Genomic DNA, 57,671 nt, shown 5'->3' with positions numbered 1-57,671 from the left:
TCCGGGACGCCGTACTCCAGCCGGCTCCAGGTGTCGGCGACGCCGGCCACGTACTCGCCGTCGGCGCACTGGCCCTTGTAGGAGCCGGGTGCCCAGTCACTGGCGGTGGACCCGCCGGCGGCGGGTCGGTTGTCGCCGCGGTCGAACCAGACGGTGCGGCCGGCGGTGGGCAGGGAGGTGGCGGCCGGGGCGCAGAGCAGGGAGGACATCGCGTTGTCGTGGACGCTGTAGCCCACCGCGAAGGTGTTGTCCGGGCACTGGAGCTTGTCGTAGCCGGAGGCCCAGTCGCCCCCGGTGACGTAGCGCTGGTCGGTGACGGTCACCCAGTCGCCGGCGCCGACGGCGGGCTGCCCCGCGTCGGTGCACAGGCCGCGGCTGCTGCCGCGGCCGAGGCCGGCCAGGCGCTGGCCGTCCGGGCAGTCGCCCTTGCGGTTGCCGGGGCTCCAGTCGGGCCGGGCCAGCATCCGGGCGGAGACGTTCTGGTCGCCGTGGTCGAGGTCGAGCATGTTCCAGCGGGTGACCGGTGCGACCTGCCCGGTGTACGAGGGTGCGTCGATCAGCTTGTGCCAGTCGGCGGCGCGCCAGTCGCCGGGGTCGTTCAGACCGAGCTGCCGGCCGGCGCTGTCGTACGAGAGCAGTGCCCAACTGTCGTTGGGCACACCGTTGTTCTGCCAGCCGACCAGCGGCCAGACGGCGAAGTCGGTGTCATTGGCGGCCAGGATGTCGGTGAAGCGGTCGAACCAGGCCTGCTCCTTGGCGTCGGTGGAGCCGCGCCCGCCGGCGCCGAACTCGCTGACCCAGACCGGGGCGGTGAAGTGCTGACCGGACCGGGTGACGAACAGCGCCTCCTGGTCCACCACCTGGGCGAGCTGCTCGGGGGTGAAGTCCTCGTAGCGCGGGTCGGAGGTGGAGCCGGGGCCGCTGCCCGCGCCGGTGTTGGCCGGGCCGGTGTAGGCGTAGAAGTGGGCGGCGTAGACCAGCTTGTCGGAGCGGATCAGGGTGTTGGAGAGGGTCGCCACCGGGGTGAGCATCGGTCGGCCGTGGGAGAACCCGGCGGCGGGGATGCCGTACCAGTTGATGCCCTCCATGATGACCAGCAGGTCCGGGTCGGTCCGCAGGATCCGGTTTCCGGCCTCCTCGAAGGCGCTGTACTCGTCGTGGGCGTCGCCCAGGCCCCAGTTGGGGTCGTCCCAGGTGTCCCGGCGGACCTCGTTGCGCAGGTCCGCGCCGACGACCCGCTTGTTCGAGGCGTAGCGGTTCGCCATGAACACCCAGTCGTCCTCCCACTGCTGGGTGCTCTGGCCGCTGTTCCAGCGCTCGTTGCCGTCCAGGCCGCAGCAGAAGCGGTAGCTGGTGGTGTGGTTGTTGAGGATGACCGCGAAGCCGTCGGCGGTCAGCGCGGCGACCACGGCGTCGTAGACCTGGAGCGGGGTCCGGCCCTTGAGCTGCGGGTTGGCGGCGACGGCGACGTCCGGCACGGTACTGGTGTCGTGGATCAGCGCGTTGGCGAACGGCAGCCGGACGGCGTTCAGGCCCAGGCCGTGGAAGCCCGCCAGGATCTGGCCGATCGGCGCCCGGTCCAGGCCGAGCGGGATGTCGTACGACACCTGGCCGGCCTGGTTGTCCGCCGGGTCGGTGGTCGAGCCGCTGCCCTCCCAAGTGCCCTGGGCGCCTGCCCAGTTGCCGGCCTTGAGCTTGAACCGGTCGCCGTTGGCGTCGACGACGTAGCGCCCGCGGGTGCTCAGCGGGCCGGTCCAGGAGGCGGCCAATCGGGCGCCGCTGAGGACCGGTGCGGTGGTGGCGGTGGCCGCTTGCGCGGGTGGGGCGGTGCTCACGAGGGCGGCCAGCAGGGCCGCCACCGCGAGCAGGCCGGTGCGGGCCTTACGGATGGGGATCACGGATGCTCCGGCGAGGGTGACAGGGGCAGGGGTTGTCGACGGTACGTCAAAACAACTGCTCAGGACGAGGGTGCGGGCGGTGCGGGCGGGTTGGGGCCCTTATGACAACGGCATTGACGTGAAACGAACCCACCGGTTTCATGGCTCGCACTTCCCCCGCCCCACCCCTGCCTCACCCCCGCCCCACCCCCACACCCCCCCACGAAGAAGGCGGTGACCCGTTGGCATCGACGGTGAAGGACGACACGGGCAACGGCCCGAGAACGGGCGCCGGCCACGGCGCCATGCAGCGGTCCATCGGCCTGCTGGACGGCGCCGTCATCGCCGCCTCCAGCACGGCCGCCACCAGCAGCATCGGCATCGGCCTGGGCCTGATGGCAGGCGTCGTCGGCCTGCACCTGCCCGCGATCATGCTGCTGGCCTTCCTGCCCGTGCTCGCCATCGCGGGCGGCTACGGGCGGCTGAACGCGGTCGACCCCGACGCCGGCAGCAGCTACCGCTGGGTCGGCCGCACCCTCAGCCCCTGGCTGGGCTTCCTCACCGGCTGGGTGAACACCGTCGGCACGGTGGTCTTCATGGCCTACACCACCACCGTCACCGGCTCCGCGGTCATCCAACTCCTCGACCAGGCCCACCTGCGCAGCGTCGCGGGCCTGCGCCTGGACGCCGACTCCACCGTCCAGTGCACCCTGCTCGGCCTGGTCGTGCTGGTCGGGGCCGCCCTCGTCGCCGTCCGCGGACTCGACCTCGCCGCCCGGCTGCAGAAGGCGCTGCTGGTCTTCGAGTACGCGGTGCTGCTCGGCTTCTGCGGCTACGGGCTGTTCGCCGGCGACCAGCCGTTCTCCCTCCAGTGGTACAACCCGTTCGACCTGCCCTCCTTCGACGCCGTGGCCCAGGGCATGGTGCTCGCGGTGTTCTGCTACTGGGGGTTCGAGTCGGTGTTCAGCGTCGGCGAGGAGGTGCGGGAGCCGCGCGACGCCTCCCGGGGCGGCTTCCTCGCCCTGGTGGTGATGATGCTGCTCTTCCTGCTCGCCGGGACGGCCTTCCAACGGGTGCTGCCGCTGGACGAGTTGGCCGACAACGGCGCCCACGGACTGACCTACTTCGGCACCACCCTGGCCCATCAGCCCCTCGCCGCACTGCCGTTGATCGCCCTGACCTTCTCCGCGGTGGCCTCACTGCAGTCCTCGGTGATCCCGACCGCGCGCGGGATGTACGCGATGGGCCGCGACGGCGTGCTCGGCCCGGTCTGGACCAGGCTGCACCCCCGGCACACCACCCCCGCCGTCGGCACCCTGCTGATCACCGGCATCGCCGTGCTGCTCGCCCTCGCCTCGATCGCCATCCCCACCGTCAACGACCTGATCTCCGCCGCCGTCAACGCGATCGGCATCATCGTCGCCCTCTACTACGCGCTCACCGCCGTCGCCGCCGCCGTCCGCTTCCGCGGGCTGCTGCGCACCGACCCCTGGCAGGGACTGCGCGCCGTGGTCGGCCCGCTGCTCGGCGCGGCCGCCCTGCTCGCCGTCGGCGGGTACCTGGCCTGGAGCTTCTACGACTCCACCGACCACTTCGAACTCGCCGCCGACAACGGCTGGTTCGAGCTGACGGTGGTGGCGATGATGATCGTCACCGGACTGCCGTCGGCGGCCTGGGCCCGCTGGCGGCGGCGCTCACCGTACTTCCTCGACCCGAGCGCCTGACCCACCCTCCCGCATGAGCACCACCGAGAACGGAGCACCACCCATGACCGAGGCCGACCTGGTCTTCACCCACGGCCCCGTCCACACCGGCGACGCCGCCCGCACCCGGGCCACCGGCCTGGCCGTGACCGGCGAACGGATCACCGCGGTCGGACACGACGAGGTCCGCGCACTGATCGGACCGCGCACCGAGGTCGTGGACCTCACCGGCAAACTGCTGCTGCCGGGTTTCCAGGACGCCCACGTCCACGCGGTCTTCGGCGGCGTCGAGGCCGCCGCCTGCGACCTCACCGGCACCGTCGGCGTGACCGAGTACCTGGAGCGGATCCGCGCCTACGCCGAGGCCAACCCGGACCAGGAGTGGATCACCGGCAGCGGCTGGTCGCTGGAGAGCTTCGACGGCGGCCTGCCCACCCGGCAGCTGATCGACTCCGTCGTCCCCGACCGCCCGGTCTACCTCACCAACCGCGACCACCACGGCGCCTGGGCCAACACCCGGGCCCTCGAACTGGCCGGCCTCACCCGCGACACCCCCGACCCGGCCGACGGCCGGATCGAACGCGAACCCGACGGCGCCCCCGCCGGCACCCTCCAGGAGGGCGCCACCGCCCTGGTCGCCCGGCTGGTGCCGCCGCCCACCGCCGCCCAGCGGCTGACCGGACTGCTCCGGGCCCAGCGACTGCTGCACTCGCTCGGCATCACCGGCTGGCAGGACGCCCTGCTCGGCGAGTTCAACGGCCAGCCGGACCCCTCGGACGCCTACCTGGCCGCCGCCCGCTCCGGCGCGCTGACCGCCCGGGTGACCGGCGCGCTCTGGTGGGACCGCGAGCGCGGCGCCGAACAGATCCCCGAACTCGTCGCCCGGCGCGCCGAGTTGAGCCACGGCCGGTTCCGGGCCGGCTCGGTGAAGATCATGCAGGACGGCATCGCGGAGAACTTCACCGCCGCCATGACCAGCCCCTACCTGGACGCCTGCGGCTGCGCCACCGCCAACTCCGGCCTCAGCTTCGTCGATCCGGCCGCCCTGCGCGGATACGTCACCGAACTCGACGCCCTCGACTTCCAGGTGCACTTCCACGCGCTCGGCGACCGGGCCGTCCGGGAGGCCCTGGACGCCGTCGAGGCCGCCCGGACGGCGAACGGCCGACGCGGCACCCGGCATCACCTCGCCCACCTCCAGGTGGTCCACCCGGACGACCTGACCCGCTTCGCCCGCCTCGGCGCGATCGCCAACATCCAGCCGCTGTGGGCCGCCCACGAGCCGCAGATGGACGAACTGACCATCCCCTTCCTCGGCCCCGAACGCGCCGCCCGGCAGTACCCCTTCGCCGCGCTCCAGCGCGCGGGCGCCACCCTGGCGGCGGGCAGCGACTGGCCGGTGAGCAGCCCGGACCCGATCGCCGGACTCCACGTGGCGGTCAACCGGATGGAACCGGGCGCCGCCGACGGCCGGGTCTTCCTGCCCGAGCAGCGCCTCGACCTGCCCTCCGCGCTCGCCGCGTACACCGCCGGCTCCGCCCACGTGAACGGCCACGACACCGCCGGCACCCTCACGGTCGGGCACCTCGCCGACCTCGTCGTGCTGGACCGCGACATCCTCACCGGCGACCCGGAGCGGATCGCCGACGCCCGGGTCCTGCGCACCTACGTGGGCGGTGCGGCCGTGTACGTCGCCGACTAGCCGGGCACCGCGCGCCCATTAGCTGCCCGACGCCGATGCGGCCCGGCTCAGTGTGCCGCTCCCGTCGCGGCTCCCGCCCCCGCCGCGAGCCGGGCCGCGGCGGCGTCGAGGAGCAGGTCGAGGGCGTACGGGTAGCCGCTGCGGCGCATGTCGGTGGTGAGCAGGTGGGCGGTGGCGGCGATGTGGGGGTGGGTGGTGGCGTCGAGACGGGCGTAGGAGGCCTGCCAGACCTGGAGGTCGGCGGTGGCCGCGGCGGCCGGGAGGGCGAGGGCGGCGGCGTCGAGGGCGGCGAAGCCGAGGCTCTGGTCGACGAAGGCGTGGTAGATGCCGACGGCCTCCGGATCGGGGAAGCCGGCCGTGCGCAGCACGCCGAGGATCCGCTCGACGGCGGCGGTCTCGTGGGTGCGGCCGGTGGTGCGGTGGGCGGCGAGCAGGGCGGCCTGGGGGTGGGCGAGGTAGGCGGAGTGGATCCGCAGGCCGATGGCGCGCAGGTCGGCGCGCCAGTCGCCGGTGGGGCGCCAGCCGGCCTGGGCGCGGCCGATGAGTTCGTCGGCGATGGCCAGCAGCAGGTCGTCGGTGCTGTGGAAGTAGCGGTAGACGGCGCTGGGGTCCGCGCCGAGGGCGGCGCCGAGCCGTCGGACGGTGAGGGCGTCGGCGCGGTGCTGTTCGACCAGTCGCAGCGCGGTGTCGACGATCAGCTCCCGGGAGAGCACGACGCCCTGCTTGGTGGGCCGCCGCCGGCGGCGCTGGGGCTCGGGGACCACGCGTTCGCTCATGCCCCGCAGGTTATGTCAGCGGTGTTGACGTCGGACAGGGGCGTGTCTTCAAACTCCCGTCGTCGGCCCGCAGGCGGGAGTTTGAAGACACGCCCCACGGGCGTGCGCCGCCGTTCGTGGCCGGCGGGCTCCGGGCGAACGTTGCTCCTGGGGCTGGTGGGTTGGAATGAATCGTGGACGGTTCTGTGCAGGCTGTGCCGAATTCCCGGGGCATTCGTAGTGCTGTTCGAGGTTCGGTCACCCTACGTGGTCGAGCAGCTTTGTCGACATGGCGCTTGTTTCGTGTCAAGAGCGTGCCCGGAGCCGGATTCCCGCTGGTGGGGCCACCCGAGAGGTGAGCATTCGTCAGGTGAGCCGTGGTGGATACGTCTGACAGGTCATCAAAGTTCCACGATCGGCCACCCGGTTGGGTGAATTCCCTTTAAGCTCACGTTAATCACGGCGGTTTCAGGCCACGCTGTGGGCTCGCTCCTGTAGGCGGGCCATTTGGGCTCTTTGGATGATGAGAGCAGGGATGAAAACAACGAATGAACTGACGAACGGCGCCGCGCGCGGCCCGGGCCGGTCACGGTCGGGTCTGCCCGGTCGCCGGGCCGTCGGCCGTGTCGCGGCGCTCGCCATCGTCGTCGGCAGCAGCTCGCTGGCAGCGGTCCCGTCGGCGGTCTCGCAGCCCGGCGACGGCACCGTCACGGTCCGGGTGATCCGGGCCGTGGACAACTCCGGCACGTGGACGCCCGCGCTGGAGCCGAACATGGCGGGCGTCAAGGTGACGCTCACCGACGACACCGGGGTCTCGATCGACGGCACCACGGCGGCGGACGGCACGGTCACCCTGTCGCCCGCCACGAGCAAGGCCACCGGCGGCAAGTACCGGGTCCAGGTGGTGAATCCGAAGCCGGGCGTGCTCTTCCCGGCCTTCGCCTCCCGCCAGGGCCTGGACGGCGCGCCGAACCAGCTCAGCTCCAACGAGGAGTTCGTCGACCTCAGCGGGGGCAAGAACGTCTCCTACACCACCGGGCTCTGGAACCCGGCGGACTACTGCCAGAAGAACGCGCCGCTGGTGACCGCCTGCCAGACGGCCACCTACCAGGGCGGCACCCAGCGCACCCTGGTGTCCTTCCCGTACGGCTCGCGCGGGCAGGAGGGCCCCGGCAAGGACGTCGTGGCGACCAACCTCGCCACCGACGCCGACACCGGCACGATCTTCGGCATCGCCTGGAACAAGGCCGACAAGCGGGTGTTCTCCGCGGCGACGGCCAAGCGCACCACCGACTACGGCCCCGGCGGGTCCGGCGGGATCTACGTCACCGACCTGGCGACGAAGAAGACGAACGTCTTCACCACCGTGCCGAACGCGGGCAGCACCGCGCACGGGCCGGGGACGGACGACGCCTTCCTCGACGTCGCCGGGAAGGAGAGTCTGGGCGGCATCAAGATCACCGACGACGGCAAGGACCTGTTCGTCGTCAACCTGAACGACCGCAAGCTCTACCGCTACGACGCCACCGCGCCGACGGCCTCGGCGCCGAAGGCCTCGTACCCGATCCCGGACCCGGGCTGCCCGTCGGCCGGCGACTGGCGGCCGTACGGCCTCGGTCTGCAGGACGGCACCGGCTTCCTCGGCGGGGTCTGCTCCGGCGAGTCCACCGGCAAGCTCACGGACGTGCGCGCGCTGGTCCTGCCGTTCGACCTCGGCACCGGGGCGTTCGGCAAGCCGGTGCTCGACCAGCCGCTGGACTACCCGCGGCAGTCCACCGTCGGCACCGGCCCGTGCGACGGCGCCGGCTGGTTCCCGTGGACCAGCACCTTCCCGTCCTCGCAGAACGGCAAGGTCTGCGGCAACACCACCATCGCGTTCCCCGAACCGGAGCTGGGCGAGATCCTGTTCGAGACCGACGGCTCGATGCTGCTGGCCTTCAAGGACCGCTTCGCCGACCGCGGCCCGGGCGCCCCGGCGCCCAACTCGGCCACCGTGATGTCCGGCGGCGACCTGAACAAGGCCTGCCCGTCGAACGGCACGTACGTGATGGACGTCAACCTCGGCTGCGGCAAGACCGTCCGCGGCGCCCGGTTCTTCGCCACCGGCTGGGACGAGGTGGGCCACCACAACTCGGTGTTCGCGGGCATCGCCCTGTCCAAGGTGGAGAGCACCGTCGCGGCCTCCGCGTTCGACCCGGACCACACCGCGGTCGGCTACGGCACCTCCTTCATGGAGCGCGCGGACGGCACCCACGACCCGAAGTTCGGCCTGCGGCTGACCCCGGCGGGCACCGGCTCGCCGTTCGGCAAGGGCGCGGCCATGGGTGACCTCGAGGTGCTCTGCGACCAGGCGCCGCTGCAGATCGGCAACCGGGTCTGGTACGACCCCGAGCGCAAGGGCATCCAGAACCCGGGCCAGACCCCGGTCAAGGGCGCCACCGTCAACCTCTACGACGAGTCGGGCAAGGTGGTCGGCACCACCAAGACCACCCCGCGCGGCGAGTACTACTTCGACGACAGCGACGTCGCCGGGGGCCTCAAGCCGCACACCAAGTACACCATCCGCATCGACAACCCGGCGGACTACGCCAAGGGCGGCCCGCTCTACCACTGGGTGCCCACGGACCACGACGTCGGCGACAACCACTTCATCGACTCCAAGGGCATCGTCCCCGCCGGCGCCAAGTTCCCCGAACGGGCGCTGACCACCGGCGGACCGGGCGAGAACGACCACACCTTCGACTTCGGCTACCGCCAGCAGGAGGGAGCGCTGAAGCTGATCAAGAACGACCAGGACGGCAAGCCGCTGGCCGGTGCCAAGTTCCAGCTGTGGCACGAGACCAACGGCACCGACGGCCTGCAGGCCACCGGGACCAAGCCGGACACGCCCGTCGGTGACCCCTGCACGACCGGCAAGGACGGCATCTGCCAGGGCGCCGGCGTGCCCGGGACGTACTACTGGCAGGAGTTGAGCCCGCCCGACGGCTACTCGGCGCCCGACAACACGGTCTTCGGACCGCTGGTGCTCACCGCCGACAACCTGGAGGACGGGGTCAGCGTCACGGCCGTCAACAAGCTGATCCCCACCCCGACGCCCACCGCGTCGGCGACGCCCACCCCGACGCCGACCCCGACCACCCCGCCGAGCACGCCGGCCCCACCGGCGCCCGCTCCCGGCGGCGAACTGCCGCACACCGGGGCGAACAGCGGGATGCCGCTGATCGCGACCGGCGCCGCGGCGCTGATCGCCCTCGGCACGGCACTGTTCGTGCTGGTGCGCCGACGCCGGGCCCAGCACCGGTAGCCGTCGCCCCCGCCGCCCCGTCCTGACGGGGTGGCACCCGGACCGGGCGGGTCCGCGGACCGCGAGGACCGCGAACCCGCCCGGTTCCCGTGCCCGACCCGCCCGGGCCGCACCCGGCCCGTACCGCCCCCGACCGCCCCCGATGACGCGCACGACCCGAACGACGGATCGGAGAACACCACCGCATGGCCCGGAAGACGAAGGCCGCCGCCGCCCGCCCGCCCCGGCGCCGCCGGCCCCACTGGCTGACGGCACTGATCGCGACCGCGGTGTGCGCCGCCGTGGCCGGGGGGTTCGTCGCGTACCAGGCCGTCTCCGCCGGGGCCACGGAACGCCCGGTCACCACCGAGGAGGCGGCCCGGCTGGCGGTGTCCCGGCTGAACCTCTACCAGGCCAGCCCGGTCGGTGTGGTGCTCACCGCCGACGAGGGCGGGGGCGTGCGGATCCGGGTCGAGGGCGTCGTGGACTACCGCACCCACCGGGGCGTGGGCCGCTACCGCTCCACCGGCGCCGGCGGCGGCGAGATGGACCACGGCCTGGTGATCTGGGACACCGGCGGCCTGGGCCTGGCCCCCGAACCGGCGGGCGACCGGAGCCCGGCCTGGGAGCAGGCCGAACGCGTGCCGCGCAGCGGCTGGTCCCCGCGCTCGTACACCGCCGACCCGCTGGACGCCGGCCTCCAACTGCTCACCCAGGTCGGCGCCGACCGCCCGGACAATCCGCTGCTGCTCGCCCAGTCCGGCGCCCGCTGGCTCGGCCAGGACCGCATCGACGGCCGCGGCTACGACCGCTTCGCCGGCCCGCGCGCCCAGGGCGCCGCACCGGACGGCAACCGCTCCCCGCTCACCTACTGGGTGGACGCCGACGGCACCCTGCGCCGGGTCACCATGCGGATGGCGGGCCTCGGCACGCCGACCACCGTGGACTTCACCGGCCGCAACCCCGACGCCAAGCTCCCCGAGGCCCCCTGGCTCACCGGCTGACGGTCACCCGGGATCAGCGGCTGACGGTCACCGGGGATCAGCGGCCTCGGGCGATCGCCAGGCCGGCCGCCCGCCCCGAGAAGATGCAGCCGCCCAGGAAGGTGCCCTCCAGGGCGTTGTAGCCGTGCACGCCCCCGCCGCCGAAGCCGGCCACCTCGCCGGCGGCGTAGAGGCCGGGGACGGGCGCGCCGTCGGCGCCGAGCACCCGGGAGTCCAGGTCGGTCTGGAGGCCGCCGAGGGTCTTCCGGGACAGGATGTTGAGCCGCACGCCGATCAGCGGGCCGTGCGCCGGGTCGAGGATCCGGTGCGGCTTGGCGACCCGGGCGATCCGGTCGGTGAGCGAGCGGCGGGCGTTGTGGATCGCCATCACCTGCACGTCCTTGCTGAACTCGTTGCCCAACTCCCGGTCGCGGGCGACGATCTGCCGCTCGATGTCGGCCGGGTCGAGCTTCGGGCCGCGGGCGATCCCGTTCATGGCGGCGACCAGCTCGGGGAGGGTCCGGGCGACGACGAAGTCCACGCCGTGCCGCTTGAACCGCTCCACCGGACCGGGGGCGCCCTTCGCCAGCCTGCTCCGCACCGCGAACTTCAGGTCACGGCCGGTCAGATCGGGGTTCTGCTCCGAGCCGGAGAGCGCGAACTCCTTCTCGATGATCGACTGGGTCAGCACGAACCACGAGTAGTCGTGGCCGGTGGCCAGGATCTGCTTCATCGCGCCGATCGAGTCGGCGCCCGGCACCCCGGACATGCCGGTCAGCCGGCGCCCCTCGGCGTCGAACCACATGGAGGAGGGGCCGGGGAGGATCCGGATCGCGTGGTCCGGCCAGACCGGGTCCCAGTTGTGGACGCCCTCGGTGTAGGCCCACATCCGGTCGCGGTTGACCACCCGGCCGCCGGCCCGCTCGGTGATGGCCAGCATCCGGCCGTCGACATGGGCGGGCACCCCGGAGATCAGGTGCTCGGGAGCCGGCCCGACCCGCTCGGTGGGCCAGTTGGCGCGCATCAGGGCGTGGTTGTGCCCGATGCCGCCGGAGGTCACCACGACCGCCGCCGCCCGCTCCTCGAACGGCCCGGTCACCGCGCGCGAGGAGCTGATCCCGCGCCCGGAGTCGTCCGGCGCCAGCACCGCACCCCGGACGCCGACCACGGTGCCGTCCTCCTCGGTCAGCAGCTCGTCCACCCGGTGCCGGAAGGCGAACCGCACCAGCCCGCTGCGCTCCGCGCGCAGCACCGGGCGCAGGAAAGCCTCCACCACGCCGGGCCCGGTGCCCCAGGTGATGTGGAAGCGCGGCACCGAGTTGCCGTGGCCGGTGGCCGAGCCGGCGCCCCGCTCGGCCCACCCCACCAGCGGCACCACCCGGTGGCCCAGCTCGCGCAGGTAGCCGCGCTTGCCGCCGGCCGCCCAGGCCAGGTAGGCCTCGGCCCACTGCCGGCCCCAGTGGTCCTCGTCGTCCAGCCGGTCGAAGCCCGCCGAGCCGAACCAGTCCTGCCGGGCCAGCTCCAGGGAGTCCTTGATCCCGGCCCGGCGCTGCTCGGGGCTGTCGACGAAGAACAGTCCGCCGAGCGACCAGAACGCCTGGCCGCCCAGGTTCCGCCGGTTCTCCTGCTCGACCACCAGCACCCGCCGGCCGGCCCTGGCCAGCTCATGGGCGGCCACCAGTCCGGCCAGGCCGGCGCCGACCACGATCACCTCAGGCTGGAACGGCATGCGGCTCTCCTCCGGGGCAGTCGCCGTCGCCTGGGTGCGACGGCCGTGGTCCCATGGTCATGGGCGGGCCGTGGGCGCCGGCACTAGGCTTGTCAGGTGGTGATGAAGAAGACTGTGCCATCGGCACAAAGCCCATCGGTAGGGGGCGCGTCGGCACCCGGTGGGGTCGAGCCCCGGTCCGACCGGTCCGGCGCGGTGGCGCTGATCCTGGCGGACCAGCCGGGCATGGTCGACGCCTTCATGACCGCGATCGCCCGGGAGATCCCCGCCTACGCCAACCTCGACGCCCGTCAGCTCGAGGAGGTCCGCTCGATCATCGTCTGGACGCTCCGCCGGGTGCTCGAACTCTGGGCCGTGGACGGCGCGTTGGGCGCCGAGGACATCCGGATGTTCCGCGGTGTCGGCGCGGTCCGGGCGCGCGACGCCCGTCCGCTGGCGGCCGTGCTGCGCGCCTACCGGGTGGCCGCGCTGGCCTTCTTCGAGCGGATCGGCGAGCGCTTCGCCGACGCCGTCACCGTGCGCGACCTCAGCGCGCTCGCCCGGGTCTGGCTGACCGTGCTCGACCAGTCCTCCGAGGCGATCTTCGACGGCTACGAGTCCACCGGGCGCAGCCTCAGCGAGGACCGCGAGCACTCCCTCCGCGGACTGCTCACCGACCTGCTGCTCGGCCGGCAGAGCCACCCCGGCACCCTGCGGGCGCGGCTGCGCGAACTCGACGCGGAGCTGCCGGCCGCCTTCGACCTGATGGTGCTCTCCCCGGCGGCCGGCGCACCGGACGCGGCGGAGCGGGCGGCCGCGCTGGTCACCGCCGCGCTGGCGGCCCGGGCCGCGGGCGAGGCGGCCGACCTCGAACTCACCACGCTGCACACCACCATGGACGGGCTCGGGGTCGCCCTGGCCAAGGCCGTCGACCCGGCCGCGCTGGACCGCCTGGCGGCCGGGCACGGACTCACCGGCGCGCTGCTCACCGGGGTCACCGCCGCCACCGCGCCGCGCGCCTACCGGATCGCCGCCCACGGCGTCCGGCACGCCTCGCCGCTGGTGTGGACCGAGCGCCGGATGCTCGACCGCGGCGACCTGGAGGTGGTGGCCCTGGTGACCGGGCACCCCGACGCCGACCCGGCCCGGGTCGCCGAGGCCGTCCTCGGCCACCTCGCGCAGGACGGGACCACCCGGCGGACGCTCGACACCGTGATCTACTCCGACGGCGCCGCCGGCGCGGCCACCCGGCTGCACCTCCACCCGCAGACCGTCCGCTACCGGCTGCGCCGCCTGGCCGCCGTCACCGGCCGGGACCCGCGGACCCCGTGGAACCGCTTCGTCTTCCAGACCGCCCTGCTGGCCGCTCCCGCCGGGAAGGCCGACGTCTTCTAGCCGACCGTCGCTCCGCCCGGGGGAGGCGGGTTCGGCCTCAGTGCGCCAGTTGTGCCCGGAGTTCCCGCTTGAGCAGCTTGCCGCTCTGGTTGCGCGGCAGTTCGGCGACGAAGACGACGCTCTTCGGCGCCTTGAACGGCGCGAGCCGGCTCCGGACGTGGGCGATCAGCTCCGCCGCCGTGGGCGCGGCGGAGCCGGGCCGCAGCACGACGAACGCGGTGACCGCCTCGATCCACTTCGGGTCGGGCGCGCCGATCACCGCGACCTCCGCCACGGCGGGGTGGCCGTAGAGGGCCTCCTCGACCTCCCGGGAGGCCACCAGCACCCCGCCGGTGTTGATGACGTCCTTGATCCGGTCGACCACGGTGAGGTACCCCTCCGGATCGGCGACCACGAGGTCCCCGGAGTGGAACCAGCCGCCCTTGAACGCCTCGGCGGTCTGCTCCGGCGCCTCCCAGTAGCCGAGGCACAACTGCGGGGAGCGGTAGACGATTTCGCCCGGGGTGCCGGGCGGCACCTCGGTACCGTCCCGGTCGACGATCCGGGTCTCGACGAACAGCACCGGGCGGCCGCAGGAGGCCGGCCGGTCCGGGTGCTCCTCCGGCCGCAGCACGGTGGCCAGCGGGCCGATCTCGGACTGGCCGAAGCAGTTGTAGAAGCCCACCCCCGGGTAGCGGGCGCGCAGCCGGTCGAGCACCGCCACCGGCATGATCGAGGCGCCGTACTGGGCCTTGCGCAGCGAGGAGAGGTCGTACCGGTCCAGGTCGGGGTGGTTGGCCAGCGGCACCCACACCGTCGGCGCGAGGAACAGCGAGCCGATCCGGTCGCTCTCGATCCGCCGGAGCAGCTCGGGGATGTCGGGCGCCTCCAGCAGCAGGACGGAGGCGCCGACCGCGAGGTAGGGGAGCAGGAAGACGTGCAGGCCGGCCGAGTGGTACAGCGGCATGCAGATCAGCGGCCGGTCGTCCGCGCGCAGGTCGAGGGCGTGGATGCTCGACAGGTACGCGTGCACCAGGGCGCGGTGGGGCATCATCGCGCCCTTCGGCCGGGAGGTGGTCCCGGAGGTGTAGAGCAGCTGGGCGAGGTCCGTGTCGGCCGCGCCGGTGCCGAGTTCGGGCACCGGGCCCTCCAGCGCGGCTTCGAGCAGCCCGGCCGGGTCGTCCCGCAGCGGCACCACGTGCTCGACGCCCAGCCCGTCCCGGACCCGTTCGACCTCCGCGGTCAGTGCCGGGTCGCCGAGCACCGCGCGGCTGCCGGACTGGCCGAGCAGGTGGCGCAACTCCTCGCCGGTGAGGGCGTGGTTGACCGGGACGTGCACCAGTCCGGCCCGGGCGCAGGCGAGGAAGGCGATCGCGTACGCGTCGGAGTTGCGCCCGTACGCGGCGACCCGGTCGCCGGGGCGCAGGCCCAGCCCGAGCAGGTGCCCGGCCGCCCGGCTGACCGCCTCGTCGAGCTGCCGGTACGTCCAGCCGCGGTCACCGAAGGTGAGCGCGGTGCGGTCGGGCGTGCGGCCGGCGCTGCGGCGCAGCAGCCCGTCGACGGTGTCGGCTCGGGGGTCCTCGATCATGCTCGCGGTCTCGCTTCCGTGGTCGGGCGGCGGGTGCAGCAGCAGCCTGCCCACTGCGGACGGCACGCACCAGGGCTCCGGGGTGTGGAGTCGGCGGGGCCGGGTAGGCGCGATGGGTGATCCCCGATCCCGGGCGGCTGCCACGGGCATCCGCCGAATGGCGTCATGACGCCTACCGTTCGTGTACGACGGCCCTGGTCCGGAGGAGAATCGACGATACGGGCGGGGAGTTCCGACCAGGAGGCCGGCCATGAAGAGCCTTGAACGCCGCTACGCGGTGACCCTGCCCGGGCCGATCGGCGGCCACGCGCCGCCGACCGTCGTGGTGGTGTACGCCACCGACGCTCTGGGGCCCGGCGGCGGGCCGGTCTGGGTGAGCCTCGACGGCGACCTCCGGGTGGAGATCACCGGCGAGGTGGCCACCGTCCTGACGGCTCCGGACCCGGCACCGGGCGGTGCCCCGCTCCACCCCTGTCTGCACGCCGTGCCGCTGCCCGACCGGGCCGTGTCGGCGTCCGACCGGGCGGGGCCGACGTCCGACCGGGCCGTGCCGACGGCGTGAGCGCGGCCGGTGCGGTTGCCCTCACTCCGACGGGGTGGCCGCCTCCGACGGGGTGGCCGCGCGGTGCGGCAGGTGCACCACCACCAGGGCCAGCCCCGCCAGGGTGACGTTGCGGATCGCCGCGTCCAGGCCGTTCCACGCCTTCGACTGCCACATGGCGAACCACTCGCCGCCGATCCCGATGAAACCGGCCCCGAAGAGCAGCAGCATCAGCAGCAGGCCGAGGCTGCTGAGCCGGCGCGCCAGCTCCGGCCGCAGCCACCAGGCGAGCGCCCCCGCCGTCAGCACCACGGCGCTCAGCGCCTCCCAGGCGATGATCGCGACGTACGCCGCGTTCTGCAGGCCCGGGGAGGTGACGGAGCGCCACATCAGGTCCCGGTCCCGGAAGGTGGTGTCCATCGCCAGCACGTGCTGGACGAACTGCTGGTTGGTGCCGAAGTCCGTGACGTTCCCGAAGACCACGAGCAGCAGGTAGAGCGCGTTCACCCCGGTGAGCACGGCCGCCGCCGCGGGTAGGGTGCCGAACGCGAGCAGACGGTCGCGGGTGGAGGGGCGCGGGCTTGCGGGGCGGGTGGTCAGCATGCGGAACAGGCTAGCGCCTGAGGAGAGTTGGCCGGCGGTGCCGACTCGCTCAGGCCGGTAGTGCGCGGGCCGGCCGGGTCTGCTCGTAGGCGTGGCCGACCCGCAGCAGGGTGGGCTCGCCGAGGGGCCGGCCGAGCAGCTGCAGGCCGATCGGCAGGCCCGCCGCGTCGAGGCCGGCCGGGACGGTGAGGGCGGGCGCTCCGGTGATGTTGGCGGGGGCGCAGAGGCGGACATAGGCGTCGGAGACGTCCTCGACCGTGCCGTCGGGCCAGCTGAGCGTCGTCTCGTCGGCCCTGACCGCGGTCATCGGGACGCTCGGGGCGGCGATCACGTCGACCTCCTCCAGCATCCGGGCCCACTCGGCGCGCATGAGCGTGCGGGCGCGCTGGGCGCGCAGGTAGTCGCCGGCGCTCATCAACTCGCTCGCCTCCAGGAGGATCCGGACGTCGTCCTGGTACAGCTCGGGGACGGCGCGCAGGCTGCCCTCGTGGTAGGCACCGGCCTCCGGCACCATCAGGCCCCAGTGGGTGGCGTGGATGTAGCGGGTCATCGGGATGTCGACCTCGACCAGCCGTGCGCCCAGGGCTTCCAACTGCCCGATGGCGTGCCGGACGGCGGCCTCCACCTGCGGATGGACGCGGTCGAAGTAGTAGGTGCGCGGCACGCCGACGCGTAGCCCCGTCAGGTCCGTTCCGGCGCCGGGCCGGTAGTGCGCGGCGGGGACGGCCAGCGAGGCGGGGTCCCGCGGATCGTGCCCGGCCAGTGCGGTCAGGACCAGGGCCGCGTCCTCGACGGTGCGGGTGAGCGGGCCGACGTGGTCCAGCGACCAGGACAGGGAGGTGACGCCGTGTCGGGGGACGAGGCCGTAGGTCGGCTTGAGGCCGACGACTCCGTTGAGCGCGGCGGGCACCCGGATCGACCCGCCGGTGTCGGTGCCCAGGGCGAAGGTCGCGGCGCCCGAGGCGACGGCGACCGCGGAGCCGCCGCTGGAGCCGCCGGCGATCCGGTCACGGTCCCAGGCGTTGCGGGTCTGCGGGGTGGTCAGGCCGAACGCGAACTCGTGGGTGTGGGTCTTGCCGAGCAGGATCGCGCCGGCCGCGCTCAGCCGCGCGGCGACCGTGCTGTCCGCCGTCGCGCGGTGGTCGGCGCGGACCCGGGAGCTGGCCGTGGTGGGCATCCCGTCGACGTCGATCAGGTCCTTGAGCGCCATCGGGATGCCGTGCAGCGGCCCCCGGTAACGGCCGTGCGCCGCTTCGTGTTCGGCCTCGGCCGCCGCCCGGCGGGCCTGCTCGGCGGTGACCGTGACGTAGGCGCCGAGGTGCGGCTCCGTCGCCTCGAGGCGTTCCAGGACGGAGTCGACCAGTTCGACGGGGGACAGTCGCCGGGCGCGGATCGCGTCCGCGGCGGCGGCGAGCGACAGTTCGTACGGCTGCCCGTACGGCTGCTCGTACGGCTGCTCGTACGGCTGGTCAGACGGCTGGTCAGACGGCGGCATGGTGCGTCTCCGGTGCGGGGTGGTAGGTGGCGGCGGGCGGGACGTCCGCGAAGTCCAGCTCGCGCAGGACCGAGACGACGCTGTGGATGTGGTTGGCGACCGCGGCGACTGTCGCGTGGCGCTCGGCTGGGAGCACGAGTCCGGCGCGGGCGGCCCAGCGGGCTGCCTCGGGTGGGGTGAGGTCGGCGGCAGGCATGGTTGGTGCTCCTTCTCGGGCGATGGTGGCGAGACCGGGGGTGGCGCGGTCGGAGGGTGGCGCGGTCCGAGGGCGACCGAGCCGGGGCAGCGTCGCTGGGTGATCAGGCGGCGGTCGGGATCTCGGCGGCGGGCTCGGCGAGCAGCCGGTAGCGGCCGTCCTCCCGGCGGACGGTGCCGGCCGTGGGCCGCGGGAAGTGGGTGCCCAGGAGCAGGGCGTCGGTGTCGGCCAGGGCGTCGAGCAGCCGGGCGCGGGTGCGGACCGCCTGGGCCGGGTCGGTGTCGACGCAGCTGCTCACCTGGGGGTGGGAGAGCTGCACGGGGTGGTGGATGCTGTCGCCGGTGATCAGCGCCCGGCGGTCGCCGCCGCGCAGTTCCACCGCGACCTGGCCCGGGGTGTGGCCCGGGGCGGGGACGAGCAGGACGCCCGGCGCGACCTCGTGCCCCTGCTCGGGCACGGCCACGGCGTCGTACTGCCCGGCGTCGCGGACGGGGTGCACGGAGTCGCGGAACATCTGGGTGCGGGCCTCGTCCAGGTCGGTGGCGGCCCAGTGGTCCCATTCGGTGCGGCTGGTGAGGTAGCGGGCGTTGGGGAAGGTGGGCGCCCAGTCCCGGCCGGTGAGGCGGGTGTTCCAGCCGACGTGGTCGGTGTGCAGGTGCGTGGTGATCACCAGGTCCACGGACTCGGGCGGGAAGCCGGCCGCCGTCAGGCGCTCCAGGAAGTCGGTGTCCAGGCCGTGCCAGGCCGGATTGGCGCGCGGTTTGGCGTTCCCGATGCCGGTGTCCACGACGATCCGCAGCCCGCCGGCCTCCACCGCGAAGCTGTGACTCGCCAGACGGGGGACGTCGGCGTCGGCGAAGTCGGGGCGCAGCCACGGCGCCTGGTCCAGTACGTCCCTGGTGGCGTCCGGCAGCAGCCAGGGGCCGGTCTGCCGGGGCAGTTCGAGCTCGTCGACGCGGTGTACGGCGATGTCGCCGAGGAGCCATCCCGTGCTGGTTGCCGGGGTTGCGGGGGTTGCGGGGGTGGCCGGGCGGGACGGTGGGGCGGTGACGCTGGTCATGGAAGCACCTCTGAGCCTTAAGGCGAATGCTTTGCGTTAAGCACTCTAAGGACCCGAGGTTCCCAAACGCAAATGTTTAGCTTTTAGGTGCGAGGGGAGGCGCGGCGCGGCCGAGCGCCGCCGCGACCAGGTGGTCGGTGTAGGCCCTGGACAGCTCCGAGGAGCGGAACAGGATCCGGTACATCAGCGGGGCGACGACGACGTCCAGCAGGGTCTCCACGTCCGGCACGGCCTCCCCCCGCCCGGCCGCGCGCACCCCGACGGCCTTCAACTGCTCGGCGGCGTAGTCGGAGCAGCGGGCCGCGTTGCCCTGCTCCGGGTCGCCCAGCAGGGCGTCCCGGATGTAGGTGCGGCCCGCCGTCGACGACATCTCCTCGGCGAACTGCACGGCCCACGCCTCCAGGTCAGCCCGCAGGCTGCCGTGGTCGGCCGGCGGGGCGTCGGGGCGCAACCGCTCGACGGCCACGTCCGACAGCAGTTCCCGCAGGTCACCCCAGCGCCGGTAGACGGTCGACGGCGTCACCCCCGCGCGGGCCGCGATCAGCGGCACGGTGAGCGCCTCCCGCCCCAGCTCCGCCCCCAGCTCACGGACGGCCTGGTGCACGGACTGCTGGACGCGGGCGCTGCGCCCGCCGGGGCGTGTGGTCACTCGGGAACTCATGCACCCAGCTTAATGCGAAGAAGTTGCGTCTGGCGGAGCGGGCAGCTGGGACACCCCGGGGGGAGGGGTGCTCAGGCTGGCGGGATCGGGCCGAGGTAGGTGCCGCCGGAGACGTCGACGGTCTGGCCGGTCACCCAGCGGCCCTGGGGGCCCGCCAGGAAACCGACGACGTCCGCGACGTCCTCGGGCTCGCCGATCCGGCCCAGCGCGGTGATCGACTCCAGTCCGGCCATCGCCACCGGGGCGCTCGTCCACTCGGAGGTCATGTCGGTGAGGATCACCCCCGGGTTGACGGTGTTGACGGTGATCCCGCGCCGGCCGAGCTCGTTGGCGAGCGGCGCGGCGAGGGCCGCCAGCGCCGTCTTGCTGACGGTGTAGCCGATCTGGAGCGGGGAGCCGATCCGGGTGGCCGCCGAGGCCACGTTCACGATCCGCCCGCCGTCCCGCAGCAGCGGCAGGGACCGTTGGATCACGAAGAGCGGCGCGCGCACGTTGATCGCCATCACCCGGTCGAACTCCTCCTCGGTGATCTGCCCGATCGAACCGGCCAGGTGGACGCCCGCGTTGTTGACCAAGATGTCCAGGCCGTCCTCGCCGTGCACCGCCAGCCCGGCGGCGAGGCCCTCGAACAGTCGGTCCAACCCGTCGCTCCCGCCGAACCGGGCCCGCACCGCGAACGCCCGGCCGCCGGCCTTGGCGATCAGCCCCACGGTCTCGGCGGCGGCCTCCTCGTCGCCGCCGTAGTGCACCGCGACCAGTGCGCCGTCGGCCGCGAGCCGCAGTGCGACCGCCCGTCCGATTCCGCGCGATCCGCCCGTCACCAGTGCCGTCCTGCCGTCCAGTTCGCCCATGCCCGCCACTTCCCTCGTGCGTCCGGTCGATGCCGCGACCGGTGCCGGGTCGTCGCGGCCCGGTGCCGGACGACCCCTCATGCATGCCCGGTGACGCGGGGCTGATGCCGCCGCCCGACTGCGGTGCCGAGCTGCGGTGCCGAGCTGCGGGGAGGTTCTGCCGGTGTTCAACTGCGGTGCGGCAGCAGTTCGTTGCCTCGGGTGCGGGCCGGTGTGGGCCGGTGCGGGCGGCGGGCGGCGGGCGGCGGCCGGCGGCCGCGGGCTGGGTGGATACCCGTACGGGTATCTGGCACGGCCCGCGCTGGACAGGGGGAACAAACTGTCGGAAGGTTCCACGGCCGCACTGCCGTCCCGACCAGACAGGAGCATGCGCGCCATGGACCAGATCACCCTTCCCGCCTTCCGGATGCCCTTCCCGGCCACCGGTGGCAATCCGCACCAGGACGAGGCGGGCTTACGCATGTGGGCCTGGGCCGAGGAGTTCGGCCTCTGTTCCTCGCCCGAGGTGCGCCGCCGGATGCTGCGCACCCAGTCCGAGCTGTGGTGCGCGCTGACCGACCCGACCGCCGAGGTGGGGCCGCTCGCGCTGCGCTGCCAGTGGACGTTCTGGGCGTTCGTCGTCGACGACGCCTTCGACGACGACGGCTGCGGCCAGGACCTCGCCCGCAGCCGAGCGGCCATCGACGAGCTGACCGGCGTCCTGATCGGCGGCCGCCGCCCCACCAGCCCGGCGGCGCTCGCCCTGGCCGACCTGTGGCGGCGCACCCGGGCCGGCCGCTCGCCGTCCTGGCACCAGACCTTCCGCGAGGACGTCACCGCCTGGCTGTGGACGTACTGGCGCGAGGCCGTGGAACGCGCCGCCGGCCACACCCCGCTCCCCGAGGACTACCTCACCCACCGCCGGCACTCGATCGGCATGGGGATGTTCCTGGACCTCTTCGAGACCCCGCCGGCCATCGACCTGCCCGACCACGTGCGCCGCCTGCCCGCACTGGTCGCCCTGCGCGGCGCGGTCGTCGACCACATCGCCCTCTACAACGACATCTGCTCGGCCCGGAAGGAGGGCGCGGCCGGCTACTACCACAACGCCGTCTTCGTGCTGCGCCACCACCAGGGCGGGACGGTCCAGGAGGCCGTCACCCGGGTCGACGACCTGCGGGCCGCCTGCGTCGAACGGGCCGTCAGCGCCGAGCGGCAACTGCCCGCGCAACTGGCCGCCGCCGGCGCCACCCAGCCGATCCGCGCCGCCGTCCAGCTCTACGCCGAGCACCACCGCTCCCTGCTGCGCGGCGACTTCGAGTACCACGCCCGCGCCGAGCGCTACCGGCCGGACCCGGAGGCGGTGCCCGTGCCGACCGGTGCGACCGGTGCGACCGGTGCGGCGGGGGCTACCGGGGTGGACGTCTTCACTCCCCGGTAGCCGGCGCGAGGCTGCGCCGAGCGGAGCGGAGGATAGATCGTGCGCCCACCGGACGCCTCCCGCGCCGTCCGGTCCCGGCCGGATCCACCCACCGCCGTCCGACCGCTGTCCGACCGCCGTCCGGCCTCCGCACGCTCGCCGTAGGTGGGCCGGTCGGCGGACGGTGGTTGAGGCGTCGTCCCAGCTCAGCGCGGGGCGAGTGGGACGGGCGCCGCCACTGGGAGCGGTGGTTCGGATGGTTCGCGGGGTGGCCACCCGCGCCCCGTCCGCATCAGCGGACCCACTCCGCACGGGCGGCCCGGAGGGATCCGACCGACAAGTGGTCGGTCCACGATGGATTCGATTGACCCGTCCGGCGGGCACGGTGAGTCTGGTCGGGCACGACGCATCCGGAAGCGGACCGCGGAGTGCATTCCCGATTCGGCATTCGATGCGATCCGAATGACTCGAATGACTCGATCGACTCGCATGAATTCGACTGAGGAGAATCCGTGTTCTCGAAGACGAAGAAGATCGTGAGCTCCCTGACCGCCGCGCTCGCCGCGGCGGCCGCCTTCACCGTGGCCGTGCCGTCCAACGCCTACGCCATCGACCACATCGAGTGCAGGGGCGGGGAGAACTACCTGAAGATCTGGTCGCACAGCGACGGCAGGAACAGCGTGGACTGCTACGCGAACGCCGGGCGGATGTCCTTCGGCAACTGGTGGGTCGACCGCATCTCCACCGGTAACAACGACCTGATCTACTACGACGCCAACGGGGACTCGGTCAAGATCCCGCGCTGGACCGACATCTCGTACCCGAACCGTCCCCCGCAGGTCAAGGACATCGAAATCCTCTGACCTTACGGGGGGCCAGCCGCTCACCCCCCCGCCGCAGGGCCGAGGCCGGCCGCGTCCAACCAGGGCGCGCCCGGCCGCTGCCGTGCCGTGGCGCCGTACGCCGTCGGGCCCTCAGGCGGAGGATCCGGCGCGGGTGCCGGTGCGGCGGAGGTGGGCGTCGATCAGGGCGTGGGTGGCTTCGGGCTGTTCGATCTGCGGGAGGTGGCCGGCCTCCGGGATGATCTCGAGCCGGCCGTTGCCGAAGGCCTCGGCGTACGCGGCGCCGTAGGCGGGTGTGACGATGCGGTCGGCGGCGCCCCAGAGCAGGAGGGCGGGTGCCTGGACGCGGCCGAGCCGGCTCAGCAGCTCGGGGTCGTGCATGTAGGGGTCGCCGGCCAGGAGGCGCATGGTCGCGGCGTTGGCCTGCCGGCGCGCGAGTTCGTCGGCGGGGAGGCCGGCGGGGTCGAGGTAGTACCGGTCCGGGTCGTGCCAGGAGTGCTCCACGAGGCCGCGGGCGTCGAGGCCGAAGTGGTCGGTGATCGGCTCCCCCTCGATCCGTACGCCGACGGCGTCGATCAGGACGAGGCCGGTGATGATGCCGGCGTCGTCCCGGACGGCCATCTCCGCGGCCGTCCAGCCCCCGAGCGAGGAGCCGATGACGAGGACGTCGCGCAGTCCGCGGTCGTGGAGGTGGTGGAGGTAGACGCGGGCGAGGTCGGCTATGCCGGTGAGCCAGGCGGGGCGGTGGGTGCCGTCCCAGCCGGGGTGCACCGGGGTGATGGTGTGGGTGTGGCCGGAGAGGTGTCGGGCGAGTCCGGCGACGGTGGCGGGGCCGCCGCCTCCGTGCAGGATGAGGACCGGCCTGCCCGCTCCGGCCTCGGTGAGGGTGAGGGGCAGGTCCGCGTACGGGGCTGTGGTGTTCGAGGTCATGCCCCCAGAGTAACTAAGGATGTTTATATAAGCTAGTTTGGATTGGCGTAGACTCGACCCATGCATGATGAGCTGCAAGAACTCGGCCGAGCGGTCAAGCAGGCCCAGTACCGTCAGCACCGGGCGCTCGACAGCGCGCTCTCGGCCGCCGGTACGACACTGGCGCAGTGGGACGCCCTGCGGGCGATCAGCCGCTCCCCCGGGGCTTCGGGGCGCGAGTTGGCCGCGGCGACGTTCCAGACCGAGCAGGCCTTCGGCACGCTCGTCGGCCGCCTCACCGCCCAGGGCCTGGTCGAGCGCCGGCCGGGACACGGCCGGCGCATCGAGCACCACCTCACGCCTGCGGGCGAGCAGCTGCTGACGGTCGGCCACCGGGTCGCCGACGAGGTGCTCGCCTCGTGCTTCGCCGCCCTGCCCGACGCGGACCGCGCGACCCTGCTCGGCCTCCTGCGGCGTCTCGCCGAGGAGCAGGACGCCTGAGGGCCGGCTCAGGCGGTGGCCCGCTGGGCGGGGCGGCGGTAGTGCTGCCCCGGGGCTCGATCGGGTATCAGCGGCGGGTTTCGACCTTCATGTCGCCGTGGGTCACCGCGCGCATCCTGTCGCCGGCGAGCAAGTCGTGCGGGAAGCCGAGTTCGATCGCGCCGGCCTCGTCCAGGCGGGCCAGTTGGGAGGCGGTGAAGTCGACCTCCAGGGCACCCAGATTGTCCTCCAGCTGCGCGAGAGTGCGGGCGCCGATGAGCGATGCCGTCACATCCGGGTTCTGCAGGGTCCAGGCCAGCCCGACCTGGGCGGCTGTGCGGCCCAGCTCCGCGGCGACCTCCTTCACGACATCAGCGATGTCCAAGTTGCGTTCGGTGAGCGCGCCGTTGGCGATATTGAAGTTCTTACGGGTCTCGTCGTCGACCGCGGTGTTCGTCGCGGTCAGGTCGTCGCGGCTGTACTTGCCGGTGAGCACCCCGCCGGCGAGTGGCGAGTACGGCACCACGCCCAACCCCATCTCGCGTGCCATCGGGATCAGGTCACGTTCCCCGGTGCGCTCGATCAGGTTGTATTCGATCTGCAGGGCGACCAGCGGCGACCAGCCGCGCAGGTCGGCGATCGCCTGCATGCGCGACACCTGCCAGGCCGGGGCGTTGGAGATCGCCACGTACAGGACCTTGCCCTGCCGGACCAGATCGTCCAGGCCACGCAGGATCTCCTCGACCGGTGTCGTGAAGTCCCACACGTGCAGGTAGAGCAGATCGATGTAGTCCGTGTTCAGCTGTCGCAGACTGGCTTCCACCGACGCGAACAGGCTCTTGCGGTGAGGGCCCCCGGAATTCGGGTCGCCGGGCCGGCGCAGCGTGGTGTATTTCGTTGCCAGCACCAGGCTTTCGCGGTTGTCGCGGGTGAATTCACCCAGCAGGCGCTCGGAGCTGCCATTGGTGTAGGTGCTGGCGGTGTCGACGAAGTTGCCGCCGCGCTCGACGTAGAGGTCGAACAGCTTGCGCGCCTCGTCCTGCTCGGCACCCCAGCCCCACTCGGTGCCGAAGGTCGCCGCGCCCAGCGCCAGCGGTGAGACCCGTAGCCCGGAGCGGCCCAGCAGCCGATAGGTGTCGAGGGTGAGCGACATCGTGTCCTCCTGTGCTTGTCATCCGTTGTCGAGAACAAGTCTGTGACCGCCGCGAGCCGGGGATAAGGGAAAGAAGTTCCTGGGAACACCAGTCCTACCCTGGCTGTTGGATCGAACATGACGACCCGCACCGTGGACACGACGAAGGAGCTGGCCGCGTTCCTGCGGACCCGGCGCGAGCGCCTGGACCCGAAGGACTTCGGCCTGGCGTCGCGTCAGCAGCCCCGGCGGACCCCGGGACTGCGTCGTGAAGAGGTCGCCGAACTGGCCGGGGTCAGCATCGACTACATCGTGCGGCTGGAACAGGCCCGGGGACTGCGGCCCTCGGTGAACGTGGTGGAGGCATTGGCCCGGGCGCTGCGCCTGGCCCCCGACGAACGCGCCTACCTCTTCGACCTGGCCCAGCAGCGCCCGCGCAACGCCGACAAGCCCGCCACCACCGCAGCGCCCCCGCTGGCCCGGCTGGTCGCCGACCTGTCGCCGCTGCCGGCCCTGCTGATGAACCACCGTTACGACATCCTGGCCTGGAACGGCGAAATGGCGAGGCTGTTGCTGGATTTCGACACCCTGCCGCCGTCGCAACGCAATGCCATGTGGCTGTGCCTGGTGCACCCGGAAATACGCGAGTTCTATGTCGACCGCGAGCGCGTCGTGCGGGAGGGAATCGCCCATCTTCGCGCAGCGTGGGCCGCACACCCGGAGGACCAGGCGTTGACCGACCTCATCACCGAATGCACCACCGGTAACGAGGAATTCGCGCGTTTGTGGGCCGAGCGGGACGTGAAGGTCAACGGCCGCGGGCACAAGGTGATGCGGCATCCGGACGCAGGTGTGATCGCCGTGGACTTCGAAGTACTCATGCCACTCCAAGATCCGGACCAGCGGTTGATGATCTGCCGCGCCGCGGACGATGAGAGCCGGTCGGCACTGAACCGGTTGTGCTCACGGTGACGTCGAGCCCTCGGCTGTCCGTGGCGACGCCGAGGCCAGGTTGCGCGTCGCCTCGGCGGTGCGGCCGGGAGCGCGGTCCCTCCGTGGTCGGAGTGTTGCCGGGCTGTTGCAGGGGGAGTGGCGTGGGTCACGGTGGGGCGGGGTGGTTCGTGGTCGGATGGCCGGATGGGTGACTTCGAGAGGGCCGGGGCGTCGCGGGTGCGGCGGGGGGTGGCCGGGGTGGCGGCCGGGATGCTGCTGGTGGGGTGCGGGAGCCAGGTGGTGGGGGCGGCCGGGGGGCCTTCGGCGTCCGGGAGTGCCGGGCCGTGCGGGGTGGTGTCGGCCTCGCCGACGGCGGTGGCGGAGGACGGGGTGCGGATCACGGCGGTGAACCAGGCGTGCGCCGCGTACGAGGTGACCAACGGGGGTGGCGAGGAGTCGGACATCACGGTGGTGTTCAGCCGGACCGGGGCGTCCGGGGGCGCGATGGAGAACGTGACCAGGACGGTGGAGGGGCTGGCGCCGGGGGCGACCGAGCAGGGGCGGGTCGAACTGGACCGGACCGCCCCGGGGTTGAAGGTCCTCAAGGTGCGCCGCGTGCCGAGCGCCGAGGCGTCGCGGGCGGGCGGTCCGTGCCCGGCCTCCGGGGTGCGGGTGAGCGTGGACGACGGGGACGCGGCGATGGGGCTGCGGGTGGTCGGGCTGCACCTGCGCAACTGCGGGACGGCCACGGTGACCGTCAACGGCTACCCGGAGCTGCAACTGCTCGACCTGGCGCACCAACCGGTGGACGGGGTGCGGATCCTGCGCGGCGGTGCCCAGATCGCGAGCGGGACCGGCGCGGACGAGCCGCCGCGGGCGATCGCGCTGGAGCCGGGGGAGGGCGCCCGCAGCTCGCTGGTGTGGCGCAACACCAGCGAGGCGGGAGCGGGCGACCCGGTGAACGCCCCGTACGTCCGGGTGCGCGTCGCGCCGGGGGCCGCGCCCGTGATGGTCGTTCCGGAACTGGACCTGGGCACCACCGGGCGGCTGGGGGTCGGCGCCTGGGTCGGGGACGACGGGCAGCCGCCGGTGACCAGGCCTCCGGTGGGTTGATCGGCCCACCGGAGGGGTGATCGGCCCACCGGAGGGTGATCAGCCCACCGGCGCGAGGTCGATGATCACCTTGCCGGGGAAGTCCGTCACCTCCGCCGCGATGTCCGTGATCTGCCGGGGGAAGGCCGCCAGGCCGATCCGGTGGGAGGTCAGCTTCTCCAGCGGGAAGGCGTGCGGGTGTCGCGCGCGCAGCCGGAAGCCCTCCTCGTAGTCCTCGCGGTGGCAGCCGTAGGCGCCCGCGATGCGCAGCCGCTTGCCGTGGTGCTCGACCGGCTCGATCAGTTCCCGGCGGCGGATGGTGTCGACGTCGGCCCGGCCGGGCGGGAAGGTGTCGCCCTTGCGGGTGCCGCCGTACACGAGCAGGACGGCGCCGTCGGCGGCCAGGTCGGCGGCGGTGTCCAGGAGTTCGGTGGTGGCGATGGTGGGGGCGACGATCACGAGGTCGAACCGCCCCCGGTGCCGCTCGGCCCGGGCGTCGGTGAGCGGGTGGATCTCGTCCTCGGCGAGCAGGCCCTGCTGCTGGGCGAAGGCGCGGCGGGCCTCGCCGCGGTTGAAGACGGCGAGTGAGGCGGCGCCCAGGTGCCGGGCGTACAGGGCGAAGGTCAGCCCGGCGCAGCCGGCGCCGAGGACCGCGACGCGTCGCCCCCGGAGGTCGGCGAGGTCGGTCAGTTGGAGGAGCTTGCGCAGCGCGTGCACGATGCAGGCGAAGGGCTCGGGCATCCAGACGTCCGCCCGGATGTCCGCCTCGGGGACGCGCACCACGGCCTGGTCCAGCTGGGCCTCGGTGCCGTGGACGAAGACGTACTCGGCGAAGCCGGTGGTGCGGGTGGGGGTGATGTTGGGGTTGAGGGTGACGAGTTCGCCCTCCCGGAAGCCGGTGCGGGCGCCGGCGAAGGCGACGGTGCCGACGAGTTCGTGGCCGAAGAGCGGGCCGCGGTCCTCCGGGACGTCGCGCGAGCCGAGGATCTCCTTGGCGTCGGCGCGGCAGATCCCCAGGTGGCTGGGCTTGATGAGGACGGTGTCGGCGCGCAGCGCGTCGTGCGGGAAGGGACGGGCGCCGAGGCTCACCACGCCGTCCCGGAGGGTGGTCGTGACGTACTCGGCCGGGAGGTTCGGCACTTCGGCTCCTCAGGGGTGCGAGGCGGATGCGTGGAGGGTGCGGGCGCGGTGGAGGTCCTGGGCGAGGCGGGCGGGGTCGCCGTCGCGGTAGTCGTTCTCCAGGACCAGCGCCTCGGGGGTGAACCCGTGCGCGGCGAGGGCGGCGAGCGCCTCCCGGACGGGGCCCTCCCCGTCGCCGAGGAGGCCCTGGGTGACGCTGCCGCCGGTGCCGTCCTTGAGGTGCACCTGGGGCGCGAGCCAGGGGTGGACGGCCTCGATCAGGGCCACCGCGTCGACCCCGGCGACCCGGGGGTTGTAGGTGTCCAGCAGCAGCCGGAAGCCGTCCGCCGCGACCCGCTCGACCAGGTCGCGGGCGCGTGGCGGGTCGAGGTCGTTCTCGTTGGCCAGCAGCAGTCCGCGGGCCCCGGCCTCCGCCGTCGCCCAGGCCAGTACGGTGGCCGTCCGCGCCAGCTCCGGGCGGTCGGTGATGGCGCTGCGGCGGAAACTCGGCACGAAGGCCAGCGGTGCGCCGAGGGCCTGGGCGGCGTCCAGCACCCGGATCAGCACGCGGCGGGCCCGCAGCGCGTCCTGACTGCCGGTCGGGGCGTGCAGCCCGATGTCGTTGAGGGCGTTGCCGGCCACGGCGAGCGGACGCACCCCGTGGCGGGCGCAGGCGTCCAGGATCCGTTCGAGGGTGCCCGGCGCGTCGAGCCACGGCCCCCGGCCGGGGCCGCCGAGGTCGAGCTGGAGGCCGTCGGCCCCCGCCCGGTGGGCCAGTTCGACGGCGTCGACGGGGCCTCCGGGCAGCCGCCAGCCGGCCGGTCCGAACAGCGGGGCGGCGGTCACGAGCCGGCGCCGGCGGGGACGGGGCGGCTCTGGGAGACCGGCAGCCGCTCGCTCACCGGGGACCAGCCGCCCTCGGCGTCGACCACCAGGTGGGCGCCGTGCAGTCCGGCCCCGGCCGTCGCGGCCAGCTCCCGGGCGAGCGGGGCGAAGCTCGCCGGGCGCATGTAGGCGCTGTAGTCGAAGCCGTCGGGGCGCCGGCGTCGGATGCCGGGGGTGTCGACCATGCCGGCGGGCAGGGCCTGGACGATCCGCAGGGCCTCGGTGCCGGGCGCCCCGGGGCGCTCCTCCTGGGCGACGGAGTCGAGCAGGGCCGCGGCGGCGGCCTTGGTGGCGGCGTAGCCGGAGCGCCCCGGGCCGGCGTTGTAGACCACCTCGGAGGAGACCCCGAGGAAGACCCCGGGGCGGTCGGTGCGGCGCAGCGCGGGGACGGTCCAGGAGAGGGTCAGCCACAGGCCGTTGAGGTTGACGTCGAGCTGGCGGCGCCACTCGGCCTCGGTGCACTCCCGGAAGAGGGTCCGCCGGTCGCCGTAGTGGACCGCCGAGTAGCAGACGGCGTGCAGCGGTTCGGCGGCGGCGAGCGAGAGGTGCTCGGCGACCCGGTCGGGGTCGGTGAGGTCGGTGGCCGCCCAGCGCAGCCGCTCGGCCCCGGGCCCGGCGGGCCGGGAGCGGCTGAGCACCGTGACGTCGAGCCCCTCGGCGGCCCAGGCGTCGGCGACGCCCCGGCCGATGCCGGTGGACCCGCCGACCACCAGGGCGCGGCGGCGGTTGCGGTCAGGTGCGGTCACGAGGTCTCCAGGGGTGTGGGCGGCGCCGGGGCGAAGCGCACCGCGAGTTTGACGAGCCGGCGCCCGGCGACGGCGCGCCCGCCGCCGGCGGCCAGGCCGGTCATGATCCGGGCGGCCTCGGCGGGGTCGACGACATGGGTCACCAGGTCGCGGTAGCTCTCCGGTCGGTGGCACAACTCGGCCGCCGCCTCGGCGAGGTGGTGGTTGCCGACGCCGCGCTGGCCGGTCAGCCGGACCGGCCGGCCGTCGGCGGTGCGCGCGGTGGTGAAGGCGTACGGGACGGGCTGCCCGGCGCAGTTGGCGGCCCGGACGGCGGCCAGGTCGACGCCGGGCAGGTCGGGACTGGCGGCGCCGGGCGGGAGGCCGCCGAACAGGCTGACGGTCAGCTCGCCGGTCAGCTCGCCGGTCGGTTCGGCGGTCGGTTCGGCGGTCGGTGCACCGGTCGGGTCGCCGGTCGGGTCGCCGGTCCTCAGCCGCAGGGCGGCGGCGAGCGCGTCCAAGCTGGCGTCGCGCGGCGTGGCGAGCAGGGCCGCGATCGGCCCGGGGAGCGCCGGGGGCGCCGCGCCGAGCGTCAACTCGACGCCGGGGACCGCCTGTTGGGTGCTCCAGGCGAGCCCGGCCGGGGTGTGGTGGACGAGCACGACGCGGAGGTCTGCGCCGAGCCGCTGCCGGGCGGCCCGGACGGCGAGCTGCCCGATCGTCCCGTCGCCGTGGACCACCAGGGTGCGCGGGCGGGCGGTGGCCAGCAGGTCGAGGGCGTAGCGGACGGCGGCCAGCGGCTCGATCAGGGCGCCGAGCACCGGGTCGGGTGACCGCTCCAGCGGCACCACCAGACCGCCCCGAACGGCTGTCGCGGGGATCAGGGTGCGCTCCTGCAGCAGGCCGTCGACGGTGTGCCCGAGCAGGAAGGACGAGTCGGACCGGTGGGTCGGGTTGACCACCACGGGGGTGCCCGGGCGGCGCAGGGCGGCCGGGACGCCCGGACCGGCGGCGACCACCCGGGCGATGCCCTCGTGGCCGATCACCGGCGCCGGGTCGTCGCGCAGCCCGCGCAGCATCTGGATGTCGGTGCCGCACAGGCCGGCGACCTGGGTGGCGACCAGCAGTTCGCCGGGCGCGGGCCGCTGGGTGGGGCGCAGGCGCAGCCGTACGCCGCCCGGTTCGCGGACCAGTGCCCGGTGGCTGGGCGTCCGGTCGGTGGGGGGCCGGTCGGCGGGCGTCCGGTCGGTGCGGGTCTGCTCGGTGCGCGTCCGGTCGGCGGGGGTGGGCTCGGCCGCCGTCATGCCGGGACTCCGGCGCTGGCCGCGATCCCCGCCCCGGCGAGGCTGTCGGCCTCGCCGGGGCCGGTGACGGTGATCCGCCGCTCCAGCCAGTCGGGGGTGCGCTCGCTGGTCAGGTAGAGGCCCTCGCGGGTGAGGTGGCCCATCAGGGCGCGGCGGTAGTGGTGGCCGAGGCCGTGGACGACGCCGCCGGTGAGCACCACCTCGTCCAGCTCGGGGTCCAGGCAGAGCGCGGTGCGCAGCACGCCGGCGAGCGGGGCGGTCACGGCGTCGAGCAGTTCGGCGGCGAGCCCGTCCCCGGCTCGACCGGCGCGCTCGTCCGGGTCCGCGTGCTGCTCCGGGGCGACGTGCTGGTCCGGGCCGGCCTCCTCGTCCAGGGCCTGGCGCAGCGCCGTCTCGAAGCCCGTGCCGCCGGCCGTCAGCCGGCCGAGCCGGGAGGTCGCCCAGCGGGTCGGCTCCCGGCGGGCGAGGGCGTCGGCCATCCGGGCGATGCCGGGGCCGGAGGCGTAGGCGGCGAGGTGGCCGGGCCGGCCGCAGTCGCAGTCCAGCTCGATCGGGCGCCCGGCCAGTTCGGCGTGGACCGGCAGGTGGCCGATCTCGCCCTGGAGTCCGCAGCCGTCCACCGGGATCCGGCGTTGCCGCTGGTCGATCACCCGGCAGGCGATGCCCGAACTGACGGTGGCCAGCAGTACCTTGCGGTGGGCGCCGCGGTCGGCGGATGCGGCGGCGTGCAGCAGGGCGGCGGTGACGTCGTTGACGATGTGCCAGCGGACGTCGGCCCGGCGGGCGGTGAGGGCCGCCCGGAGGTCGTACGGCTCGCTGTGCTCGCCCCAGAGCGGGGCGGAGGCGTAGACCAGGCCGGAGCGGTGGTCGAGCGCGGCTCCGAAGGAGAGGCCGACGACGGGCTCGGGGGTGTGCGGCACGGCCTCGCACAGCTGCCGGACCATCATCTCCTGGAGTTCGGCGACGCCGGCCGCGGGGAAGCGCCGGAAGCTGGGGGAGGGGTGCGAGGTGCGGGCCCGCAGCTCCCCGTGGCGCAGCCAGGTGGCCCGGCGGATGTGGGTGCCGCCGACGTCGAAGACGGTGATGCCCTCGGGGGCGGCGGCGTCCGTGCTCATACCGCCGCGCCGACGAGTTCGGCCCGCGCGCCCGCCGTCCAGGAGCCGATGAACTCCAGCGCCCGGCCGAGTTCGTCCGGGGTGAGGTCGTTGGCGAAGACGACGGCACCGATGCCCCGGGTGAGTGGGACGCGCTGGAGGCCGTCGCGGTGCTTGACCGCGTCGGCGAGCGCCTCCTCCAGCAGCCCCTGGGTGAAGACCGGGTGGGCGATGGGCAGTTGGAAGCCCTGGAGGAGTCTCAGCGCTCGGTCGGTGTCGTGTGCGGAGAGGTGTCCGCGCAGGTGGGCGAGGGCGAGGCAGATGGCCATGTCGACGGCGACGGCCTCGCCGTGCAGCAGTGGCGGGTCGGCGCGCAGCTCCAGGGAGGGGCTGAAGGTGTGGCCGTAGTCGACGGAACGTTCCAGCACCTGCTCCCACAGGTTGGGTTCCAGTTCGTCGAGCATGCCGGAGATGGCCCGGGACATCACCTCGCTGACGGCCGAGCCGCAGCCGGCCAGGGTGTCGGGGGTGATGGCGCCGACGGTGGCCTCCAGCAGGTCGAACAGGACGGCGTCCTTGACCAGGGCCATCTTGATCACCTCGGCGATGCCGTTGGCGACGTGCCGGGGGTCGATGGTGCGCAGGAAGTGCGGGTCGATCAGGGCGAGTTCGGGCGCGAAGTAGGCGCCCAGGCGGTTCTTGTGGTGGCCGTGGTTGACGCCGGTCTTCACACCGATGCCGGCGTCGATCTGGCCGACCAGGGTGGTGGGGACGCGCAGGTAGGGCACGCCACGGCGGTACATGCTCGCCGCGAAGCCCACGATGTCCAGGACCACGCCGCCGCCGACGGCGACGACCTTCTCGGTGCGGCGCAGGATGCCCATCCGGGACATCGCCTCGGTGACCAGTACGGCCTGCTCCAGGGACTTCGCGTCCTCGTCGCCCTGGACGACCTGCCGGGTCGCGTCGATCTGCCAGTGGTCGAAGTACCGGGCGAAGCGCTCGCGGTAGAGGGTGTCGACGACGGAGTCGATGGCGAGCAGGCAGCGGACCGGGCGGCCCTGGCCGCCGCCGACGGCGCGGGCGAGGGCGGGGTTCTCGGGGTCGAGCAGCCCGCGCACCATGCTGACGGTGTAGGCGACGGGTTGGTCCGCGCGGACGTTCCAGTGCAGGCCGGGCGGCTTGGGGAGATCGGCGACCGGGTTCAGGCCGGTCGGGCGGGGAAGTGCGGTACCAGACATGACGAAACCTCCGTGAGCGTGCTCGAGCGGGGGAGTGTGCGGCATCGCCGTGGCCGGCGGGTGGCCCGGACGCCCGTCCGGGCGCGCCGCGGCGGCGCGGGGCAGGCGGGGGCCGGTGGGGTCGCTGCGGTCCGTGCGGGGCCGCGGCGGGGGGACGTGTCGGCCGGTCCGCCTGGTGGGATCGAACGCTAGTGCGCCATCCGTATGCATCGCAACGTGACAGCAGTCACATTGGATGCATTCAAATGCATATTTCTTGGCGGTTACCTGGCATGGACCCGCGTTGCGGGCGTGTGAACGGGCGTGAAGCGGCCCCGGTCGCGGATGGTGGACCGCGGCCGGGGCCGGTTCGGGGCGGCAGTGCTCAGTCCATCGGGACCGCGGGCGCGTAGCGCAGCCGGGCGACGAGCGAGGCGGTGGAGTCGTTCAGGGCGGCGGAGTCGAGGGCCTCGGCCAGCGCCTTGCGCAGGGTCTGCTCGGCGACCCCGGCCAGCCGCCGGCCGGCCTCGGTGACCTGCACGTCCACCCCGCGCTTGTCGTCCACGGCGCTGCGCCGCACCACCCACTCGGCGTCCTCCAGGCGGGCGGTCATCCGGCTGACCGCGGGCTGGTTGGCGCCGAGCGCCTTGACCAGGTCCGACATCCGCAGCGTGCCGTCCCGCTGCTCGGTGAGCGAGAGCAGGAGCAGCAGCTCGTTCATGGAGACCCCGTGGCCGCGGGTCAGTCGCCTGCCCGCGGTCGCGTTGACCTGCTCCATCAGCCGGGTGAGCTGCCGCCAGATGGCGATCTCGTCCCGTCCGCTCCCCGGTCCCCAAGTCTCCATATGACGCGGCCCCTCACTGAGTCCTTCGAGTCCTTCGAAACGTTGCGCGTGTCCGTTCGCCCTGTTGCCCAGCGTAACTCTTTGCGGCAGTTGACCACCCGGGCAGGTTCGTCCATTATCTCTATGCAATCGCATACATCATCCTCGCCGCCTTCCTCCTCCCCATTGCTTCCCTACGAAAGGCTTGGGCCGCCATGCCACTGCCCCTCCTGGCCCTGATGCTCGGAGTGTTCTGCGTCGGCACCGCCGAGGTCGTCATCGCGGGCATCCTGCCCGAGATGTCCGCCGACCTGGACGTGACCATCCCGACGGCCGGTCTGCTGGTCACCGGCTACGCGCTGGGGGTGACCATCGGGGGTCCGATCATCACGCTGCTGACCACCAAGTGGTCCCGCAAGGGCCTGCTGCTCGGTCTCATGGGCGTCTTCATCCTCGGCAACGTCATCGCCGTACTCGCCCCCAACTACCCGACGCTGATGGGTGCGCGGATCTTCACCTCGCTCAGCCACGGCACCTTCGCGGCCGTCGCCTGGCACGTCGCCGCGCTGATGTCCCCGCCGGACAAGCAGGCCACCGCCATGGCCAAGATCGCGCTCGGCTTCAACTTCGCCAATGTGCTCGGCTCTCCGATCGGCACCTTCATCGGACAGCACTTCGGCTGGCGCGCCACCTTCGGCTACGTCACCGCCTTCGCGGTGATCTGCCTGCTGCTCATCGTCAGGTTCGTGCCCCGCGCGCTGTCCACCGAGGGCGACGCGGGCGCGGAGGGCGCGCTCTCGCTGCGCGAACAGCTGAAGGTGTTCCGCCGGGGGAGTCTCCAACTCTCCATGCTGATCACCGTGCTGGCCCAGGGCGCGGTCTTCACCACCTCCACCTACCTGGCGCCGCTGCTGCGCGACATCGGCCACTTCGCGCCCGCCATGGTCGGCATCCTGCTGATCGTCTTCGGCATCGGCTCCGTCCTCGGTAACATCCTGGGCGGCCGGGCCGCCGACGCCAACGTGATGCGCGGCGTGCTGCGCGCCCAGAGCGCCCTGCTGGTCGCCCTGCTGGTGTTCTGGTTCGCCGCGCCCCACCAGATCCCCGCCGCGATCGCCCTGTTCCTGTTCGGGGCCGCGGGCTTCTCCATCATCCCGGCGCTCCAGGCGCGGATCCTCGCGGTGGCCGCCGCCGCGCCGGCCCTCGCCCTGTCCGCCAACGTGTCCGCGTTCAACCTGGGCAACGGGCTGGGAGCCTGGCTCGGCGGCGCCACCATCGACCTCGGCTACGACGCCCGGGCCGTCACCCTCACCGCCGCCCTCGCCACCGCGCTGGCGCTGGGGCTGTCGGTGGTGATGTGGGCGCGCGGCCGTCGGGAGGAGGCGCCGGTGGCCGGGGTCCCGTCGGTCGCGGAGCCGGACGCCGTCGGGGCGGTCGAGGCCGTCGATGCCGGGCTGGCCCGGAAGCCGTAACTCCCGTACGGTCGCGGGCCCGCCGCACCCGTTGCCGACCTGCCGGTGAGGGGTGCGGCGGCTCGCCAGGCCCGTCAGGCCCGTCAGGCCCGTCAGGCTCGCTGTGCCCGTCAGGCCCGCTGCGCCGCGCACCGTACGTACCGGGAGGACGAGTTTCGGCCAAGCCGGACGGAGCGGAAATAGGCCCGGTGGCGCGGCCGTTGCCGTTGGTGTGGATACGACCTTCATTCGGTCCGGGCAGTCCGACGCGCCGCGCCGGACTGCCCGGCAGACGCCCGGCCCGTCCGCCCTGACCGGCAGCTCCCACCTGACCGGCTCCTCCGCCCTGACCGGCAGTACCGTCCTGGACGAGCTGGCCGAGGTGCTCTTCGCCCCGCTGCCGCGCAGCGACCAGCGGGCCAAGGGCGCCCTCTACCTGCGCGGGCTGATCGCCGCCGAGGGCCGCAAGTCGATCCGGAACATCGCCGCGCAGGTCGGCGGCCCCGAACTCGCCCAGAGCCTGCACCACTTCATCGCCTCCTCCACCTGGGACTGGGAGCCGGTCAGCCGCGCGCTGCAGCGCCACGCCGACAACGAACTGCGGTTCACCGCCTGGGTGGTGAAGGCGATACCCGTCCCCAGGAAGGGCCGGCGGGCGATCGGGATGTGGGGGGTGGGCGGCGAGATCACCGTGCCCGTGAAGTGGAGCCTGCTGCCGCCGGGGGAGCGGGCGGCGGGCTGTGTGGCGACGGCGGCCCGGGTGTGCGACCCGAGCACGATCGGGCCCCGCCCGGTGGTGCTGGACATCCCGGGTGCCGACCTGCGGCCGGTCTTCGAGCGCTACGCCCGGGCCGGGGCACCGCTGTTGTCCGCCGTGTCCGCCGAACTGCCGGTGCTGGACCAGGGGGTGGGGCGCGGCGCCCGTCCGCTGCCCGCCGCCCGGGTGCTGCAACTGCACCGGATGCTGCGGCGGCCGGTGGAGTGGACGGACCCGGCGACCGGTGCCGTGCGCCGGAGCCTGGTCGGCGGCGTCCAGGTGGAGTGGGCCGGGCTCCCGCTGCTGCTGCTCGGCCAGTGGGACCCCGGGCGGGAGCAGCCGGTCGGGTGCTGGTTGACCAACCTGACGGCGACGCCGCTCGGAGTGCTGTTGCGGCTGACCACCTTCCCGCAGCGGGTGGAGCTGGACCACGCCGGGTCGGCCTCGCACGCCGGCGCCCTGGACGACTACGAGGGGCGCGGCTCCGACGGCTGGCACCGGCACATGACCCTGGCGGCGGCCGCGCACGTGGCCCAGGTGGTCGCTGCGGCGCGGGCCCGGGTCCGGCCGTGGACGCACTGCATGGTGTCGATGGAGCGGATGGGACAGACGGGACGGATGGGTCCGACGAGCCGGATGGGACGCGCGCTCTGAACACTGAGAAACGGACATTTCGGCACATGGCGCGGTTCAAACCTTCGACTTGGTTCTGTGTCACGTCCGTTGGAGGTTCTGACACAGGCGTCCTGACCGCGTCGCCCGGCCCGCCGCCCGGGAGCCATCATCGGACCATGCGAATTCTGGTTGCCGGCGGTGGAGTCAGCGGTCTGGCCTCGGCGGTCGCGCTGGGGGCGAGAGGCCATCACGTCCTCGTCCTGGAGCGGCGGCCGGTGCTCACCGAGGGCGGCGCGGGCGTCCGGCTGGCGCCGCCCGCGTTCCGGCTGCTGGACCGGCTCGGCGTCGGCGACGCCGTCCGGGACCGGTCGCTGGTCCTCGACGGGTTCCGCATCATGGACGGCGCCAGCGGCGAACTGGTCAGCTCGATCGCGTTGCCCGCCCGGCACGGCGACGGCCGGGCCACCCACGCGACCGCCCACCGGCTGGACGTGTACGAGCCGCTGCTGGAAGCCTGCTGGGAGCTGGAGGCCGTCCGGCTGTGCGCCGACAGCCGGGTGGTCGGCTACACCGAGCACGGCGAATCGGTGGTGGCCACCCTCGCCGACGGGCGCAGCGTCACCGGTGACGCCCTGATCCTCTCCGGCGCCGCCCGCTCCGTCGTCCGCCACGACCCGCGCTGGTCCGGCCGCGCCCCGCGGCCGCGGCTCGCCGTCTACCACACCGTCATCCCGATGGAGCTGGTGGCCGACCGTTGGCAGGACGGCGCGGCCACCTGCTGGGTGGGCGCCGAGTGGCACGTGGCGCACTACCCGCTGCCCGACTCCCGGTACCTGAGCCTCTCCGCGACCCGGCACCACCACGTCGGCGCGGACCTCGACGGCACCCGGGTGGACCTGGAACACGTCCTGGGAGCCTTCCCGGAGATCGGCTACGCCGCCCGCAACGTGCTGACCATGGGCCGCGACTGGCGGGCCTGGACGGTCCCCGACCGGGCCGCCGCCTCGGGCCGGGTCCGCGGCCGGGTCGCCCTGGTCGGCGAGAGCGCCGAACCGGCCGGCCCGCTGGAGGCCTCCGGCCTGCACCAGGCGCTGGAGGACGCCGTCGAACTGGGCGCGAGCTGGGACGCCTCGGAGGGCGACGCGCTGCGCTGGCTCGCCGACTTCGACGCCCGCCGGGACGCGGGCCCGGGCGCGGGCCGGGGCTCCGACCGAGACGCCGACCGAGACGCGGGCCGGGGGCCGGACGTCCCGGCGGGCTGCGGCTCCGCGCGGCGGTAGACCGGTCACGGCCCGCCCCCGCGCCGGTCACGGCCCGCCCCCGCCCTGGCCACGGCCCGTCCCCGCGCCGGGGACGGGCCTCCGCCGGTCAGGGGTGCCAGACCGGGGCGGTGGCGACGGCCTTCAGCCGGTCCACGTCGAGTGCCGGGTCGCCGGGCTCGAAGGTGTAGGCGTTCGGGCCGTTCCACTCGTTGATCCGCACCTGGCTGCCGTCCGGGTAGTACACGGCGGCCAGCCAGTGCAGCACCGGGTTGGTCGCCGTCTTCCCGTTGCCGAAGCGGTTGGTGACGACCAGCGAGCCGTCCGGCCGCTTCTCCCGGACCTCCAGCGGGGTCGGCAGGTTGCCGTCCATGGTCGCCAGCTCGTCCCGGCCGCGCTGGGACGGCGGGTCGACCGCGACGGTCAGCATGCTGGTGCGGCCCTCGAAGGTGACGGTCAGCGCGGCGTGCCCCGGGTCCTGGCCCTCGACCTTCGCCCCGGCGGGCAGCAGCGGGACGAGTTTCGCGAGCAGGTCGGCGTTCGACGGGCCGGTGGCCGTCGGCGCGGGGGAGTGGGCCGGCTTCGGGGCTCCCTCGGCCGGGGCGAGGGTGGCGAAGATCTGGTCCCAGACCGGGGAGGTCACCAGGTCGGTCAGCTGGGTGTCGTCGGAGACCGGCGGGCTCGGCCGGTTGGCGATGGCCGGCTGCCCGTTGTACTCGGTGAACCCGACCCGGCGCCCGTCCGGCGCCGCCCAGGTGACCCGCCACTCGCGGCCGCCCTGGGTGTTGGTGCTCCGCAGCTTGTCGATCACCAGCACGGAGCCGTCCGGCCGGACCGTCCGCTCGCAGGAGTCCTGGGGCGTCTGGAACCCGTCCATGCAGACCGCGGCCGCCTCGGGCGCCAGGTTGGTCCGCTCCGCGGAGAACCCGACGATGCTCGCCCCCGCCCCGTCGTCGAACAGCAGCGTCGCGCCGGTCCGGTGCCTGTCCACCTTCTTCGGCGGCGCGCTGTTGAGCTCCGTCACCGTGCCCTTCGGCAGCAGGCCGGTGAACAGCGCGACCGTCTCCCGCGGGTCCATCGTCGGCAGGCTCGGCCCCGGCGGACCGGTCGGCCCCACCAGGTCGAACCCGCCCGGCCCGGCGGCCGCGAGACCGCCCCCGGCCAGCACCAGCACCACCAGCGCGCTCGCGACGGCGGTGCGCCGGCGGCGGCGCCACCGCCGACCGTGCTGCTCGGCCCGGGCGGCCAGGGTGTGCCGCACCGGCTCGGGCGCCAGCTCGGCGGCCCCGCGCAGGGCACGGGCGAAGCCGTCCGCGAACTCGTCGGCGAACTCGTCGTCACTGGGCATGGCGCAGCACCGCCTTCTGCGGAGAGGGGTCGGGTCGGTCCGTTCCGGTCGAGTCGCCGAGGGCAGCGGCGAGGTCCTCGCCCAGCACCGTGCGCAGCCGGGCGAGCGCCCGGCGGCACCGGGTGCGCACGGCCGTGCCGCTCAACCGCAGCGCGGCGGCCGTCTCCTCGACGCTGCGGTCCTCCCAGAACCGCAGCACCAGCACCGCGCGGTCCGGCGCGGGGAGTTCGGCGAGCGCGCGCAGCAACGTCAGCCGCAGGGCCGGGTCCGGGTCGTGCACCCCGACCTCGGGAAACTCGTCGGTGACGCGCTCGGAGGCGCTGCGCTTGCGCCGGTAGGACAGAAAGGTGTTGACCAGCACGGTCTGGACGTAGCCACTGGGGTTCTCCAGCCGCGATATCTTCCGCCACTTGACGTACACCCGGCCGAGCGCCTCCTGCACCAGGTCCTCCGCGAGGTGGGCATCGCCACCGGTGAGCAGGAACGCCGTCCGCGACAGATGCCGCGCCCGCGAGGCGACGAACGCCGGAAACTCCGGCCAGGGCGGCTCGGCCTGGGCGCCCGCACTCGATTCTTGATCCATGTCCAGGTAACGCGGTGGGCCCGCCCTCATGTGACAGCCCGCCTGGTGGCATGCGTCACGGCCGCCGTCGGGGGTGCGTTGGCGCTGGTCCGGCTGCTGCCCTCGCCGCCGTGCCGAGGGCGAGCCAGCCGGCGGCGAGCAGCCAGCCGCCGAGGACGTCCAGCGGCCAGTGCACCCCGAGGTAGATCCGGCTGAGGCCGACCGCGACCGCGAACAGGACGGCCCCCGCGGCGGCGCCCCGGGCGGCCGTCGGTCGGGCGCGGGCGACGGCCAGGGCGAGCAGCCCGGCGCAGGCCGCCGCGGTGAAGGAGTGCCCGGACGGGAAGGAGAAGCCGGACGCGTCGGTCGCCCAGGTCGGCCGCGGCGGCCGGGGCCGGGCGAAGACGTGCATCAGCCCCAGGCGCACCAGTTGGCCGGCGATCAGCCACAGCACCGGCGCGAGGAACAGCGGTACGGCCAGGCGGCTCGCCCGCGGTACCGGCAGGGCCCGGACGGCGACGGCCCCGGCGGCCAGGGCGAGCAGGTACGGCACCACGGCGGCGCCGAGCGAGGTGACCACCACGGCCGCCGTCCGGGCCGCCGGCGGCCGGTGGGCGGCGCTCCAGTCGTTGGCGTCCCGTTCGAAGCCGTACGGCACCCAGCCGTGGTCGGCGAGCAGTGCCGCCAGGGCGGCGAACAGCAGCAGCGCGACGGCGGCCACCGCCGGCCACCGGCGTCGGGGCGCCGTCGGGCGGGCGTTCTGCGGGCTGGGGTGGTTCATCGGGTCGGGCGCCCTTCCTCGGAGCGGGGGTGTGGCACCCATGCTCGGGGTTCGCGGCGCCCGGCGGCACTCAGCCGCGCCAGGTCCCTAGGGAGCAGCCGCGCCTGGTCCCTGGGGAGCGGAGCGGTGTGCCCGGGCGAAGTCGACGACCTGGCCGGCCATCGTCTCGACCTGCTCGCGGACCCGGGGGTCGGCGTACTCGCCGTCCTCGGTGAAGCCGCTCGCCGTGGTGTTCAGTACCACCCCCAGCGGCGTGGGCCAGCCCCGCAGCGCGTGCACGATCGTGCGCAGGCCGCCGAGGGTGGACGCGCCGGCCTGCCAGCCCTGCGCCACGACCAGGCAGCCGACGGCGCGTCCGCTGAGGTAGGGGCGGGCGTCGTCGCGCAGTTCCTCGACGTAGTCCAGGGCGTTCTTGAGCAGGCCCGAGGTGCTGCCGTGGTAGGCCGGGCTGGCGATCAGCACGCCGTCCGCGTCGGCCAGCGCGGCCAACAGCCGTTCGGCGGGCGGCGGCAGGGTCCGGTCCGCGGGGTCGTACATCGGCAGGACGAGGTCGGCGCCGCTGATCGCCGTCACGGCCGCGCCGTGCCGGGTCGCGGCGTTCAGGGCGGCGTTCAGGGCCCGTTCGGAGGAGGACCCCCGACGGGTGGAACCGCCGACTCCGAGGATGCGGACCTGACGCTGGGTTTGTGTTCCGCCATTCACCCGCTCACCGTAGAACGGGGGTTTCCACCGCCCGTTCTGTGGCGGGTAATGGAGGATTCCGCAGCGGTGGACAACCGATTACGGCGCCGTGGGCGCGGTTCGGGAGGCGACCGCTAGCGTGGGCCGGCATGGGTGAATTCGCGCGTTTATCCGGGACCTTGGGGCCGACGGCCCGGGCGACCGCTTCGCGGAATCCCCATGGACGCGAAACCTCGCCGCCCCGCGGTCGGCCCCGAGAAGGGAACCACCATGTCTCAGCACACCGCCGAAACAGTCCCCACGCGTGAGGAGTTGATCGGCCGGGCACAGGATCTCGTCCCCCTGCTGCGCCGTAATGCCGATCTGACCGAACGGGAGTCGAAAGTCCCGGCGGAGAACATGTCCGCGCTGCGCGAGGCGGGTCTGCTGCGGCTCAGCACGCCCCGCGCGTGGGGCGGCTGGGAGCTGCCGATGCGTCACCAGGTCGAGGTGCTGACCGAATTGGGCCGGGGCTGCCCGTCCACCGGCTGGATCGCGGCCAATCACGCGGCCTCCGTCGACCTCGTGATGCTGATGCCGAAGCCCGGACTGGAGGAGATCTACGGCGCCGACCCGGACGCCGTCATGCTCTCGGCCGCGAGCCTCGACCCCGCCCTGCGCGCCGACGTCGTGGCCGGCGGGCTCAAGGTCAACGGCCGCTTCCCGTACGCCTCGGGCTGCGAGCTCTCCGACTGGGCCTTCCTGGCCTGGGTGCCGGTGTACGACGAGGACGGCAAACAGACCGGCGTGGCGAACCTGCTGGCGCCGCCCGCGGACCTGCGGATCGAGCGGACCTGGAAGGTGGCCGGGCTGCTCGGCACCGGCACCCACGCGATGATCGCCGAGGACCTCTTCGTCCCGGACCGCTTCGTGCAGTTCGCTCCGCTGGAGCCGTCCGGCGAGCCGGTCTCCCCCGTCCCGGCCACCGTGCTGATCAAGGGCAACCTGCACTCGCTGTCCTCGTTGGTGGGCGCGGCCCACGGCGCGCTGGACCTGGTCCGCGCGAAGCTGGAGGAGCACAAGCCGCTCGCCTTCTCCACCTACTCCCGGGCCATCGACTCGCTCTCGGTGCAGCAGGAGTTCGCCGAGGCGACGCACCTGATCGACACCGCCGTGATGCACATGCTGGCCGTCGCCGACGGGTTCGACGCCGTGCCGGAGGGGCAGGACGCGACCCCGGCCGAGCGGGCCCGGCTGCGCATGCACATGGTGACCTCGCTGGAGCGCGCCCGGGAGGCCATGCAGCGCCTGCTGGACCTGGCGGGCACCAGCGGCTTCGCGCAGGCCAACCCCGTCCAGCGGTACTGGCGCGACCTGGAGATCGGCAGCCGGCACACCGCGCTGAACCGTCCGATGATCTTCGAGGACTACGCACGGTCGCTGCTCGGCACCGGTGCCCCGGTCTCCCTGCTGTTCTGAGCCCGGTACCCACGGCAGAGGCCCTGCTCCGACGCATCGCGCCGGGGCAGGGCCTCTGCCGTGGGGCCGTCAGGCGCCCGAGGGCGCCGGGGACAGCGCCTCGGCCAGCTCGACGGGCAGCAGCACCGGGCCGCCGTCTGCCCCGTCTGCCCCGTCGGCTCCGTCAGCCCCGTCGATACCATCGGCTCCGAAGCCGGCCGGCAGGGCGAAACCGGCCGGGCCGCGCACCGTCTCCCGACGGACCTCGGTCCCGGTCAGGCGACGCAGCCAGGGGCTGACCACCACGACCTGGTGGCCCGCCGCGCGGGCCGCACCGACCTGGCCGGCGACATCGGCGGGCAGCGTGCCCGCACCGGCGCCCGGAGCCCCGCCGAGGGCCCCGCCGAGGGCCTCGTCGACCAGGAGCGGGAAGACCGTCACCTCGGCACCGCCCGTCGCCCCGGCACCGCCCGTCGCCCCGGCGCCGCCCGTCGCCCCGGCGCCGCCCGTGGCCGCGCACCGAGCGGGCGGCAGCGGCGCCATGGCCCGCACCGGCGCCGAGCGGGCCACGAAGGCCCGCAGCGTCGCGTCGTCAAGGTCGGCCAGGGTCGGGTCGAAGCGGCGCAGGGCGTCCGGCGTGCTGAGCTCCGCGACGTACGCGATCCGGCGCACGGGCGCCCCGTCGCCCCCGTCGCTCTCACCGGCCCCGTCGCTCCCGCCGGCCGGTCGCGTGGTGCGGAAGTCCCGCGCCCGCGCGCGCGGCGCCGGGGTGTCGACGCCGGTCAGGGCGTGCACCAGCGGCAGCGCGTCCTGGCGGCGCAGCAGCGTGCAGACGTCCCGCAGGCCGGCCGCGAGCCGGTCGATCGCCTCGTCGCCGATCGCGTACGAGGGCTGGATGCGCAGCGTGTGCGGGGCGCTGCCGGTGGGCATCAGCCGCAGGCCGTGGCGGCGCAGCAGGAAGCCCGCCACGGCGAAGCCGAAGAATCCGCCGCGGGCGTAGTTGCGGATCACCGGGGACTCGGCGTCCGATTGGTCGGCGAACTCGAAGCCGACCAGCAGGCCCCGCCCCCGCACGTCCCGCACCACGTCGCCGAACTCGGCCCGGACCTCCTCCAGCGCCGCGCGCAGCCGCTCCCCGCGCTCGGCGGCCTGGCGGTAGGCGGCCCCGCCGTCGCGCTCCAGCAGCTCCAGCACCTTCTCGGTGACGGAGCACGAGAAGCTGTCCTTGGCGTAGGTCGAGCTGTGCAGCAGCTCGAACTCCTTGACGTAGCGGGAGCGTCGGACCAGCAGCAGCGAGGTCTTGGCCAGGCCGCCGCCGATGCTCTTGGCCAGGGTGTAGTAGTCGCCGGTCAGCCCGATCCCCGCGCTCGCGAAGAACGCTCCGGTCCGCCCGGCGCCGCTCTGGATCTCGTCGACGATCAGTGGGCACTCCAGGGCCCGGCAGACCTCGGCGATCCGGCCGCCCTGCTCGGCCGTCAGCTCGCGGATGCCGCCCTCGCCCTGGACGGGCTCCACGACGAACCCGGCCACGAAGGGCACCGGCCGCCGGTGCACCTGGACGGTGCCGTCCAGGACCAGCACGTCCAGCGCGTACGGCTGTTCCGCCGCCACGTACTTCAGCGCCTCCTCCGGCTGCCCGGCCGGTACGAAGCGGGCCCGGGCGCCGAGCGCCGCGAACGGCAGCCGGAAGGCCGGGTTGTGGGTGAGCTGGAGACTGCCGACCAGCTTGCCGTGGAACCCGCCCTCCAGCGCGAAGAACTCCGGCGAGCGGCCCAGCGCCTTCGCGTTGTGCCGCTCCGCCTCCGCCAGCACCGCGGCCACGTCCCCGCCGGGACCGGCGAGTTCGGCCGCCTCCGGGCCCAGCTCCAGGCCGGCGCCCACCGCGTCGAGGACCTCGCGCGCGTGCTCCGCCAGCTCGGCGGCCAGCGCGCCCAGCCGGCGGACCCGCGCCAGCTCGGCGTGCTTCATGGCCGCCTCGACGGCCTCGGCCCCGCTGTTCGCGAAGACCACTTCGTACGGCTCGCCGGCGTCCAACTCCCGGTCGGTGACGGCGTTCAGCGCCGTCGCCACCCGCTGCGCCTCGGTGCGCCGGGAGAGCTGCGCGTGGCTGGGTGTGCCCGCCGTCAGCAGGCCGGTGGCGTGCGCGACGAGCTCCGGGTGGTTGTGCCCGAAGAACAGCGAGCCGAAGCCGCCGACGAAGTCGACGACGGGGCTCTGCCCGCCCTCGGGGCCCGGCAGGTACATCGTGTCGCCCTCGGCGCGGACGTACTCGACGTCCAGGCCCCAGACGGACAGGGCCTGGCTCAGGTAACGCTCCGCCAGTTCCTCCGCCGGTTCCGACGCCGGTTCCTCCGACAGTTCTTCCACCAGTTCTTCCGCCAGTTCTTCCATCAGTGCGCTCCTCGCATGGGCAGCCCTGCTCTCACAGGGAGGACGCGGGCGCGAAGTCCCGCAGGGGGTTGATCCGGTCCGCGCCGATCCGCGCGCGCAGCTCCGGTGCGGTGACGCCCAGGCCCGGTTCCGGGGCCAGGCACAGCACACCGACCTTGCCGATGTGCTCGTTGCGCTGGACGAGCCGGGTCGCCTCGCCGACCTCGGCGAGCGGGTAGAGCGCGGACAGGGCGGGCGCGATGGCGCCGGTGGCCACCAGCCGGCCGAGGTCCAGCTGCTCCTTGAGGTTGGCGCCGTGGCTGCCGACCACCCGCTTGAGCCGCATCCACAGGTACCGGTTGTCGAACTCGTGGTGGTAGCCGGTGCTGGAGCCGCAGGTGACCACCGTCCCGCCGCGCCCGGCGACGAACACCGAGATGCCGAAGGTCGCGCGGCCGACGTGTTCGAAGACGATGTCCGGGTCCCGGCCGGTCTCACGCCGGATGATGCCGCCCAGCCGCTTGCCCGCGGCCAGGACGGCGTCGGGCGAGGGGTTCGGGTCGTCGCTCAGTCCGATCTCCGAGCGGTTGACCACCACCTCGCAGCCCAGCCGGCGCACCGCCTCCGCCTTGCGCTCCGAGCCGACGACGGCCACCGGGATGCCGCCGCCGTTGCGGACGAGCTGCACCGCGTACGTGCCGAGGCCGCCGGCCGCGCCCCACACCAGCACCACGTCGCCCTGCTTCATCCGGGCGCCGTGGCTGCCGACCAGCATCCGGTAGGCGGTGCTGCCGCACATCGGGGTGACGGCGGCCTCCTCCCAGGTCAGGTGCGGCGGCTTGGGGACGAGCATGCTGGCGCGCGCGACGGCGAACTCACCGAGCCCGCCGTAGTTCGTCTCGTAGCCCCAGGCACGCATCTCCGTGCCGAGCATCGCGTCCTCGTGCGTGACCGGCTCCTGCTCGTCCACGTGCACCGGGTGCACCACGACGTGGTCGCCGACCCGCCACCGGCGCACGCCGGAGCCGATCCGCACCACCACCCCGGACGCGTCCGAGCCGACCACCTGGAACGGCCTGTCGTGCCGGGCGGCCCAGCCGCCCTGCGCGCCGTAGCGGCGCAGGAACTCGAAGGTCGGGACGGGCTCGAAGGTGGCCGACCACACGGTGTTGTAGTTGATCGAACTGGCCATCACCGCGACGACCACCTCGTCCGGGGCCAGTTCCGGCATGGCCACCGGTCCGACGCGCAGCGACTTGCGTACGTCCTTGTCGGCCACGCCGCGGAACATCGCGGTCTCGTCCGCGCGCAGGTGTGCGGCCGCGAACTCTCCCGGCAACTCCAGGCGTTCGAGGGCCTCCGGCGGCCGGTTCTCGACGATCGCTTCCAAAAAGGGGTTCACGGCAGCTCCCAACTCCGTCTGGTCCGGTGCGCAACCTAGTGCGGGTCGGGTAATCGACGGTTCACCGGGAATTCCCGGGGGTCGGTATTCCAGCGAGTTGCCGGGCGGTGGACCGCCGTGCCTATCGTCGTTCGACGTGGCCGTCAATGCGCAGTTCGAATCCCCGGAAACCGTCGCCGTCGAATCCCCGGATCCCGCCGTCGAATGCCCGGATCCCGTCGCCGAATGCCCGGAACCCGTCGCCGTCATCGGAATCGCCTGCCGTCTGCCCGGCGCGGCCGATCCCGACGCGTTCTGGCGGTTGCTGCGCGACGGGCGCAGCGCGATCACCGACACCCCCGCCGACCGCTGGCGGGACGCCGCCGTCCGTACCCCGCGAGGCGGCTTCCTGGAGCGGGTCGCCGACTTCGACGCGGAGTTCTTCGGCGTCACCCCGCGCGAGGCCGCCGCGATGGACCCGCAGCAGCGGCTCGCGCTGGAACTGGGCTGGGAGTCCCTGGAGGACGCCGGGATCGTGCCGGCCCGGGTGCGCGGCACCCGGCTGGGCGTCTTCCTCGGCGCGACCGCCGACGACTACGCCCGGCTGACCGCCCGGGCCGGTGCCGACGCCGTCTCGCCGCACACCCTGGCCGGGCTCAACCGGGCCCTCGTCGCCAACCGGCTGTCCTACCTGCTCGGTGCGCGCGGGGCCAGCATGGTCGTGGACACCGGCCAGTCCTCCTCCCTGGTCGCCGTCCACCGCGCCTGCGAGAGCCTGTGGTCCGGGGAGTCGGACCTCGCGCTGGCGGGCGGCGTGCAGCTGAACCTGGCCGGCGCCGCGACCGTCGGCGTCGAGCACTTCGGCGCGCTGTCCCCGGACGGCGAGTGCTGGACCTTCGACGCGCGGGCCAACGGCTACGTGCGGGGCGAAGGCGGCGCGGTGCTGGTGCTCAAGCCGCTGGGCCGGGCGCTCGCCGACGGCGACGAGATCCGGTGCGTGATCCGCGGCGGCGCCGTCAACAACGACGGCGGCGGCCCGGAGTTGACCACGCCCGACCCGCGGGCGCAGCGGGAGGTGATCGAGGCGGCGTACCGGCGGGCCGGGGTCGCGCCCGGTGACGTCGGCTACGTCGAACTGCACGGCACCGGGACGAGGGTCGGCGATCCGGTCGAGGCGCGGGCCCTCGGGGAGGCGCTCGGCCGGCACCGCGCGGCGGACCGGCCACTGCTCGTCGGTTCGGTGAAGACCAACGTCGGGCACCTGGAGGGCGCCGCCGGGGTCGCCGGGCTGCTGAAGGTCGTGCTCGCGCTGCGGGCCGGCGAGCTGCCCGCGAGCCTCAACTACCGCACCCCCCACCCGCTCATCCCGCTGGAGGAGCTCCGGCTGCGGGTCCACGACCGGCTGGCCCCGTGGCCGGGCGGCGACGCGCCGCTGGTCGCCGGGGTCAGCTCCTTCGGGATGGGCGGCACCAACTGCCACCTGGTGCTCTCCTCGGCACCGCCCGCCACCGGGAGCGCGGCCGGCACGGCTGCTCCGGCCGACGACCTGGGCCGGCCGGAACTGCCGCTCCCGTTCGCGGTGTCGGGCCGGGACGAGCCGGCCCTGCGCGCGCAGGCGGGCCGGCTCGCGCAGTGGATCCGCGAGCGGCCGGAGCTGGCGCCGGCGGGCCTCGCCGACTCGCTCGCCACCACCCGTACGGCCTTCGCGACCCGCGCCGTCGTGGTCGCCGAGGGCCGGGAGGCGCTGCTCACCCGGCTGGACGCCCTGGGCGCGGGAGCGGCCGGTGCGGGGACGGTCCTCGGCCGGGCGGGATCGGACGGCGCGGTGGCCGTGCTGTTCACCGGGCAGGGCGCCCAGCGGCTCGGCATGGGGCGGCGGCTGCACGCCGCGCACCCGGCCTTCGCGGCGGCCTTCGACGAGGTGTGCGCCCACTTCGACGCGGTGCTGGACCGACCGCTGCGCGAGGTGATCTGGGCCGAACCGGGCTCTCCCGAAGCGGAGTTGATCAACCGTACCGAGTTCGCCCAGCCCGGCCTGTTCGCCGTGGAGGTGGCGCTCCACCGGTTCGTCACCGGGCTCGGGGTGCGCCCCTCCTTCCTGCTGGGCCACTCGATCGGCGAGCTCGCGGCGGCGCACGTCGCCGGGGTGCTGTCGCTGCCCGACGCGTGCACCCTGGTCGCCGCGCGCGGCCGCCTGATGCAGGCGCTGCCGCGGACGGGCGCCATGGTCGCCGTCGAGGCGGCCGAGGAGGAACTGGCGGCCGAACTGGCGGAGTCGGCGGGCCGGGTGGGCCTCGCGGCGGTGAACGGACCGCGTGCCGTGGTGCTGTCCGGCGACGCCGAGGCGGTCGACGCCCTCGCCGACCGGTGGCGGGCCCGGGGCCGCCGCACCCGGCGGCTGCGGGTCAGCCACGCCTTCCACTCCCACCTGATGGACGGGATGCTCGACGAGTTCCGCGCGGTCGCCCGCTCGCTGACCTACCGGCCGCCTCGGCTCGCCGTCGTGTCGAACCTCACCGGGGACCTCGCCGGCGCCGCCGAGCTGTGCGACCCCGAGTACTGGGTGCGGCACGTGCGCGACTGCGTCCGCTTCCTCGACGGCGTCCGCCGCCTGGACGCGGCGGGCGTCACCACCTACCTGGAGCTCGGGCCGGACGCGGTGCTGGCCCCCGCCGCCCGCGCGGCGCTGCCGGACGACCGCACCTTCCTCAGCGCCCTGCGCGCCGACCGGCCGGAGCCCGCGACCGTGGTCGAGGCCCTCGCCGGACTGCACGCGACGGGCGCCGAGGTGGACCTTCCCGCCGTGATCGGCGGCGGGCACCGGGTCGCCCTGCCGACCTACGCGTTCCGGCGGCGCCGGCACTGGCTGGCCGGGCTGGACGAAGCGGGGGAGTCGGCCGGGAGCGCCGGGCCCGGGACCGCCGGACCCGGGACCACCGGCCCCGGCGCGGCTGAACCCGTCGCGGCTGAACCCGTCGTGGCTGAACCCGTCGTGGCTGAACCCGGCGTGGGTGAACCCGGGCCGAGCGCCGCCACGCCCGCCGGCACGCCGCTGCGGGACCCGCTCGACCTGGTGCGGCAGCACACCGCCGCCGTCCTCGGCTCCGACACCCCCGGCGAGATCGCGCCGGACACCGCCTTCCGGGACCTCGGCCTCACCTCGGCCACCGCCCTGGAACTGCGGGCCCGGCTGGCCGCCGCGACCGGCCTGCCGCTGCCGGACACCCTGGTCTTCGAGCACCCCACGCCCGGCCTGCTCGCCCGCCACCTGGCCCACGGCCCGAACACCCCCGAGCGGGCCGACGGGGTCGCGGAGGCCTCCCGCTCCACCGGCGCGGGAGGGGCCGAGGACGCCGACCCGATCGTCATCGTCGGCATGGCCTGCCGCTTCCCCGGCGGCGTCGGCTCCCCCGAGGAGCTGTGGCGCGTCGTCTCCGAAGGCGTCGACGCCATCGGCGGGTTCCCGGCCGACCGGGGCTGGGACGTCGAGGCGCTGTACGACCCCGACCCCGCGCGCCGGGGCTCCACGTACGTCCGCGAAGGCGGCTTCCTGGCCGACGTGGCCGGGTTCGACGCCGCGTTCTTCGGGATCAGCCCCCGCGAGGCCGCCGCCCTGGACCCGCAGCAGCGCCTGCTGCTGGAGACCGCCTGGGAGAGCCTGGAGCACGCCGGCATCGACCCCGCCTCGCTGCGGGACACCGACACCGGCGTCTTCGTCGGGGCCACCGCCCAGGAGTACGGGCCGAGGCTGGGCGAGCCGAGCGACGGCTCGGACGGCTACCTCTACACCGGCAGCACCCCGAGCGTCGCCTCCGGCCGGATCGCCTACGTCCTCGGCCTGCGCGGCCCGGCCGTCACCGTGGACACCGCCTGCTCCGCCTCCCTCGTCGCCGTGCACGACGCCGCCCGCGCCCTGCGCGGCGGGGAGTGCGAGCTGGCGCTCGCGGGCGGCGTGACCGTGATGCCCACGCCCGGGGTGTTCGCCGAACTGAGCCGTCTCGGCGGGCTCTCCCCGAACGGCCGCTCGAAGGCGTTCGCGGCGGCCGCCGACGGCACCGGCTGGGCCGAGGGCGCCGGGCTGCTGGTGCTCGAACGGCTCTCCGACGCCCGCCGCCACGGCCACCCGGTGCTGGCCGTGGTCCGCGGCTCGGCGGTCAACTCGGACGGCGCGTCCAACGGCCTGACCGCGCCCAACGGCGCCGCCCAGCAGAGGGTCATCCAACGGGCCCTGGCGGCCGCCGGGCTGACCGGCGCCGACGTCGACGCCGTCGAGGCGCACGGCACCGGGACCCGGCTGGGCGACCCGATCGAAGCCCGCGCGCTGCTGGCGACCTACGGCCGCGAGCGCGCCGAGGGCCGGCCGCTGTGGCTCGGCTCCGTCAAGTCCAACATCGGGCACACCCAGAGCGCGGCCGGGGTGGCGGGCGTCATCAAGATGGTGCAGGCCCTGCGGCACGAGGTGTTGCCGCGCACCCTGCACGTGGACGAGCCCACCCCGAGCGTCGACTGGAGCTCGGGCGCGGTGCGGCTGCTCACCGAGGCGGTCGACTGGCCCGGCGCGCCCGGGCGGCCGCGCCGGGCGGGGGTGTCGTCGTTCGGCATCAGCGGCACCAACGCCCACCTGATCCTGGAGGAGGCACCCCCGGCGTCCGACCACTCCGACGCCGTCCCGGCTCCCGACCCGTCCGCTCCGGCCGCTCAGCTCGACCCGGCTGCTCAGCTCGAGCCGGCCGCTCAGGTCGACCCGGCCGTTCAGCTCGACCCGGTCGGGCCGCTGGCCTGGCCGCTGTCGGCGCGGACGCCGGGCGCCCTGCGGGAGCAGGCCGCCCGGCTGCGGGCCCGTCTCGGCGAGCCGCAGCCGCCGGCCCCGGCCGACGTGGCCTTCTCGCTGGTCCACGGCCGCGCCGACCTCGCCCACCGCGCCGTCGTCGTCGCCCGGGGGGCGGCCGGCTTCGCGAGCGCCCTGGACGCGTTGGCGAGCGGCGCTCCGGACGCCTCCGTGGTGCTCGGCACCGCGGGCGAGCCGGGCCGGACCGTCCTCGTCTTCCCCGGCCACGGGTCGCAGTGGCCCGGCATGGCCACCGAACTGTACGCCCAGGCCCCGGCGTTCGCCGAGCGCCTGCGGGAGTGCGCGGCCGCGATCGACCCGCTCGTCGACTGGTCGCTGCTCGACACCCTGCTCGGCGGCCCCGGTGCCGCCGCCGACCCCGAACGGACCGACGTCGCCCAGCCGGTGCTGTTCGCGATGATGGTCTCGCTGGCCGCGCTGTGGGAGGCGCACGGAGTGCGGCCCGACGCCGTCGTCGGCCACTCCCAGGGCGAGCTGGCCGCCGCCTGCGTCGCCGGGGTGCTCACCCTGGAGGACGCCGCGACGGTGGTGGTGCGCCGCAGCCGCCTCTGGGCGGAGGAACTGCCGGGCCGGGGCATGATGGCCGCCGTCGAGCTCTCCGCCGACGGCGTGCGGGAGCGCATCGCCGAGCGGGGGGCGCGCCTCGACCTGGCCGTGGTGAACGGCCCGCTCGCCGTCACCGTCGCCGGGGAGCCCGACGAGGTCGAACGCTTCGTCACCGACTGCAAGGCCGAGGGCATCCGGGCCCGCGTCGTGGTCCGGGCCGGAGCCTCGCACTGCGCGCTGGTCGAGCCGCTGCGCGGACCGCTGCGGGAGCTGATCGGCGGAGTCGCCCACCATCCGCCGCGCGTCCCCTTCTACTCGACGGTGACCGCCGGCCCGCTCGGCGCCGACGACCTCGACGCGGACTACTGGTTCCGCAACGCCCGTGAGCCGGTGGACTTCCAGGGCGCCGTGCTCGCCCTGCTGCGCGACGGCCACCGCACCTTCGTGGAGTGCTGCCCGCACCCGCTGCTCACGTCGGCGCTGCAGGACACCGCGGAGGAGGCCGGGCACCAGCCGACGGCCCTGGGCACCCTGCGGCGCGACGAGGGCGGCCGAGGGCGGTTCCTGCGCTCGCTCGCCGAGGCGCACGTCCGCGGCGTCGCCGTGGACTGGACCCCGGCCCTCGCCGGGACCGGGGCCCGCCGAACCGCCCTGCCCACCTACCCCTTCGAGCGGCGTCGGCACTGGCTGGAGCCCGGGACCGGCCCGGCCGACGTCCAGGCCGCCGGCCTCACGCCCGCCGGGCACCCACTGCTGGGCGCGGTGCTCGCCGCCGTCGACGACGACCAGGTCGTCCTGACCGGCCGGGTGGCGCCACGATCGCCCGGGTGGCTCGCCGACCACGCGATCGGCGGCACCGCGCTGTTCCCGGGCACCGGCTTCGTCGAACTCGCGCTGCGCGCGGGCGACGAGGTGGGCTGCCCGAGGATCGAGGAACTGACCGTCGAGCGGCCGCTGCTGCTCCCCGCCGGGACGGCCGCCGAACTGCGGGTGACGGTCGGCGCCCGCGACCGGCACGGCGTACGGCCCGTCACGGTGCACGCCCGCCCGGCCGGCGGCTCGGACGAGCCCTGGACCCGCCACGCCGTCGGAGCGCTGACCGAGGCCTCCGCCGCGCCGGCCCCCGCTCCGTTCCCGGCCGCCTGGCCCCCGCCCGGCGCGCAACCCGTGGACGTCACCGGCTTCTACCCGGACCGCGCGGCCGACGGCTACGGCTACGGACCGGCGTTCCAGGGCCTGCGGGCCGCCTGGCGACTGGGCGAGGAGATGTACGCCGAGGTCGCCCTCGACCCGGACCGGCACGGCGACGCCCGCCGCTACGCCGTCCACCCCGCGCTGCTCGACGCGGCCCTGCACGCCGAACTCCTGCGCGCCGCCGCCCCCGAGGAGGGGCAGCTGCGGATGCCGTTCAGCTGGACCGGCGTGGGCGTGCCGACGGCCGGCGCCACCGCGCTGCGGGTGCGGGTCGCCCCGGCGGGCGGGGACGCGGTGCGGGTGACCGCGACCGACGCCACCGGTGCGCAGGTGGTGGACGTGGAGTCGCTGCTGCTGCGGCCCGTCCCGGTGGCGGGCCTGACGGCCGGCCCGACCGGCGGCGGGGCCCTGTACGGCCTCGACTGGCAGCCGCTGCCGGCCCGGCCGGTCGACGAGCCCGCCCTCGTCCTGTTCGACGCCGCCGCGCTCGCCGGGGACGGCACGCGCGCCGGGGACGGGGCACCGACCGAGCCGGCGACCGCCGCCGTCCTGGCCCCCGTGCTCAAGGCCCTCCAGACCTTCGCGGCCGACGAACGGCAGGCGGCCGCCCGGCTCGTGGTACTGACCCGGGGCGCGGTGGCGGTCGGCGGCGACGCCGAGGTGACGAGCACGGCCCAGGGCGCCGTCTGGGGCCTGGTCCGCTCGGCCCAGGCCGAGCACCCCGACCGGTTCCTGCTGCTCGACACGGACCCCGCTGCCGACCGGCGCGACGGCACCGCCCGTCCCGCCGACACCGACCGTTTCGCCGACACCGCCCGGTCCGACGAGGCCGTCCGTCCCAACGGCACCTCCCGTCCCGACAGCACCTCCCGTCCCGACAGCACCTCCCGTCCCGACGGCCCCGACGGGCGCGCCGTGCGCCGCGCGGCGGCACTCGCAGTGGCGGCCGGGGAGTCCCAGGCCGCGCTGCGCGACGGTACCGTCCTCGTCCCCCGGCTGGTCCGGACGGCCGGTTCGCCCGTCCCCGCCGTCGATCCGAACGGCACCGTGCTGATCACCGGCGGCCTCGGCGGCCTCGGCGCCGAGCTGGCCCGGCGCCTGGTCGAGGCGGGTGCCCGGCACCTGATCCTCACCGGACGGCGCGGCGGGCAGACCCCGGGCACGTCCGAGCTGCGGGCCGAACTGGCCGCCGCCGGTGCCGAGGTGGCCGTCCGCCGCTGCGACGTCGCCAACCGCTCCGAGCTCGCCGCCCTGCTCGCCCGCATCCCCGCCGAGCACCGGCTCACCGGCGTCTACCACCTGGCGGCCGCCGTCGACGACGCACCGCTCGACGCCATGACGTCCGAGCGCCTGGCGGCCGTGCTGCGCCCCAAGACCGACGGCGCGCTCCACCTCGACGCACTGACCCGCGACCTCCCGCTGTCGGCGTTCGTGCTCTTCTCCTCCGCCGTCGGCGTGCTCGGCACGCCCGCGCAGTCCGCGTACGCGGCCGCCAACGCCGCCCTCGACGCGCTGGCCCACCGCCGCCGCGCCCAGGGCCTGCCCGGGCTCTCCCTGGCCTGGGGGCTGTGGGAGCAGGCCAGCGGCCTCGGGCGGCTCGCCGAGGCGGACCTGGCGCGGCTGCGCCGGACCGGCCTCGCCCCGATGACCACCGCGGACGGCTTCGCGCTGCTCACGGCGGCGCTCGGGACGCGGCGCGCCCTGCTCCTCCCGGCGAACCTGGACTCGGCCGCGCTGCGCGACCGGGCCCGGGACCAGGACCTGCCCGCGCTGCTGCGGGGAATCGTCCGGCCGCCGACCCGCGCCGACAGCGCCGCGCCCGGGGCGGTCGTCGCCGAACAGCACGGACTCGCCGCCCGGCTGGCCGGGCTGTCCCGGCCGGACCAGGACCGCGAGCTGCTGGACCTGGTCCGCGCCCACGCGGCCACCGTCCTCGGCCACGACGCGGCCGACCGGGACGCCGTCCCGCTGGAGCGGGCCTTCCGGGAGTCCGGCTTCGACTCGCTGACCGTGGTGGAGCTGCGCAACCGGCTGCGCACCGCGACCGGCCTGCCGCTGCCGACCACCCTGCTCTTCGACCACCCGACCCCGCTGGCCCTCGCCGGGTACCTGCGCGAGCGGGTGCTCGGCCCCGACGGCGCGGAGGCGGCCCCCGCCACCGCGCCCGACCGCCCGGCGCACCCGTCCGGGGGCAGCGCCGGCCCGGACGACGACCCGATCGCCGTGGTGGCGATGGCGGGCCGCTTCCCGGGTGGCGTGCAGTCGCCCGAGGACCTGTGGCGGCTGGTCGCCGACGGGGTGGACGCGATCGGTGAGTTCCCGACCGACCGCGGCTGGGACACCGGCCACCTCTTCGACCCGGACCCGGACCGGCCCGGCCGCTCGGCCACCCGGCACGGCGGATTCCTGTACGACGCCGGGGAGTTCGACGCCGCCCTGTTCGGCATTAGCCCCCGGGAGGCGCTGGCCATGGACCCCCAGCAGCGGCTGCTGCTGGAGGTGTCCTGGGAGGCCTGGGAGCGCTCCGGCATCCCCGTCGCCGACGCGCACGGCAGCCGCACCGGCGTCTTCATGGGCGTGGCTTACCACGACTACGCCGCCCGGGCCGAGCAGGTGCCGGACGGGGTGGAGGGCTACCTGATGACGGGTGCCGCCGCGAGTGTGGCCTCGGGCCGGATCGCGTACACGCTGGGTTTGGAGGGTCCGGCGATCACGGTGGATACGGCGTGTTCGTCGTCGCTGGTGGCGTTGCACCTGGCCGTCCAGTCGCTGCGGCGCGGCGAGTGCACGATGGCGCTCGCCGGCGGGGTCAGCGTGATGGCCACCCCGACCACCTTCGTCGAGTTCTCGCGTCAGCAGGGGTTGGCGGGGGATGGCCGGTGCAAGTCGTTCGGGGTGGGTGCGGACGGTACGGGGTGGTCCGAGGGTGTGGGTGTGTTGGTGGTGGAGCGGTTGTCGGATGCGCGGCGGTTGGGGCATCCGGTGGTGGGGTTGGTGCGTGGTTCGGCGGTGAATCAGGACGGTGCGTCGAATGGTCTGACGGCGCCGTCGGGGGTGGCGCAGGAGCGGGTGATCCGTGCGGCGTGGGCGGATGCGGGTGTGGTGGGTGCGGATGTGGGGTTGGTGGAGGGGCACGGTACGGGGACTCGGTTGGGTGATCCGATCGAGGCGGGTGCGGTGTTGGCGACGTACGGGCGGGAGCGCGGGGGTCGTGGTCCGGTCTGGTTGGGGTCGCTGAAGTCCAACATCGGCCACACTCAGGCCGCCGCCGGTGTCGCCGGGGTGATCAAGACGCTGATGGCGTTGCGTCATGAGCGGATGCCGAGGACGTTGCACGCGGATGAGCCGAGTCGTGAGGTGGAGTGGGGTGAGGGTGAGGTCCGGTTGTTGGCGGAGTCGCGGTCGTGGCCGCGGGAGGCCGGTCGGCCGCGCAGGGCCGCGGTGTCGTCGTTCGGGATCAGCGGGACCAACGCCCATGTGATCGTGGAGGAGGCCCCGGAACAGGAGCCGGTCCCCGGGCGGGAGTCCGCCGACGGGACGCGGGGCGAGACGCCGGGCGAGACGCGGGACGGGACGCCGGGCGAGACGCGGGACGGGACGCCGTCCGTGCTGCCGTTCGTCGTGACGGCCGGCTCGCCCGGCGCCCTGGACGGCCAGGTCGAGCGGCTGTCGGCGCTGCTGAAGGCCGGCACGGCCGACCCGCTCGACGTGGCCTACTCCCTGACCGCCACCCGCTCGCCGCTGCGGTACCGGACGGTGGTCGCCGCGCGGACGGCCGAGGACGCCGTCGCCCGACTCGCCGGACAGTCGCCCGAACTCGCCTACGCTGACCGCAGGTTGGGTCTGGTGTTCTCGGGTCAGGGTGCGCAGTGGGCGGGGATGGGTCGGGGGTTGGCGGCGGAGTTCCCGGTGTTCGGGCGGGTGTTCCGTGAGGTGTTGGGGGCGTTCGGTGGGGATCTGTTCTCGGTGGTGGAGTCCGGGGAGGGTCTGGATCGTACGGAGTTCGCGCAGCCGGTGTTGTTCGCCTATGAGGTGGCGTTGTTCCGGTTGGTGGAGTCGTGGGGTGTGCGGCCGGGGGTGGTGGCCGGGCATTCGGTGGGGGA

Annotated in this window: 41 protein-coding genes (1 of these 41 running past the window's edge); 16 read left to right on the top strand and 25 right to left on the bottom strand. The window is 74.4% G+C overall.

The annotated features are described in order from the left end of the window. Positions 1 to 1,898 carry the 5' portion of a glycoside hydrolase family 5 protein gene (locus ACZ47G_RS22555; RefSeq protein ID WP_465745279.1) on the bottom strand. Its footprint begins 28 nt before the window's first position, so 1,898 of the gene's 1,926 nt are visible here — the first part of the coding sequence; the start codon lies at positions 1,896 to 1,898; its stop codon lies off the left edge, out of view. Between the two features lie 284 nt (positions 1,899 to 2,182). On the opposite strand from ACZ47G_RS22555, the gene ACZ47G_RS22550 reads away from it, so the two are divergent. Then, positions 2,183 to 3,601 carry an APC family permease gene (locus ACZ47G_RS22550; RefSeq protein WP_465745589.1) on the top strand — a complete coding sequence of 473 codons (1,419 nt, stop codon included), beginning with the start codon at positions 2,183 to 2,185 and terminating at the stop codon, positions 3,599 to 3,601. Between the two features lie 43 nt (positions 3,602 to 3,644). After that, on the top strand, positions 3,645 to 5,282 hold the full coding sequence (locus ACZ47G_RS22545) for an amidohydrolase (RefSeq protein WP_465745277.1): 1,638 nt from the start codon (positions 3,645 to 3,647) through the stop codon (positions 5,280 to 5,282). 47 nt (positions 5,283 to 5,329) lie between these two features. Here the strand turns inward: ACZ47G_RS22545 and ACZ47G_RS22540 are convergent, their stop codons facing one another. Next, positions 5,330 to 6,058, bottom strand: a complete 729-nt coding sequence (locus tag ACZ47G_RS22540) for a TetR/AcrR family transcriptional regulator (protein ID WP_465745275.1) — start codon at positions 6,056 to 6,058, stop codon at positions 5,330 to 5,332. 514 nt (positions 6,059 to 6,572) lie between these two features. Between ACZ47G_RS22540 and ACZ47G_RS22535 the strand changes: the two genes are divergently transcribed. Both ACZ47G_RS22535 and ACZ47G_RS22530 read left to right on the top strand, forming a co-directional pair. Next, positions 6,573 to 9,341, top strand: coding sequence for an SdrD B-like domain-containing protein (locus tag ACZ47G_RS22535; RefSeq protein ID WP_465745273.1), 2,769 nt, complete (start codon positions 6,573 to 6,575; stop codon positions 9,339 to 9,341). A 185-nt stretch (positions 9,342 to 9,526) separates the two neighbouring features. After that, positions 9,527 to 10,324 (top strand): hypothetical protein, encoded by a 798-nt coding sequence (locus ACZ47G_RS22530; protein ID WP_465745271.1) that lies wholly within the window; start codon positions 9,527 to 9,529, stop codon positions 10,322 to 10,324. 37 nt (positions 10,325 to 10,361) lie between these two features. Here ACZ47G_RS22530 and ACZ47G_RS22525 read toward each other — a convergent pair whose 3' ends face one another. Beyond that, positions 10,362 to 12,032, bottom strand: coding sequence for an FAD-binding dehydrogenase (locus ACZ47G_RS22525; protein WP_465745269.1), 1,671 nt, complete (start codon positions 12,030 to 12,032; stop codon positions 10,362 to 10,364). A gap of 195 nt (positions 12,033 to 12,227) precedes the next feature. On the opposite strand from ACZ47G_RS22525, the gene ACZ47G_RS22520 reads away from it, so the two are divergent. Continuing rightward, complete coding sequence (locus tag ACZ47G_RS22520; protein WP_465745267.1) at positions 12,228 to 13,406, top strand: RsbRD N-terminal domain-containing protein; 1,179 nt, start codon at positions 12,228 to 12,230, stop codon at positions 13,404 to 13,406. A 37-nt stretch (positions 13,407 to 13,443) separates the two neighbouring features. Here ACZ47G_RS22520 and ACZ47G_RS22515 read toward each other — a convergent pair whose 3' ends face one another. Then, positions 13,444 to 14,973, bottom strand: a complete 1,530-nt coding sequence (locus ACZ47G_RS22515) for an acyl-CoA synthetase (RefSeq protein ID WP_465745588.1) — start codon at positions 14,971 to 14,973, stop codon at positions 13,444 to 13,446. 250 nt (positions 14,974 to 15,223) lie between these two features. Between ACZ47G_RS22515 and ACZ47G_RS22510 the strand changes: the two genes are divergently transcribed. Next, positions 15,224 to 15,535 (top strand): DUF6296 family protein, encoded by a 312-nt coding sequence (locus ACZ47G_RS22510; protein WP_465745265.1) that lies wholly within the window; start codon positions 15,224 to 15,226, stop codon positions 15,533 to 15,535. A gap of 21 nt (positions 15,536 to 15,556) precedes the next feature. Here the strand turns inward: ACZ47G_RS22510 and ACZ47G_RS22505 are convergent, their stop codons facing one another. The 6 genes from ACZ47G_RS22505 to ACZ47G_RS22480 form a co-directional block, all read right to left on the bottom strand. Then, positions 15,557 to 16,117, bottom strand: a complete 561-nt coding sequence (locus ACZ47G_RS22505) for a DUF2165 domain-containing protein (RefSeq protein ID WP_465745263.1) — start codon at positions 16,115 to 16,117, stop codon at positions 15,557 to 15,559. 49 nt (positions 16,118 to 16,166) lie between these two features. Next, positions 16,167 to 17,612, bottom strand: a complete 1,446-nt coding sequence (locus tag ACZ47G_RS22500; RefSeq protein WP_465745261.1) for an amidase — start codon at positions 17,610 to 17,612, stop codon at positions 16,167 to 16,169. After that, positions 17,599 to 17,808, bottom strand: a complete 210-nt coding sequence (locus ACZ47G_RS22495) for a hypothetical protein (protein ID WP_465745259.1) — start codon at positions 17,806 to 17,808, stop codon at positions 17,599 to 17,601. Before ACZ47G_RS22495 ends, ACZ47G_RS22500 begins: the two co-directional genes overlap by 14 nt. Before the next feature lie 103 nt (positions 17,809 to 17,911). Further along, positions 17,912 to 18,868, bottom strand: a complete 957-nt coding sequence (locus ACZ47G_RS22490) for an MBL fold metallo-hydrolase (protein WP_465745257.1) — start codon at positions 18,866 to 18,868, stop codon at positions 17,912 to 17,914. A 76-nt stretch (positions 18,869 to 18,944) separates the two neighbouring features. Then, positions 18,945 to 19,529, bottom strand: coding sequence for a TetR/AcrR family transcriptional regulator (locus tag ACZ47G_RS22485; RefSeq protein WP_465745255.1), 585 nt, complete (start codon positions 19,527 to 19,529; stop codon positions 18,945 to 18,947). 71 nt (positions 19,530 to 19,600) lie between these two features. Beyond that, complete coding sequence (locus ACZ47G_RS22480) at positions 19,601 to 20,380, bottom strand: SDR family oxidoreductase (RefSeq protein ID WP_465745253.1); 780 nt, start codon at positions 20,378 to 20,380, stop codon at positions 19,601 to 19,603. Positions 20,381 to 20,756: 376 nt separating this feature from the next. Here ACZ47G_RS22480 and ACZ47G_RS22475 point away from each other — a divergent pair, with 376 nt between their 5' ends. Together ACZ47G_RS22475 and ACZ47G_RS22470 are read left to right on the top strand one after the other, a co-directional pair. Next, a complete protein-coding gene (locus ACZ47G_RS22475; RefSeq protein ID WP_465745251.1) occupies positions 20,757 to 21,800 on the top strand; it encodes a terpene synthase family protein in 1,044 nt (347 codons plus the stop codon). 491 nt (positions 21,801 to 22,291) lie between these two features. Then, positions 22,292 to 22,642 carry a beta/gamma crystallin domain-containing protein gene (locus ACZ47G_RS22470; RefSeq protein ID WP_465745249.1) on the top strand — a complete coding sequence of 117 codons (351 nt, stop codon included), beginning with the start codon at positions 22,292 to 22,294 and terminating at the stop codon, positions 22,640 to 22,642. A gap of 111 nt (positions 22,643 to 22,753) precedes the next feature. Here the strand turns inward: ACZ47G_RS22470 and ACZ47G_RS22465 are convergent, their stop codons facing one another. Then, positions 22,754 to 23,551: an alpha/beta fold hydrolase gene (locus ACZ47G_RS22465; protein WP_465745247.1), complete on the bottom strand. Its 798-nt coding sequence runs from the start codon at positions 23,549 to 23,551 to the stop codon at positions 22,754 to 22,756. A 60-nt stretch (positions 23,552 to 23,611) separates the two neighbouring features. On the opposite strand from ACZ47G_RS22465, the gene ACZ47G_RS22460 reads away from it, so the two are divergent. Further along, a complete protein-coding gene (locus tag ACZ47G_RS22460; RefSeq protein ID WP_465745245.1) occupies positions 23,612 to 24,031 on the top strand; it encodes a MarR family winged helix-turn-helix transcriptional regulator in 420 nt (139 codons plus the stop codon). 67 nt (positions 24,032 to 24,098) lie between these two features. Here ACZ47G_RS22460 and ACZ47G_RS22455 read toward each other — a convergent pair whose 3' ends face one another. Then, positions 24,099 to 25,163, bottom strand: a complete 1,065-nt coding sequence (locus tag ACZ47G_RS22455; RefSeq protein WP_465745243.1) for an aldo/keto reductase — start codon at positions 25,161 to 25,163, stop codon at positions 24,099 to 24,101. A gap of 117 nt (positions 25,164 to 25,280) precedes the next feature. On the opposite strand from ACZ47G_RS22455, the gene ACZ47G_RS22450 reads away from it, so the two are divergent. After that, positions 25,281 to 26,114 (top strand): helix-turn-helix transcriptional regulator, encoded by an 834-nt coding sequence (locus tag ACZ47G_RS22450; protein WP_465745241.1) that lies wholly within the window; start codon positions 25,281 to 25,283, stop codon positions 26,112 to 26,114. A 165-nt stretch (positions 26,115 to 26,279) separates the two neighbouring features. Then, positions 26,280 to 27,188 carry a DUF4232 domain-containing protein gene (locus tag ACZ47G_RS22445; protein ID WP_465745239.1) on the top strand — a complete coding sequence of 303 codons (909 nt, stop codon included), beginning with the start codon at positions 26,280 to 26,282 and terminating at the stop codon, positions 27,186 to 27,188. A gap of 39 nt (positions 27,189 to 27,227) precedes the next feature. Here ACZ47G_RS22445 and ACZ47G_RS22440 read toward each other — a convergent pair whose 3' ends face one another. From ACZ47G_RS22440 to ACZ47G_RS22410, 7 genes are all read right to left on the bottom strand, one after another. Then, on the bottom strand, positions 27,228 to 28,307 hold the full coding sequence (locus ACZ47G_RS22440; protein ID WP_465745237.1) for an alcohol dehydrogenase catalytic domain-containing protein: 1,080 nt from the start codon (positions 28,305 to 28,307) through the stop codon (positions 27,228 to 27,230). A 9-nt stretch (positions 28,308 to 28,316) separates the two neighbouring features. After that, on the bottom strand, positions 28,317 to 29,132 hold the full coding sequence (locus ACZ47G_RS22435; protein WP_465745235.1) for a sugar phosphate isomerase/epimerase family protein: 816 nt from the start codon (positions 29,130 to 29,132) through the stop codon (positions 28,317 to 28,319). After that, a complete protein-coding gene (locus ACZ47G_RS22430; RefSeq protein WP_465745233.1) occupies positions 29,129 to 29,917 on the bottom strand; it encodes an SDR family NAD(P)-dependent oxidoreductase in 789 nt (262 codons plus the stop codon). The genes ACZ47G_RS22435 and ACZ47G_RS22430 overlap by 4 nt, the downstream gene beginning before the upstream one ends. Next, on the bottom strand, positions 29,914 to 31,200 hold the full coding sequence (locus ACZ47G_RS22425; protein WP_465745231.1) for an alcohol dehydrogenase catalytic domain-containing protein: 1,287 nt from the start codon (positions 31,198 to 31,200) through the stop codon (positions 29,914 to 29,916). The genes ACZ47G_RS22430 and ACZ47G_RS22425 overlap by 4 nt, the downstream gene beginning before the upstream one ends. Beyond that, positions 31,197 to 32,315 carry an ROK family protein gene (locus ACZ47G_RS22420; RefSeq protein WP_465745229.1) on the bottom strand — a complete coding sequence of 373 codons (1,119 nt, stop codon included), beginning with the start codon at positions 32,313 to 32,315 and terminating at the stop codon, positions 31,197 to 31,199. Before ACZ47G_RS22420 ends, ACZ47G_RS22425 begins: the two co-directional genes overlap by 4 nt. Then, a complete protein-coding gene (locus ACZ47G_RS22415; RefSeq protein WP_465745227.1) occupies positions 32,312 to 33,535 on the bottom strand; it encodes a sedoheptulose 7-phosphate cyclase in 1,224 nt (407 codons plus the stop codon). The genes ACZ47G_RS22420 and ACZ47G_RS22415 overlap by 4 nt, the downstream gene beginning before the upstream one ends. Before the next feature lie 364 nt (positions 33,536 to 33,899). Beyond that, a complete protein-coding gene (locus ACZ47G_RS22410) occupies positions 33,900 to 34,358 on the bottom strand; it encodes a MarR family transcriptional regulator (RefSeq protein ID WP_465745225.1) in 459 nt (152 codons plus the stop codon). 194 nt (positions 34,359 to 34,552) lie between these two features. Between ACZ47G_RS22410 and ACZ47G_RS22405 the strand changes: the two genes are divergently transcribed. From ACZ47G_RS22405 to ACZ47G_RS22395, 3 genes are all read left to right on the top strand, one after another. Further along, positions 34,553 to 35,809 carry an MFS transporter gene (locus tag ACZ47G_RS22405; RefSeq protein WP_465745223.1) on the top strand — a complete coding sequence of 419 codons (1,257 nt, stop codon included), beginning with the start codon at positions 34,553 to 34,555 and terminating at the stop codon, positions 35,807 to 35,809. Positions 35,810 to 36,020: 211 nt separating this feature from the next. Then, positions 36,021 to 37,199, top strand: coding sequence for a transposase (locus ACZ47G_RS22400; protein ID WP_465745221.1), 1,179 nt, complete (start codon positions 36,021 to 36,023; stop codon positions 37,197 to 37,199). 137 nt (positions 37,200 to 37,336) lie between these two features. Continuing rightward, positions 37,337 to 38,440, top strand: a complete 1,104-nt coding sequence (locus tag ACZ47G_RS22395; RefSeq protein ID WP_465745219.1) for an FAD-dependent monooxygenase — start codon at positions 37,337 to 37,339, stop codon at positions 38,438 to 38,440. A gap of 88 nt (positions 38,441 to 38,528) precedes the next feature. Here the strand turns inward: ACZ47G_RS22395 and ACZ47G_RS22390 are convergent, their stop codons facing one another. From ACZ47G_RS22390 to ACZ47G_RS22375, 4 genes are all read right to left on the bottom strand, one after another. After that, positions 38,529 to 39,767: a hypothetical protein gene (locus ACZ47G_RS22390; RefSeq protein WP_465745217.1), complete on the bottom strand. Its 1,239-nt coding sequence runs from the start codon at positions 39,765 to 39,767 to the stop codon at positions 38,529 to 38,531. Next, a complete protein-coding gene (locus tag ACZ47G_RS22385) occupies positions 39,757 to 40,350 on the bottom strand; it encodes a SigE family RNA polymerase sigma factor (RefSeq protein WP_465745215.1) in 594 nt (197 codons plus the stop codon). The genes ACZ47G_RS22390 and ACZ47G_RS22385 overlap by 11 nt, the downstream gene beginning before the upstream one ends. Before the next feature lie 55 nt (positions 40,351 to 40,405). Then, positions 40,406 to 41,110: a phosphatase PAP2 family protein gene (locus tag ACZ47G_RS22380; RefSeq protein ID WP_465745213.1), complete on the bottom strand. Its 705-nt coding sequence runs from the start codon at positions 41,108 to 41,110 to the stop codon at positions 40,406 to 40,408. A gap of 87 nt (positions 41,111 to 41,197) precedes the next feature. Beyond that, on the bottom strand, positions 41,198 to 41,812 hold the full coding sequence (locus ACZ47G_RS22375; protein ID WP_465745211.1) for an NADPH-dependent FMN reductase: 615 nt from the start codon (positions 41,810 to 41,812) through the stop codon (positions 41,198 to 41,200). A 249-nt stretch (positions 41,813 to 42,061) separates the two neighbouring features. Between ACZ47G_RS22375 and ACZ47G_RS22370 the strand changes: the two genes are divergently transcribed. After that, positions 42,062 to 43,249, top strand: coding sequence for an acyl-CoA dehydrogenase family protein (locus tag ACZ47G_RS22370; RefSeq protein WP_465745209.1), 1,188 nt, complete (start codon positions 42,062 to 42,064; stop codon positions 43,247 to 43,249). A 69-nt stretch (positions 43,250 to 43,318) separates the two neighbouring features. Here the strand turns inward: ACZ47G_RS22370 and ACZ47G_RS22365 are convergent, their stop codons facing one another. Together ACZ47G_RS22365 and ccrA are read right to left on the bottom strand one after the other, a co-directional pair. Then, complete coding sequence (locus ACZ47G_RS22365; protein ID WP_465745207.1) at positions 43,319 to 45,619, bottom strand: aspartate aminotransferase family protein; 2,301 nt, start codon at positions 45,617 to 45,619, stop codon at positions 43,319 to 43,321. A 31-nt stretch (positions 45,620 to 45,650) separates the two neighbouring features. Further along, a complete protein-coding gene (ccrA, locus tag ACZ47G_RS22360) occupies positions 45,651 to 47,000 on the bottom strand; it encodes a crotonyl-CoA carboxylase/reductase (protein WP_465745205.1) in 1,350 nt (449 codons plus the stop codon). Positions 47,001 to 47,247: 247 nt separating this feature from the next. Here ccrA and ACZ47G_RS22355 point away from each other — a divergent pair. Further along, positions 47,248 to 57,671 (top strand): type I polyketide synthase (locus tag ACZ47G_RS22355; RefSeq protein ID WP_465745586.1); only part of this gene is annotated, 10,424 nt, incomplete at its 3' end.

The sequence above is a fragment of the Kitasatospora sp. NPDC030952 genome, assembly GCF_055571335.1.
Note: the sequence above shows the minus strand (reverse complement) of the source record. Positions and strands in the feature narration are given on the sequence as shown.

Coding starts and splice junctions, on each gene's coding strand:
- ACZ47G_RS22530 (WP_465745271.1), top strand. CDS start 9,527: ATGGCCCGGAAGACGAAGGCCGCCGCCGCCCGCCCGCCCCGGCGCCGC.
- ACZ47G_RS22370 (WP_465745209.1), top strand. CDS start 42,062: ATGTCTCAGCACACCGCCGAAACAGTCCCCACGCGTGAGGAGTTGATC.
- ACZ47G_RS22420 (WP_465745229.1), bottom strand. CDS start 32,315: ATGAGCACGGACGCCGCCGCCCCCGAGGGCATCACCGTCTTCGACGTC.
- ACZ47G_RS22500 (WP_465745261.1), bottom strand. CDS start 17,612: ATGCCGCCGTCTGACCAGCCGTCTGACCAGCCGTACGAGCAGCCGTAC.
- ACZ47G_RS22515 (WP_465745588.1), bottom strand. CDS start 14,973: ATGATCGAGGACCCCCGAGCCGACACCGTCGACGGGCTGCTGCGCCGC.
- ACZ47G_RS22475 (WP_465745251.1), top strand. CDS start 20,757: ATGGACCAGATCACCCTTCCCGCCTTCCGGATGCCCTTCCCGGCCACC.
- ACZ47G_RS22385 (WP_465745215.1), bottom strand. CDS start 40,350: ATGGATCAAGAATCGAGTGCGGGCGCCCAGGCCGAGCCGCCCTGGCCG.
- ACZ47G_RS22535 (WP_465745273.1), top strand. CDS start 6,573: ATGAAAACAACGAATGAACTGACGAACGGCGCCGCGCGCGGCCCGGGC.
- ACZ47G_RS22455 (WP_465745243.1), bottom strand. CDS start 25,163: ATGTCGCTCACCCTCGACACCTATCGGCTGCTGGGCCGCTCCGGGCTA.
- ACZ47G_RS22540 (WP_465745275.1), bottom strand. CDS start 6,058: ATGAGCGAACGCGTGGTCCCCGAGCCCCAGCGCCGCCGGCGGCGGCCC.
- ACZ47G_RS22405 (WP_465745223.1), top strand. CDS start 34,553: ATGCCACTGCCCCTCCTGGCCCTGATGCTCGGAGTGTTCTGCGTCGGC.
- ACZ47G_RS22395 (WP_465745219.1), top strand. CDS start 37,337: ATGCGAATTCTGGTTGCCGGCGGTGGAGTCAGCGGTCTGGCCTCGGCG.
- ACZ47G_RS22390 (WP_465745217.1), bottom strand. CDS start 39,767: ATGCCCAGTGACGACGAGTTCGCCGACGAGTTCGCGGACGGCTTCGCC.
- ACZ47G_RS22460 (WP_465745245.1), top strand. CDS start 23,612: ATGCATGATGAGCTGCAAGAACTCGGCCGAGCGGTCAAGCAGGCCCAG.
- ACZ47G_RS22545 (WP_465745277.1), top strand. CDS start 3,645: ATGACCGAGGCCGACCTGGTCTTCACCCACGGCCCCGTCCACACCGGC.
- ACZ47G_RS22495 (WP_465745259.1), bottom strand. CDS start 17,808: ATGCCTGCCGCCGACCTCACCCCACCCGAGGCAGCCCGCTGGGCCGCC.
- ACZ47G_RS22550 (WP_465745589.1), top strand. CDS start 2,183: ATGCAGCGGTCCATCGGCCTGCTGGACGGCGCCGTCATCGCCGCCTCC.
- ACZ47G_RS22365 (WP_465745207.1), bottom strand. CDS start 45,619: ATGGAAGAACTGGCGGAAGAACTGGTGGAAGAACTGTCGGAGGAACCG.
- ACZ47G_RS22525 (WP_465745269.1), bottom strand. CDS start 12,032: ATGCCGTTCCAGCCTGAGGTGATCGTGGTCGGCGCCGGCCTGGCCGGA.
- ACZ47G_RS22490 (WP_465745257.1), bottom strand. CDS start 18,868: ATGACCAGCGTCACCGCCCCACCGTCCCGCCCGGCCACCCCCGCAACC.
- ACZ47G_RS22510 (WP_465745265.1), top strand. CDS start 15,224: ATGAAGAGCCTTGAACGCCGCTACGCGGTGACCCTGCCCGGGCCGATC.
- ACZ47G_RS22505 (WP_465745263.1), bottom strand. CDS start 16,117: ATGCTGACCACCCGCCCCGCAAGCCCGCGCCCCTCCACCCGCGACCGT.
- ACZ47G_RS22480 (WP_465745253.1), bottom strand. CDS start 20,380: ATGGGCGAACTGGACGGCAGGACGGCACTGGTGACGGGCGGATCGCGC.
- ACZ47G_RS22445 (WP_465745239.1), top strand. CDS start 26,280: ATGGGTGACTTCGAGAGGGCCGGGGCGTCGCGGGTGCGGCGGGGGGTG.
- ACZ47G_RS22425 (WP_465745231.1), bottom strand. CDS start 31,200: ATGACGGCGGCCGAGCCCACCCCCGCCGACCGGACGCGCACCGAGCAG.
- ACZ47G_RS22380 (WP_465745213.1), bottom strand. CDS start 41,110: ATGAACCACCCCAGCCCGCAGAACGCCCGCCCGACGGCGCCCCGACGC.
- ACZ47G_RS22410 (WP_465745225.1), bottom strand. CDS start 34,358: ATGGAGACTTGGGGACCGGGGAGCGGACGGGACGAGATCGCCATCTGG.
- ACZ47G_RS22415 (WP_465745227.1), bottom strand. CDS start 33,535: ATGTCTGGTACCGCACTTCCCCGCCCGACCGGCCTGAACCCGGTCGCC.
- ACZ47G_RS22450 (WP_465745241.1), top strand. CDS start 25,281: ATGACGACCCGCACCGTGGACACGACGAAGGAGCTGGCCGCGTTCCTG.
- ACZ47G_RS22485 (WP_465745255.1), bottom strand. CDS start 19,529: ATGAGTTCCCGAGTGACCACACGCCCCGGCGGGCGCAGCGCCCGCGTC.
- ACZ47G_RS22465 (WP_465745247.1), bottom strand. CDS start 23,551: ATGACCTCGAACACCACAGCCCCGTACGCGGACCTGCCCCTCACCCTC.